Origin of the sequence: Microcoleus sp. B3-D2 (assembly GCF_036705345.1) — a bacterium.
In the GTDB taxonomy this organism is placed as follows: Bacteria; Cyanobacteriota; Cyanobacteriia; order Cyanobacteriales; family Microcoleaceae; genus Microcoleus.
This window is the reverse complement of record NZ_JAUBUG010000006.1, coordinates 57672-114283: the sequence shown is the minus strand read 5'-3', so window position 1 is coordinate 114283 and position 56612 is coordinate 57672. Positions and strand designations below refer to the sequence as shown.

The 56612-nt window shown below is 47.6% G+C and carries 58 protein-coding genes (1 of these 58 only partly in view); 20 read left to right on the top strand and 38 right to left on the bottom strand.

Annotated elements, in window-relative coordinates; all coding sequences use genetic code 11:
• The 20 genes from QUB14_RS04065 to rplC all read right to left on the bottom strand — a co-directional run.
• Positions 1-542, bottom strand: the 5' portion of a protein-coding gene (locus tag QUB14_RS04065; RefSeq protein ID WP_333215394.1) for an adenylate kinase. It extends 34 nt beyond the left edge of the window; only the first 542 of its 576 coding nucleotides appear in the window; it begins with the start codon at positions 540-542; its stop codon lies beyond the left edge, outside the window.
• A gap of 5 nt (positions 543-547) precedes the next feature.
• Positions 548-1852, bottom strand: a complete 1305-nt coding sequence (gene secY / locus QUB14_RS04060) for a preprotein translocase subunit SecY (protein ID WP_333215392.1) — start codon at positions 1850-1852, stop codon at positions 548-550.
• Between the two features lie 102 nt (positions 1853-1954).
• On the bottom strand, positions 1955-2401 hold the full coding sequence (gene rplO / locus QUB14_RS04055) for a 50S ribosomal protein L15 (RefSeq protein WP_006634984.1): 447 nt from the start codon (positions 2399-2401) through the stop codon (positions 1955-1957).
• 146 nt (positions 2402-2547) lie between these two features.
• Complete coding sequence (gene rpsE, locus QUB14_RS04050; protein WP_190745441.1) at positions 2548-3096, bottom strand: 30S ribosomal protein S5; 549 nt, start codon at positions 3094-3096, stop codon at positions 2548-2550.
• A gap of 162 nt (positions 3097-3258) precedes the next feature.
• A complete protein-coding gene (gene rplR / locus QUB14_RS04045; protein WP_333039624.1) occupies positions 3259-3621 on the bottom strand; it encodes a 50S ribosomal protein L18 in 363 nt (120 codons plus the stop codon).
• A 2-nt stretch (positions 3622-3623) separates the two neighbouring features.
• The gene (gene rplF / locus QUB14_RS04040; protein ID WP_006634987.1) at positions 3624-4172 is read right to left on the bottom strand and encodes a 50S ribosomal protein L6; all 549 of its coding nucleotides are present in this window, start codon (positions 4170-4172) and stop codon (positions 3624-3626) included.
• 122 nt (positions 4173-4294) lie between these two features.
• Entirely contained in the window at positions 4295-4699 is a 405-nt protein-coding gene (rpsH, locus tag QUB14_RS04035) for a 30S ribosomal protein S8 (protein WP_190657976.1), read from the bottom strand.
• A gap of 22 nt (positions 4700-4721) precedes the next feature.
• Positions 4722-5267 carry a 50S ribosomal protein L5 gene (rplE, locus tag QUB14_RS04030; protein ID WP_006634989.1) on the bottom strand — a complete coding sequence of 182 codons (546 nt, stop codon included), beginning with the start codon at positions 5265-5267 and terminating at the stop codon, positions 4722-4724.
• A 142-nt stretch (positions 5268-5409) separates the two neighbouring features.
• A complete protein-coding gene (gene rplX / locus QUB14_RS04025; RefSeq protein WP_333215389.1) occupies positions 5410-5772 on the bottom strand; it encodes a 50S ribosomal protein L24 in 363 nt (120 codons plus the stop codon).
• A 1-nt stretch (position 5773) separates the two neighbouring features.
• Positions 5774-6142 (bottom strand): 50S ribosomal protein L14, encoded by a 369-nt coding sequence (rplN, locus tag QUB14_RS04020; RefSeq protein ID WP_006634991.1) that lies wholly within the window; start codon positions 6140-6142, stop codon positions 5774-5776.
• Between the two features lie 108 nt (positions 6143-6250).
• The gene (gene rpsQ / locus QUB14_RS04015) at positions 6251-6499 is read right to left on the bottom strand and encodes a 30S ribosomal protein S17 (RefSeq protein WP_006634992.1); all 249 of its coding nucleotides are present in this window, start codon (positions 6497-6499) and stop codon (positions 6251-6253) included.
• Between the two features lie 38 nt (positions 6500-6537).
• On the bottom strand, positions 6538-6849 hold the full coding sequence (rpmC, locus tag QUB14_RS04010; protein WP_333215387.1) for a 50S ribosomal protein L29: 312 nt from the start codon (positions 6847-6849) through the stop codon (positions 6538-6540).
• A 160-nt stretch (positions 6850-7009) separates the two neighbouring features.
• Positions 7010-7429 (bottom strand): 50S ribosomal protein L16, encoded by a 420-nt coding sequence (gene rplP / locus QUB14_RS04005; RefSeq protein WP_332958390.1) that lies wholly within the window; start codon positions 7427-7429, stop codon positions 7010-7012.
• A 114-nt stretch (positions 7430-7543) separates the two neighbouring features.
• Complete coding sequence (gene rpsC, locus QUB14_RS04000; protein WP_015178708.1) at positions 7544-8272, bottom strand: 30S ribosomal protein S3; 729 nt, start codon at positions 8270-8272, stop codon at positions 7544-7546.
• 114 nt (positions 8273-8386) lie between these two features.
• Entirely contained in the window at positions 8387-8746 is a 360-nt protein-coding gene (rplV, locus tag QUB14_RS03995) for a 50S ribosomal protein L22 (protein WP_190657986.1), read from the bottom strand.
• 97 nt (positions 8747-8843) lie between these two features.
• The gene (rpsS, locus tag QUB14_RS03990; RefSeq protein WP_190657988.1) at positions 8844-9128 is read right to left on the bottom strand and encodes a 30S ribosomal protein S19; all 285 of its coding nucleotides are present in this window, start codon (positions 9126-9128) and stop codon (positions 8844-8846) included.
• Between the two features lie 112 nt (positions 9129-9240).
• Entirely contained in the window at positions 9241-10104 is an 864-nt protein-coding gene (gene rplB, locus QUB14_RS03985) for a 50S ribosomal protein L2 (protein ID WP_333039612.1), read from the bottom strand.
• A 157-nt stretch (positions 10105-10261) separates the two neighbouring features.
• Positions 10262-10570, bottom strand: coding sequence for a 50S ribosomal protein L23 (locus QUB14_RS03980; protein WP_006634999.1), 309 nt, complete (start codon positions 10568-10570; stop codon positions 10262-10264).
• Positions 10563-11195, bottom strand: a complete 633-nt coding sequence (gene rplD, locus QUB14_RS03975) for a 50S ribosomal protein L4 (protein ID WP_190657994.1) — start codon at positions 11193-11195, stop codon at positions 10563-10565. Before rplD ends, QUB14_RS03980 begins: the two co-directional genes overlap by 8 nt.
• A 190-nt stretch (positions 11196-11385) precedes the next feature.
• Positions 11386-12021: a 50S ribosomal protein L3 gene (rplC, locus tag QUB14_RS03970; protein WP_333039608.1), complete on the bottom strand. Its 636-nt coding sequence runs from the start codon at positions 12019-12021 to the stop codon at positions 11386-11388.
• Positions 12022-12452: 431 nt separating this feature from the next.
• Here rplC and QUB14_RS03965 point away from each other — a divergent pair, with 431 nt between their 5' ends.
• From QUB14_RS03965 to QUB14_RS03955, 3 genes are all read left to right on the top strand, one after another.
• Positions 12453-12929 (top strand): NAD(P)H-quinone oxidoreductase subunit N, encoded by a 477-nt coding sequence (locus tag QUB14_RS03965; RefSeq protein ID WP_333215384.1) that lies wholly within the window; start codon positions 12453-12455, stop codon positions 12927-12929.
• Between the two features lie 119 nt (positions 12930-13048).
• On the top strand, positions 13049-13654 hold the full coding sequence (locus QUB14_RS03960) for a VWA domain-containing protein (RefSeq protein ID WP_333215382.1): 606 nt from the start codon (positions 13049-13051) through the stop codon (positions 13652-13654).
• A 72-nt stretch (positions 13655-13726) separates the two neighbouring features.
• Positions 13727-14212, top strand: coding sequence for a salt stress protein, Slr1339 family (locus tag QUB14_RS03955; protein ID WP_333215380.1), 486 nt, complete (start codon positions 13727-13729; stop codon positions 14210-14212).
• A gap of 241 nt (positions 14213-14453) precedes the next feature.
• Here the strand turns inward: QUB14_RS03955 and QUB14_RS03950 are convergent, their stop codons facing one another.
• From QUB14_RS03950 to QUB14_RS03930, 5 genes are all read right to left on the bottom strand, one after another.
• Positions 14454-14993, bottom strand: coding sequence for a dCMP deaminase family protein (locus QUB14_RS03950; RefSeq protein ID WP_333215378.1), 540 nt, complete (start codon positions 14991-14993; stop codon positions 14454-14456).
• Positions 14990-16519, bottom strand: a complete 1530-nt coding sequence (locus QUB14_RS03945) for a thymidylate synthase (RefSeq protein WP_333215376.1) — start codon at positions 16517-16519, stop codon at positions 14990-14992. Before QUB14_RS03945 ends, QUB14_RS03950 begins: the two co-directional genes overlap by 4 nt.
• Before the next feature lie 98 nt (positions 16520-16617).
• Positions 16618-17949: a response regulator gene (locus tag QUB14_RS03940; RefSeq protein ID WP_333215374.1), complete on the bottom strand. Its 1332-nt coding sequence runs from the start codon at positions 17947-17949 to the stop codon at positions 16618-16620.
• The gene (locus QUB14_RS03935; protein ID WP_333215373.1) at positions 17942-20704 is read right to left on the bottom strand and encodes an ATP-binding protein; all 2763 of its coding nucleotides are present in this window, start codon (positions 20702-20704) and stop codon (positions 17942-17944) included. Before QUB14_RS03935 ends, QUB14_RS03940 begins: the two co-directional genes overlap by 8 nt.
• Positions 20705-21326: 622 nt before the next feature.
• Positions 21327-21950: a Uma2 family endonuclease gene (locus QUB14_RS03930; RefSeq protein WP_333215371.1), complete on the bottom strand. Its 624-nt coding sequence runs from the start codon at positions 21948-21950 to the stop codon at positions 21327-21329.
• A gap of 145 nt (positions 21951-22095) precedes the next feature.
• Between QUB14_RS03930 and QUB14_RS03925 the strand changes: the two genes are divergently transcribed.
• From QUB14_RS03925 to QUB14_RS03915, 3 genes are all read left to right on the top strand, one after another.
• Positions 22096-22665, top strand: coding sequence for an HD domain-containing protein (locus QUB14_RS03925; protein ID WP_333215369.1), 570 nt, complete (start codon positions 22096-22098; stop codon positions 22663-22665).
• Positions 22666-22715: 50 nt separating this feature from the next.
• Positions 22716-23849, top strand: coding sequence for an ABC transporter ATP-binding protein (locus tag QUB14_RS03920; RefSeq protein ID WP_333215367.1), 1134 nt, complete (start codon positions 22716-22718; stop codon positions 23847-23849).
• A gap of 361 nt (positions 23850-24210) precedes the next feature.
• Entirely contained in the window at positions 24211-24615 is a 405-nt protein-coding gene (locus tag QUB14_RS03915; RefSeq protein ID WP_190693325.1) for a hypothetical protein, read from the top strand.
• A gap of 74 nt (positions 24616-24689) precedes the next feature.
• Here the strand turns inward: QUB14_RS03915 and QUB14_RS03910 are convergent, their stop codons facing one another.
• The 3 genes from QUB14_RS03910 to rbfA form a co-directional block, all read right to left on the bottom strand.
• Complete coding sequence (locus QUB14_RS03910; protein WP_006635016.1) at positions 24690-24920, bottom strand: DUF4327 family protein; 231 nt, start codon at positions 24918-24920, stop codon at positions 24690-24692.
• A 486-nt stretch (positions 24921-25406) separates the two neighbouring features.
• Positions 25407-27050 (bottom strand): glycoside hydrolase family 3 N-terminal domain-containing protein, encoded by a 1644-nt coding sequence (locus QUB14_RS03905; RefSeq protein ID WP_333215364.1) that lies wholly within the window; start codon positions 27048-27050, stop codon positions 25407-25409.
• A gap of 82 nt (positions 27051-27132) precedes the next feature.
• Positions 27133-27570, bottom strand: coding sequence for a 30S ribosome-binding factor RbfA (gene rbfA, locus QUB14_RS03900; RefSeq protein ID WP_333215362.1), 438 nt, complete (start codon positions 27568-27570; stop codon positions 27133-27135).
• A gap of 206 nt (positions 27571-27776) precedes the next feature.
• Between rbfA and QUB14_RS03895 the strand changes: the two genes are divergently transcribed.
• The 3 genes from QUB14_RS03895 to sipA all read left to right on the top strand — a co-directional run bounded on the left by QUB14_RS03895 (position 27777) and on the right by sipA (position 28934).
• Positions 27777-28145 (top strand): GIY-YIG nuclease family protein, encoded by a 369-nt coding sequence (locus QUB14_RS03895; protein WP_333215360.1) that lies wholly within the window; start codon positions 27777-27779, stop codon positions 28143-28145.
• A gap of 4 nt (positions 28146-28149) precedes the next feature.
• Positions 28150-28356: a hypothetical protein gene (locus QUB14_RS03890; RefSeq protein ID WP_190658020.1), complete on the top strand. Its 207-nt coding sequence runs from the start codon at positions 28150-28152 to the stop codon at positions 28354-28356.
• A 356-nt stretch (positions 28357-28712) separates the two neighbouring features.
• The gene (gene sipA / locus QUB14_RS03885) at positions 28713-28934 is read left to right on the top strand and encodes a regulatory protein SipA (protein ID WP_333121141.1); all 222 of its coding nucleotides are present in this window, start codon (positions 28713-28715) and stop codon (positions 28932-28934) included.
• A 34-nt stretch (positions 28935-28968) separates the two neighbouring features.
• Here sipA and QUB14_RS03880 read toward each other — a convergent pair whose 3' ends face one another.
• Both QUB14_RS03880 and QUB14_RS03875 read right to left on the bottom strand, forming a co-directional pair.
• On the bottom strand, positions 28969-29127 hold the full coding sequence (locus tag QUB14_RS03880; RefSeq protein WP_333215357.1) for a hypothetical protein: 159 nt from the start codon (positions 29125-29127) through the stop codon (positions 28969-28971).
• Between the two features lie 25 nt (positions 29128-29152).
• Positions 29153-32518 (bottom strand): EAL domain-containing protein, encoded by a 3366-nt coding sequence (locus QUB14_RS03875; RefSeq protein WP_333215355.1) that lies wholly within the window; start codon positions 32516-32518, stop codon positions 29153-29155.
• A gap of 530 nt (positions 32519-33048) precedes the next feature.
• On the opposite strand from QUB14_RS03875, the gene QUB14_RS03870 reads away from it, so the two are divergent.
• The gene (locus QUB14_RS03870) at positions 33049-33489 is read left to right on the top strand and encodes a pentapeptide repeat-containing protein (RefSeq protein ID WP_333215353.1); all 441 of its coding nucleotides are present in this window, start codon (positions 33049-33051) and stop codon (positions 33487-33489) included.
• Between the two features lie 152 nt (positions 33490-33641).
• Here QUB14_RS03870 and crtH read toward each other — a convergent pair whose 3' ends face one another.
• Entirely contained in the window at positions 33642-35186 is a 1545-nt protein-coding gene (crtH, locus tag QUB14_RS03865; RefSeq protein ID WP_333215351.1) for a carotenoid isomerase, read from the bottom strand.
• A gap of 487 nt (positions 35187-35673) precedes the next feature.
• Between crtH and QUB14_RS03860 the strand changes: the two genes are divergently transcribed.
• The 4 genes from QUB14_RS03860 to QUB14_RS03845 all read left to right on the top strand — a co-directional run bounded on the left by QUB14_RS03860 (position 35674) and on the right by QUB14_RS03845 (position 37597).
• Positions 35674-35865, top strand: a complete 192-nt coding sequence (locus QUB14_RS03860) for a hypothetical protein (protein ID WP_333215349.1) — start codon at positions 35674-35676, stop codon at positions 35863-35865.
• A 35-nt stretch (positions 35866-35900) separates the two neighbouring features.
• Positions 35901-36551 carry a uracil phosphoribosyltransferase gene (gene upp / locus QUB14_RS03855; RefSeq protein ID WP_006635025.1) on the top strand — a complete coding sequence of 217 codons (651 nt, stop codon included), beginning with the start codon at positions 35901-35903 and terminating at the stop codon, positions 36549-36551.
• 225 nt (positions 36552-36776) lie between these two features.
• Complete coding sequence (locus tag QUB14_RS03850; protein ID WP_333215347.1) at positions 36777-37244, top strand: TMEM165/GDT1 family protein; 468 nt, start codon at positions 36777-36779, stop codon at positions 37242-37244.
• 59 nt (positions 37245-37303) lie between these two features.
• The gene (locus QUB14_RS03845) at positions 37304-37597 is read left to right on the top strand and encodes a TMEM165/GDT1 family protein (protein ID WP_333215345.1); all 294 of its coding nucleotides are present in this window, start codon (positions 37304-37306) and stop codon (positions 37595-37597) included.
• Between the two features lie 571 nt (positions 37598-38168).
• Here QUB14_RS03845 and QUB14_RS03840 read toward each other — a convergent pair.
• Positions 38169-38675: a DUF4149 domain-containing protein gene (locus QUB14_RS03840; protein ID WP_190732542.1), complete on the bottom strand. Its 507-nt coding sequence runs from the start codon at positions 38673-38675 to the stop codon at positions 38169-38171.
• Between the two features lie 322 nt (positions 38676-38997).
• On the opposite strand from QUB14_RS03840, the gene QUB14_RS03835 reads away from it, so the two are divergent.
• Positions 38998-40254, top strand: a complete 1257-nt coding sequence (locus QUB14_RS03835) for an MFS transporter (RefSeq protein ID WP_333215342.1) — start codon at positions 38998-39000, stop codon at positions 40252-40254.
• 301 nt (positions 40255-40555) lie between these two features.
• Here the strand turns inward: QUB14_RS03835 and hisIE are convergent, their stop codons facing one another.
• The gene (hisIE, locus tag QUB14_RS03830; RefSeq protein ID WP_333215340.1) at positions 40556-41206 is read right to left on the bottom strand and encodes a bifunctional phosphoribosyl-AMP cyclohydrolase/phosphoribosyl-ATP diphosphatase HisIE; all 651 of its coding nucleotides are present in this window, start codon (positions 41204-41206) and stop codon (positions 40556-40558) included.
• Between the two features lie 356 nt (positions 41207-41562).
• Here hisIE and hemL point away from each other — a divergent pair, with 356 nt between their 5' ends.
• A complete protein-coding gene (gene hemL, locus QUB14_RS03825; RefSeq protein WP_333215338.1) occupies positions 41563-42861 on the top strand; it encodes a glutamate-1-semialdehyde 2,1-aminomutase in 1299 nt (432 codons plus the stop codon).
• Between the two features lie 237 nt (positions 42862-43098).
• Here hemL and QUB14_RS03820 read toward each other — a convergent pair whose 3' ends face one another.
• Both QUB14_RS03820 and QUB14_RS03815 read right to left on the bottom strand, forming a co-directional pair.
• Positions 43099-43500: a biopolymer transporter ExbD gene (locus tag QUB14_RS03820; protein WP_333215336.1), complete on the bottom strand. Its 402-nt coding sequence runs from the start codon at positions 43498-43500 to the stop codon at positions 43099-43101.
• Entirely contained in the window at positions 43484-44143 is a 660-nt protein-coding gene (locus QUB14_RS03815) for a MotA/TolQ/ExbB proton channel family protein (RefSeq protein ID WP_190658048.1), read from the bottom strand. Before QUB14_RS03815 ends, QUB14_RS03820 begins: the two co-directional genes overlap by 17 nt.
• Before the next feature lie 769 nt (positions 44144-44912).
• Between QUB14_RS03815 and QUB14_RS03810 the strand changes: the two genes are divergently transcribed.
• The 3 genes from QUB14_RS03810 to QUB14_RS03800 all read left to right on the top strand — a co-directional run bounded on the left by QUB14_RS03810 (position 44913) and on the right by QUB14_RS03800 (position 50106).
• Entirely contained in the window at positions 44913-46475 is a 1563-nt protein-coding gene (locus tag QUB14_RS03810) for a TonB family protein (protein WP_333215332.1), read from the top strand.
• A gap of 102 nt (positions 46476-46577) precedes the next feature.
• Positions 46578-47651 carry a hypothetical protein gene (locus QUB14_RS03805; RefSeq protein ID WP_333215330.1) on the top strand — a complete coding sequence of 358 codons (1074 nt, stop codon included), beginning with the start codon at positions 46578-46580 and terminating at the stop codon, positions 47649-47651.
• Between the two features lie 415 nt (positions 47652-48066).
• Positions 48067-50106, top strand: coding sequence for an acylase (locus tag QUB14_RS03800; protein ID WP_333215329.1), 2040 nt, complete (start codon positions 48067-48069; stop codon positions 50104-50106).
• Positions 50107-50348: 242 nt separating this feature from the next.
• Here QUB14_RS03800 and QUB14_RS03795 read toward each other — a convergent pair whose 3' ends face one another.
• From QUB14_RS03795 to QUB14_RS03785, 3 genes are all read right to left on the bottom strand, one after another.
• Positions 50349-51611: an MFS transporter gene (locus QUB14_RS03795; protein ID WP_333215327.1), complete on the bottom strand. Its 1263-nt coding sequence runs from the start codon at positions 51609-51611 to the stop codon at positions 50349-50351.
• Positions 51612-51701: 90 nt separating this feature from the next.
• Entirely contained in the window at positions 51702-52883 is a 1182-nt protein-coding gene (locus QUB14_RS03790; RefSeq protein WP_333215325.1) for a PepSY-associated TM helix domain-containing protein, read from the bottom strand.
• Between the two features lie 264 nt (positions 52884-53147).
• Positions 53148-55979 carry a TonB-dependent receptor domain-containing protein gene (locus QUB14_RS03785; protein ID WP_333215323.1) on the bottom strand — a complete coding sequence of 944 codons (2832 nt, stop codon included), beginning with the start codon at positions 55977-55979 and terminating at the stop codon, positions 53148-53150.
• A 5-nt stretch (positions 55980-55984) separates the two neighbouring features.
• Here QUB14_RS03785 and QUB14_RS03780 point away from each other — a divergent pair, with 5 nt between their 5' ends.
• Entirely contained in the window at positions 55985-56281 is a 297-nt protein-coding gene (locus QUB14_RS03780; protein ID WP_333215321.1) for a hypothetical protein, read from the top strand.
• Positions 56282-56612: the final 331 nt, after the last annotated feature.

Sequence of the window (56612 nt, the reverse complement as noted above, 5' to 3'; positions counted from 1 at the left end):
GCGGTGACTAATTCCATCGCTCGATCGCCATCAACCGCAACTAACTGTTGGCGGCCGCTGTAAAAATCAATCAAAGGCTCAGTTTGCTCGCGATAAACTTGCAATCGGCGGCGGATTGTCTCCTCATTATCATCCTGACGCCCCCGCGACAGCAGGCGAGCCACCAAAACATTGTCAGGAACGTCCAAATTGACCGCTCTGAGAGCGCAGTCCTTTCCAGACGTACTTCCTTCAACATGGCAGAGCAGTTTGTCAAAAAAAGCTGCCTGCGCGACTGTGCGGGGAAAGCCGTCGAGAATCCAGCCAGCACGAGCATCTGGCTGATTCATACGTTCTTGCACGATATCCATCAATAACTCGTCAGGAACCAACTCTCCCCGATCCATGTAGGATTGTGCCTTTTGACCCAAGTCAGTTTTGGCAACTACGCAGGCGCGTAGGATGTCACCTGTAGAAATGTGGGGTATTTTCCAGAGAGCTGCTAAGAGCTGAGCCTGAGTTCCCTTTCCTGCCCCTGGAGGCCCCATAAAAATCAATTGCATTGCGATTACTTCACCATTCCTTCATATCGCTGGGAGATGACGTAAGTTTGAATTTGCTTAGCAGTTTCGATCGCGACACCTACTAAAATCAGTAGGGAAGTTGCGCCAAAACCTCTAAAAGTTTGCACTCCGATCGCGCTTTCTACAGCAGTTGGTACAATGGCCACCAGACCGAGAAATATCGCTCCCAAGAAAGTCAAACGGTTCAAAACCTTCTCCACATAATCGCTGGTTTTCTGACCGGGACGAATTCCAGGAATGCTGGCACCCATTTTCTTCAAGTTCTGAGACATATCTACGGGGTTGACAATCAACGAAGCGTAGAAATAGCTGAAGAACAGAATCAAAGTCAGATAAAACAGCGCGTAAGCCCAAGGGGTCGGCCCATTCGGACTCAAAACATTAGCAACTTGAACCAAAAACGGGTTATTGAGAGACTGAGCGAGGAAAGAAGGCACAATTAAAACCGAAGATGCAAAAATAATCGGCATCACTCCGCCTTGATTCAAGCGCAGGGGCAGATAGCTCCGGCTCTCCCGATAAACTTTGCGGCCGACTTGGCGGCGGGCCGAAATAATCGGAATGCGGCGAGTACCTTCCTGAACAAAAACAATCCCAACAATCGTCACCAAAAAGACCAGCAGCAGAACTACTACACGGCCGACAACTTGCGTGTCCCCACTTTGAGCCAATTCAAAAGTTTGTCCCAAAGAGCGCGGCAATACCGACACAATATTGATAAAAATCAGTAGCGACGCTCCGTTCCCGATACCTCGTTCCGTCACCACTTCCGATATCCACATTACAAACATTGAGCCTGCCGTCAAAGCCAAAGCAGTTTGTGCTATGAATAAAGGCGATGGAGATTGAGCAAAAGGGCTGACCCAAATCGCAATGCCAATACTTTGCAGAATTGCCCAGCCCAAAGAAACGTAGCGAGTAATTTGAGAAATCTTGCGCCGCCCTGCTTCTCCTTCATTTTTCTGCAAGTCTTCTAAGCTTGGCAGAGCCGCAGTTAGAAGTTGCACAATAATTGAAGCATTAATGTAGGGCAAAATCCCCAGCGCGAAAATCCCCAAAGCTGACAAGCCACCTCCTGAGAACAAATCCAAAAAGCCAATTAAAGGGCTATTTTGGACGTTTTGGGCAAAGGCGACTCGATCGATGCCGGGGACTGGCAAGTGGACACCCAGGCGTACTAAAATCAGTAAGCCAAGGGTTACGAGGATGCGGCCTCGCAAACCAGCAGCTTGAGCCATCTGCATGAACGTCTCTTGTGCAGTTGGCGCTTTCTCTCTACTAACGTCCATAGTTACGATTTTGGATTTTAGATTTGGGATTTTCGACTAAATCATTTTCTGATAGCAAGCTTGAGGATTTGAGATTTGGACAGACTCTCAAACCTCAAATCTTCACGCAACTAATTCGCAACTTCCGCCTGCAGCTTCAATTTTGGTACGAGCACCTGCGGTAAAAGCCGAGGCGCGCACTTGCAAAGGTACATTCAGTTCACCATCTCCTAAGATTTTCAGCGGCCCGTCGTCTGTGGTGACAATTTTTGCTTGGATCAAAGAGGTGAGAGTAACTTCTGTGTTTGCTGGCAGCGATGCTAATTTACTTACATTAATGGTAGTGTACTCTTTGCGGTTCACTAGAGGGAAGCTTTTCAACTTGGGGAGACGGCGGTAGAGAGGATTTTGACCTCCTTCAAAACCGGGTCTAGTGCCGCTACCGGCTCTAGATTTTTGACCGCGCATCCCTTTGCCGGAGCTCGCGCCTTGACCGGCAGAAATACCTCTGCCCAAGCGTCGGGGGCGCTTTTGGGAGCCTGCTTTGGGTCGGGCGTCTTGCAATCTCATAGTTTTAGTAATTGGTAGTTGGTAATTGGTATTTAGAGAGGGGGTACGCAGTAGTTTTGAGTGCGTGAGTTTTAAGTTGCGGATTTTTTTATTTTCAACGCAAGCACTTAACACTCAAAACTTACAGTTTCCCATTCTCGCGTGCCCTAACCGTAGAGGTTTTCTACTGGAATTCCGCGCTCTTGAGCAACTTCGGACAAGGTGCGGAGGGTGGAGAGGGCGTTGACTGCGGCTCGGGCGTTGTTTAAGGGATTTCCGGAACCTAGCTGTTTGGCTAAGATGTTGCGGACTCCTGCTAGTTCGAGAACAGTTCGCACTGCTCCCCCTGCAATTACCCCGGTTCCCGGAGCGGCCGGCCGCATCATCACTTTAGCTCCGCCACCGTCACCGTTGATGGGGTGAGGGATGGAGTTAGATTTGGTGAGGGGGACTTCAATTAGGTGCTTTTTGCCGTCAGCGACGCCTTTTTTAACGGCACCGATTACGTCGCTAGCTTTGCCGACTCCTACTCCAACTTGACCGCGTTCGTTGCCGATAATGACTATGGCGCGGAAGCTGAGTTTTTTACCACCTTTGACTACTTTGGTAACGCGCCGAATCTGAACAACCCGTTCTTGCCATTCGGATTCTTTTTCGCGCCCTTTGTTGTTACTGCTGCTTTTTTTCTTGTTGCGCTGTTCTTTTTGTTCTGCCATAGTTTTGTCCTGTGGGAATTAGTAATTGGTGAAAGGCGATCGGCAAGTGGTAATTGTTTGAGTAAAAAGTAAAAATAGAAGAAATCTGGATTTTGCCTTTTAACTTTCAACTTTTGACTTTTTACTTTTTAATTACTCATTACCCGCTACCCATTACCCCCTCTAGAAGTCTAACCCCGCTTCGCGAGCTGCTTCTGCGAGGGCTTTGACACGACCGTGATAGAGGTTGCCCCCCCGATCGAATACGACTTTGACTATGCCAGCGCTGGAACAGCGTTTGGCAATCAACTGACCGACTTGCACGCTCGCGGAGCAGTTGCCGCCAGAACTGAGAGTTGACTTCAATTCGGGATCGAGGGTTGACGCGGCGGCCAAAGTGTGCTGGGCGGTGTCGTCGATTACTTGAGCGTAGATGTGCTGCTCTGATCGAAATACCGCTAGTCTGGGACGTTCGGCGGTGCCGAACACCTTGCGTCGAACACGGCGGTGTCTGCGCTGGACTGATTCTTTGCGAGTAAGCTTCATTGTTACTTCTTACCTGTTTTGCCTGTTTTACCAGCTTTGCGCCGGACGACTTCGCCGCTGTAGCGAATGCCTTTGCCCTTATAGACTTCGGGCGGACGCACCGCGCGGATGCGGGCTGCTGTATTGCCTACGAGTTCTTTGTCAATGCCGGAGACAATGACGTTGGTGTTGCCTTCAACTGCCATTGTGATGCCTTCGGGAGGGGGCATTTCAACGGGTTTGCTGTAACCGACGTTTAAAATCAGGTTCCGTCCTTGAACCTGTGCCCGATAACCTGTGCCGATAATTTCGAGGCGCCGCTGAAAACCTTGGGATACACCTTCGACCATGTTGGCGACTAGGGTGCGGCACAAGCCGTGCAGTTGTCTGGCGACGCGAGATTCGTCTCGGCGGGTAACGAGTAAAGTCTCGCCTTCGAGTCCCATGACGATTTCGGCTGGGATAACTCGGGAAAGTTCACCTTTAGGGCCTTTGACGGCTACTTTTTGACCGTCTAGGGTGATGGTGACTTTATTGGGAATGCTAATCGGACGCTTGCCAATTCGCGACATAGTTTTTTGTCCTTTGTTTTTAGTTATTAGTCCTTGATTATTAGTCTTTAGTTATTAGTCCTTAGTGATTGATTTTGGAGTCTGTTGCCAACGACCAGCGACTAATGACTAATGACTAATGACTACCAAACATAACAAAGCACTTCACCGCCCAAACCTTGGCGTCGAGCTTCTCGATCGGTCATAATGCCGCTGGAGGTAGAAATAATGGCTATGCCAATTCCGCCTAACACTCTGGGCAATTCTTTACGGTTCGAGTAAACGCGCAGTCCTGGTTTGCTGACTCGCTTAAGTGCCGTGATAATGGGCTTGCGAGTTTTACCTTTGTACTTTAGAGAAAGCACTAAATGTCGCTTGACCCCTTCTGCTTCTGCTTCTTCAAATTCGCCGATGAAGCCTTCACTTTTGAGGACTTGGGCGATGCTGCGGGTCATTTTTGTAGCTGGAATTTGCGTTGTTTGGTGGCGCGCCATGCAAGAATTGCGAATGCGCGTCAACATATCTGCTATGGTATCGTTAGCTGCCATCTTTTGCTTCTTACTCTAGTGCTTAGTTGTCCCGGAACGGCATTCCCATTTCTTTAAGCAAGGCGCGTCCCTCTTCGTCGGTGTTTGCTGTGGTGATAATTGAAATGTCCATGCCTCGAATTTGATCGATGCGGTCATATTCTATTTCTGGAAAAATTAGCTGTTCTCTCAGACCCAAGCTGTAGTTGCCGCGCCCGTCGAAGCTTTTGGGGCTGATGCCGCGGAAGTCGCGGATTCGGGGAAGTGCGAGGTTGATCAGCCGATCGAGAAAATCGTACATCCGATCGCCGCGCAGCGTCACCATAACGCCGACGGGTACTCCTTTGCGGATTTTGAAGCCTGCGATCGCTTTTTTCGCCCGCGTCACCACCGGTTTTTGCCCGGTGATGATGCCAATTTCGTTTATCGACGAATCCAGTGCCTTAGCGTTTTGAGATGCTTCTCCCAAACCGCGGTTCACTGTGACTTTGACGAGTTTGGGAACCTGATGGATATTAGTATATTTAAACTGATCCATCAGTGTGGGAACGATTTTTCCTTGATAAAGAACCTTGAGTTTGTCCGGCATAGTTTTTGTGTTTCGTTAACTGTCCCTGGGCTTGGTCAGGGAATTTGTCGATTGTCCGTCCCACCGATGTTAGCTGTTAGTTATGAGTTTAAAAGTCACTTGTCAGAAGGCAGACTAATGACCGATGACTGATAACAAATCACTATTGATCGATGATTTCTCCAGTTTTTTTGAGCTGTCGCAGTTTCCGACCGTCTTCGCTAAATGTATAGCAAACGCGGCTAGCTACTTTTTCTTTTTCTGAATAGTGCATGACATTTGAGCTGTGAATGGGAGCCTCAAACGTGAGTATTTTCCCGGACTCTCCCTCTTGCTGGGGCTTGACGTGCTTGGTTCTGATGTTTACACCTTTAACAATTACTTTGCTGACTTTAGGATATGTCTTTAAGATTTCTCCGACTTTTCCTTTCTCTTTGCCAGTAATTATTTGCACGGTGTCGCCTGCTTTGACGTGCATTCGGTAGCGCTGCGATTCGCTAGTTGGTTTACCCTTTTTTCCGTACATTTTAAAGTACCTCCGGGGCTAAGGAAACGATTTTAGTAAAGTTTTTGTCGCGCAATTCGCGGGCGACGGGGCCGAAGACGCGAGTGCCTTTGGGGTTGCCGTCTACGTTGATAATAACGGCGGCGTTATCGTCAAAACGAATGCTCATGCCGCTGTCCCGACGCAGGCCTTTGCGGGTTCTGACAATGACGGCCCGGACGACATCGGATTTTTTGACGGCCATATTGGGGATAGCGTCTTTGACGACGGCAATGATGACATCGCCGACTCCGCCGTAGCGACGGTTGCCACCTCCCAATACGCGGATGCACATCAGTTTGCGGGCTCCGCTATTGTCGGCGACATTGAGGTATGTCTGGGGTTGAATCATGGTGATTGTTGAGTGTTAACTGTTGAGTGTTAACTGTTGACTGTTGACTGTTGAGTGCTAGTTGATTGTTAATTTTCGATGGGGCGATCGCGATATCGCAATTAACTGTTAGCCGTTTTTTGTCCCGAAAATCTCAGCAACCGTCCAACGTTTGGTTTTGCTCAGTGGGCGAGTTTCAGTGATGCGGACGCGATCGCCCGATTTGCACTGATTTTCTTCGTCGTGAGCTTTGTACCGCTTGGTGCGGACTACGATTTTGCCGTATTTGGTGTGGGAGGAGCGGTTTTCGATTGCTACCACGACGGTTTTATCCATCTTGTCGCTGACTACTACGCCAACTCGTTCTTTAATTGCCATAGCTACCTATTTTTGTTGTGCAATTGAGTTTTTTTTAGCTACTGTGCGATCGTCGGCTCGGCTGCTTCTGACTCTTGGCTGCCTGCTGAGGTTGGAGCAGGCTGTGCTACCTGTTTAGATGCGGCTAATTTTTCTGCCGCTTCTTTCTCAGCAACGATTTGGCGCTCGCGTTCAACTGTCATCAATTGAGCTAGCCGGTGTTTGGCGTGCTTGAACAGGTGAGGCTTTTCCATGCGACCAGTAGCTTGCTGGAGCCGCAATTCCATTAGTTGGCGCTTGACGGCTAAAATTTGCTCTGCTACTTCAGCATCGCTTAATTCTCTAGCTTCTTTAATCTTGGTCAAAGACATAATTGTGTGCTTTCTCGTTAGCGATCTCGGTATGACAGAAGACAGAATTGTCTAGATGGTGAATGTCGAAGGAAAGAAAAGTTATGAATGACCGATTTTAAATTGCTGTAGCCGTTTAAAATTTTGACCAATGCCGACCTACTTCTACCTTCGATTATCGCTATGACTGGTCTTCTTCGCGAGTGATGAACTTGGTTTTAATTGGTAACTTGAAAGATGCCAAACGCATGGCTTCGCGGGCAGTTTCTTCACTTACACCGCCAATTTCAAACATTACCCGGCCCGGTTTGACCACGGCAACCCAAAACTCTGGTGCACCTTTACCAGAACCCATCCGGGTTTCTGCGGCGCGCTGGGTGACAGGTTTGTCGGGAAAAATACGAATCCAGATTTTGCCGCCCCGGCGGATATAGCGGGTCATGGCGCGGCGTCCGGCTTCTATTTGGCGGGAAGTGATCCAGGCGGGTTCGACAGCTTGTAGGGCGAAGTCGCCAAAGCTAACTGTATTGCCGCGGGTGGCAACACCGCTCATTCGCCCGCGCTGTTGTTTGCGGAATTTGGTTCTTTTAGGGCTTAACATGGCTTTGGGAGTTGGGTAATTGGTAATTGGTAATTGCTAATTGGTGATTGCTAATTGCTAATTGGTTTGGAACAACTCACACTTAACAAATGACAACTAACAGTTAACAATTAGCTAGCCTTCGTTCGATCGATCTTCAAAGTTCTGGCGGCGGCGCTTTTGTTTGGTGCGGGGCACTGCTGCATTTGGTGCAGCTTCTTGTTCTTGTCCGGGAATAATTTCGCCTTTGAAAACCCAAACTTTAATGCCGAGAATACCGTAGATGGTTTGAGCAGTGCAGTAGGAGTAGTCGATGTCGGCCCGCAGCGTGTGCAACGGAACTCTTCCTTCCCGTGTCCATTCAGTACGAGCGATTTCTGCGCCGTTGAGGCGTCCGCTGACTTGAATTTTGATGCCTTGGATGCCGACTTTTTGAGCGCGGGTGATTGCTTGGCGGACGACTCGGCGGAAGGATACGCGCCGTTCTAGTTGCTGAGCGATGTATTCCGCGATCAGTGTGGCATCGGCGTCTACTCGCTGAACTTCGACGACGTTGATGCGGATTTGGCGGTTGCTACCGAGTTGCTGCTGCAAACCGACGCGCAAGGTTTCGATGCCTGCTCCGCCGCGACCTACGACAACGCCTGGTCTGGCGGTGAACACTTCTAGGTCGATTTGATCGGCTTTCCGCTCAATTTTGACCGAGGAAATGCCCGCATTGTTGAGCGTTTTACGAACGTACTTGCGAATTTTATAGTCTTCTTGCAAGAGTTCTGGATAGTTTTTGGGGTCAGCAAACCAGCGAGAGCGGTGCTCTTGGGTAATGCCGAGACGAAAACCAATTGGATGTATTTTTTGGCCCATAATAGTTGATGAGTTAATTGGTATTTGGTAATTGGTAACTGGTAATTGGTAATTGGTGATTACCAATTTTTTTCAACTTTAAGCTGTTTATTACCTATTACGTTTTTCCCTGGTTTAGTTTTCTACGAGGGGAGCTACTACTACGGTAATGTGACAGGTTGGCTTGCGGATTTGGTAGGCGCGACCTTGAGCGCGGGGTCTAAAGCGTTTGAGGACTGGGCCTTGGTCTGCGTAAGCTTGAGAAACTACCAGCTTAGATTTATCCAATCCTGCGTTGTGTTCGGCGTTGGCTACTGCCGATCGCAAAACCTTGACGATTGGTTCGCAGGCGCGGTAGGGCATGAATTCGAGTAAAATCAGCGCTTCTTGGTAGCTTTTGCCGCGAATTTGGTCGAGGACTCGGCGCACCTTGAAGGGGGATGTCCGGATGTAACGGGCGATCGCCTTAATTTCGGATGTGGTATCTATAGCCATTTCGATTTGGGTAATTGGTAGTTGGTAATTGGGGAAAAGGTAATTGGTAATTCGGAAAAACTTTTTCCGACGACGTATTACCTGTCACCTAATTAGGCTATTTTTTACTTGTCTTTCTATCACCACTTTTAGCGTGACCTCTAAAGGTACGAGTGGGGGAAAATTCTCCGAGTTTGTGACCTACCATTTGGTCTGTGAGGTAGACGGGTACGTGCTGTCTGCCGTTGTGAACGGCGATCGTGTGACCTACCATTTGGGGCAGGATTGTGGAAGATCGCGACCAAGTTTTAATTACTTGTTTTTGGCCGGCGGCGTTGAGTTTTTCGATTTTTGTCATCAGAGCATCTGCGACAAAGGGGCCTTTTTTTAGCGATCGAGACATGATTTTTTAGTGATTCAGGAGTTATTAGTCAGCTTTCAGCCGTCATTGGTCATCAGTCCTCAGCCATTAGTTAGCCGTTAACAACTAAGCACTGAAGACTGCTGACTGATTACTAGCTTTGTCTACCGCCCTTGCCGCGCTTGGAAGATTTGCGGCGGCGGCGGACGATTAAAGCGTCGCTGCGCTTGTTTTTGCGTCGAGTTTTTGCACCCAATGCTGGTTTACCCCAAGGAGTGACAGGCCCCGGACGTCCGATAGGAGCTCTGCCTTCGCCACCGCCGTGCGGGTGGTCTACCGGGTTCATGACACTACCGCGAACGGTGGGTCTGCGACCTTTCCAGCGGGTGCGACCTGCTTTGCCGAGGCTGATGTTTCTGGCGTCGGTGTTGCCGACTTGACCAATAGTGGCATAGCAGTCGGCGCGGACTTTGCGCTGTTCGCCAGATGGCAGTTTAAGGGTAACGTAGCTACCTTCTTTTGCCATTAGCTGAGCGCTGGAGCCTGCGGAGCGAACGATTTGTCCGCCTTTTCCAGGTACTAGCTCGACGTTGTGGATGCTGGTACCGAGGGGAATGTTCTTCAGGGGCAGGGCGTTACCGATCTCGATCGGCGCGTCTGGGCCTGAGACAATTACTGTACCGACGTTTAAGTTGAGCGGGTGCAGGATGTACCTTTTTTCGCCGTCTTTGTAGAACAGGAGGGCGATGCGGGCGTTGCGATTGGGATCGTATTCGATCGCCTTGACGGTAGCGGGAATGCTGTGTTTGTCGCGGCGGAAGTCGATGTCTCTATAAAGCCGTTTGTGACCGCCTCCCCGGTGGCGACAGGTGATGACGCCTCGGTTGTTGCGGCCTTGTTTGGTGTGCTTGTTGCTAGTTAGAGACTTTTCTGGTTCTGATTTGGTAATTTCAGCGAAGTCCGAGACGGTTTGTTCTCGGGTGCTGGAGGTATAAGGTCGGTAAGAACGGATGCCCATAATCGATTTTAGATTTTAGATTTTAGATTTGGGATTTTGGACTTGGCGGTTTTGGATTTTAGATTTGGGATTATCAGTTAACTTGCTACCTTTCTGGGTTTGGTATTTTCACCAGTTAACCGCAATCTAAAATCTAAAATCTAAAATCCAAAATTGGCTAAACTTCTGGGAATAGGAGTTTGCGGATCGAGTCTCCGTCTGTCAGAGTTACGGTTGCTCGCTTGTAACAAGGTTTAAAGCCGACGAATTTGCCAACTCGACGCTTTTTGCGCGGCGGGTTTTGGGTATTGACGCCGATGACTTTGACCTTAAATAGTTCTTCGATTGCAGCTTTGATTTGAGGCTTCGTCGCTTTGGGGGCTACGTCGAATGTGAATTGATTTAATTCCATCATTCGGGTAGCTTTCTCGGTGAGAATCGGACGCTGGATCAAATCTGCGTAGTCGCGGGGGTCGATTTTACTCACCGTAAATCTCCTGAATTTTAGCTATGGCTGTAGATGTGACGATAATTTTGTCAGCCGCGAGAACGTCGTAAACATTCAGGGAGGTTGCCAAGATGACGTTTACTAATTCGATGTTGCGTCCTGATAAGTAGACGTTTGGTTGCGGTTCTGGCAAGATTAACAGAACTTTTGTATCGGGTTCGATGCCCCAGCGGGCGATCGCACTCAGCAATTCTTTGCTTTTCGGTCTCGGAAATTGCTCTGCAAATTCTTCAACCACAATGATGTCTTCGGTGCGACTTTGGAATGCTGTCCGCAAAGCGAGACGGCGTTCCTTTTTGTTCATTTTGACTTCAAAGTCTCTCGGTTTTGGTCCGAAGATGACACCGCCGCCCCGCCACAGCGGAGAACGGATTGAACCTGCTCTGGCTCGGCCGGTGCCTTTTTGACGCCAGGGTTTGCGGCCACCGCCTCTGACTTCCGATCGAGTTTTGGTGCAAGCATTTCCTTGACGGGCGTTATTCAGTTGCCGCGTCAATGCTCTGTGAACGATGTGAGAAGCATTTTCTTCTTTGGCTACGCGCAGTTCTAAAGTTGTTTCCCCAACTTCTTCGCCTTGCCAATTTCGGACTACACAATTAACCATATCTTTTGTCCTTTGTCTGTTGTTAGTTGTCTGTTGTTAGTTGTCTGTCGTCTGTTGTCTGTTGTCTGTTGTCTGTTCTCAGGTCTTAGTTTTTAGCTCTTAGTTTTCAGCTTTTAGTTCTTAGTTATTGCTTGCTACTAACGGCCAACCACTATCTACTGACTGCTGACTACTGACTAATGACTACTGACTAACGTCCTACTTTTTTCTCAGGCACAACATTGACTAAGGCGCCAGCTTTGCCGGGAACTGCTCCCTTAATTAGCAGCAAGTTCTGCTCTGTATCCACCCGGACAATTGTTAGTTTGCGGACTGTGACTTGAACGTTGCCCATACGTCCTGCCATTCTTTTGCCGGGATAAACGCGACCGGGAGTAGTTCCAGGTCCGATCGATCCAGGCTCGCGGTGGTTCTTGGAACCGTGAGACATCGGGCCTCGTTTAAAGTTGTGGCGCTTTTGAAAACCTGCAAAACCTTTACCGATGCTTGTACCGATGACATCTACTATTTGTCCCGGTGTAAAGGTATCTGCTTTTAGTTGTTGACCTAATTCAAATGAACTGGTGTCTTCCAATCGGTATTCTTGCAAGTGGCGCAGTGGATTCGCCCCCGACTTGGCAAGGTGTCCTAGTTCTGGCTTGTTGAGAGCCTTTGGTTTGACTTCGTTGTATCCAACTTGAACGGCACCGTAGCCGTCAGTTTGTTTTGTTTTGATTTGAGTTACTGTACAAGGCCCTGCTTGTATGACGGTGACGGGGATGGCTCTCCCTTCGGCGTCAAACACTTGAGTCATGCCTAGTTTAGTGCCAAGAATGCCTACAGACACGGATTTTCTTCCTTTTATTTACGCAAGAGGTTTCGGATTGCGAAGTTTTCGTCAATCCGCTTGCTCTTGTGCAGAAACATTTATTTCAGTGTTCCTGCAATTAACTGTTATCAACCAACAGCCTTCCTCGGTGTTTAAAATTGGAGTTTTAAATTTGGGAGCGAGCTTGTGGAAGTCTTGCAAGGGTTGAGATTCGCGGCTTTTTACCGACTCTATCTCCGAGTTTTGTCTCGGTCTTGCTTGTTTGCGCCAGGACTTGAGCAGCAAACTACTCAGTATCCTTTACGGCGACAATTCACAATAGTACATGAAGTGTTTGCCGTTTGTCAAGGCCGCGATGAGAATTTTTAGCCTCAACTTTAGGATTTATAATATTTCCAGCTCGCAAGCAGCGATCGACCAAATTTTGATACAGCAGGAAACACAAATTTATGGGACTGATTACGACGGGATCTGATGTGATTCGGGATTTGGAAAAGTCGGGGTCGCTGGCCCTGTACGTTCCTTTAGAGGGAGGATTTGAGGGGCGCTACCTGCGGCGGCTGAGGGCTGCGGGTTACGGGGCGCACACGATTTCGGCGCGGGGTTTGGGCGATTTGGCGATGTATTTGACGGGGGTTCACGGGGTGCGGCCGCCGCATTTGGGCAAAAAAACTACTGGCAATGAATCGGCTGTGGGTTATACGTACTACGTGCCGCCGATTTTGCAAACTCAATTAGACAATTTGCCGCCGAAAGCAAAAGGACTGGTGCTGTGGATTATTGAAGGGCACATTTTGTCGAATCAGGAGATTGAGTATTTGACTGTTTTGCCGACGTTAGAACCGCGAGTTAAAATAGCAGTGGAGATGGGAGGCGATCGAGCTTTTAGCTGGAAGCCACTTAAGGACGCTTTAGTTGCAGCTTAAATTCCGCTATTTGCGAGCGCAAATCAACTAAAAAAACGCAGCGAGCAACAAAAGCTCAACAGCTTCTGCTCGCTGGTTTTGATATTTTTGGGAAAAACTTAATTAACAGGAAAAATCTTATGCTTCACAACCGCGATTATACCATAATCATTGACAAAAGCGGCAGTATGTACACGAAAGACCAGATGGGCGGTAAAAGTCGCTGGGCGCTCATGCAAGAATCGACGATCGCATTGGCGAATAAATGTGAAGAACTCGATCCTGATGGCATAACAGTTTATTTGTTTTCCGGTCGCTTCAAGCGCTACGACAACGTAACATCCGCTAAAGTCGTGCAAATTTTCCAAGAAAACGAACCTTCGGGAACTACGAATTTAGGTGCAGTGCTGCAAGATGCTCTGAACAGTTTTTTTGAGCGCAAAGCATCCGGTAAGACCAAGCAAAATGGGGAAACAATATTAGTGGTGACCGACGGGGAACCGGACGATCGCAAAGAAGTGATGAAAACGATTATAGAGGCTTCGCGGAAGCTCGATCGAGATGAAGAGCTGGCGATTTCTTTCATTCAAGTAGGGAATGCGCCGGAAGCTACTAAGTTTCTCAAGATATTGGATGACGAACTGCAAAGCGCTGGGGCTAAATTCGATATCGTTGATACTGTCACGATGGATGATATTGAAGGAATGACCCTGACAGAGGTATTGCTGAATGCAATAACTGATTGAGGAGGCGGGCGAAGTTTCCGTGATTATATTGGGGCCAGTTGGTCCAGCAGCATTTTTTAGGGGGTTTAAGTTATGGAATCTATCGAGCGCCTGTTAGGTGAACTTAAGGCAGAGTATCAAGCATCTCAAAAAATTGCTGAGTTGAAAAGTCAGGCGCCGGCGCAAGCACAAGCGCCGTCAAATGCAACATTTAAAACATCAGATATAAATTTGTATGCTAGTCCTTTGGATCGGGATTTAGCTCAAATTAAGGCTGAGTACGAATCGCAAAATAAAGCTCAGGAAGCAGCTTCACGGGAACCGCTTAAGGCTGAGCACGAAGCGCAAAATAAAGCTCAGGAAGTGGCTTCACTTGAACCGCGACCAGCAGAAAAAGTCGCGGGGCCGCAGTTGGACGTACAAACGCACAGACAGAAAGTTAGGCAAGCTCAGGTTTGGCTGAAAAAGTTGGATAAAAATTCCGATGAGGGATATTGGTTCGATCAGTTTGCTTTTAGGTATTCTTCGAGGATAGATGCGGCGATCGACTATTTGCAAGCTGTGAATGAGTTTGATTGATTTAACTACACGTTATTCACAATTTGTAAGGACGTTTTTTGGTTAATTCCAATCTCTATTTGTTGTAAAGACACGGCAGTGCCGTGTCTTTACAAAACGTACAATAAATATCCTTTGTATTACGCGGAATTCAAGATAAGGCACTGCCGTATACCTACAAATTGCCAGGAAATAAATATCATTTATAGGAACACATCACAGTTATTTCCTGTGGCTGCGACAACCACGGGGAGGATTTATCCTACACTAATTTTTGGGTCACAGATGTAGGATTCAACAAAAACAAAGCCGCCTTTCTTGCTGTATCTTCAGATAGCTGAATTTGTTTTAACTCAACAATACCTTCACTGATAAAAGTATCTCTCAAAGCAGCTTTTTCTCCACTGTTAAAACTCGTTTCGTAAAACACTTCTCTAATTCCAGCGGCAATGACTAATTTCAAACAATAGATGCAGGGTTCTAAAGTGACGTAAATACTAGCCCCAGCAGTAGATATACCGTGTTTAGCAGCTTTGGCGATCGCATTTGCTTCCGCGTGAACCGCCCTTGATGGCAAAGTTTTACTGGCGTCGCAACTACTCAAACCAGGATAGCAGAAGCCTTGAGTAGTACAGTGTGCCGAACCTGACGGCGAACCGTTGTAACCCGTTGCTAAAACTTGCCTGTTTTTAGTTATCACTGCGCCTACGGGAAAAGCCAGACAAGTCGATCGAGTGGCAGCCAATTTTGCTAACATTAAAAAGTATTCGTCCCAGGTCGGTCTTTCTTCTTCTAAATTCATCTTCGATCCTGAATGTATTGCTCGCTCGTTTTCAGACACTCGGCAGCCTTCTGCAATTCTATTCCTAAATAACCAATATGCTCGCCTTTGATGGCAGGGGAAGCCGCACAAATTTCTCGCACTAACTTGAGAGGGTTTTTTCCCGAATAACAGGTGACAACTTCGCCGCTGCCCGGGGTGGTTTGCGTGACTACTATCTGATTGTCGGCTACTTCAACTAAAAAATTGCCTGCTGGATCGAAAAAGTCTCGATCTTCGCAGATTTTAGCATATTGGGTTTGAATTAGTCGATCGGCATTTTCAAAGGTATCGTCATACAAGTGAGCCGATTGACTCAGCGTTACCAACGGGCCCATTGTCAAATTATAATCGGAACGCCTCGCAATTTCATCTCGAATGTGCTGCTGCAAAGCCCGCAAGCCCATTGCATTTGCCGGCCAAGCCGCAAACATATCGTTACTGCGGAGAGTTGCAGTTAGGGATATTTCACCGTCAACAACTCGCACCCAAATGTGATTTAAACAAGGACTGCCGCTGTGCTGGTGGTCTGATGAACCGTCAGGCCTTCTGTTAATATTTCCTCCGGCATCCCACAAACTAATTACAGCACTGGCAGCGTCAATTTCTTTAATTAGTTTGGCAATCACTTCTTCAATTTGATCGCGGCCAAACCACGACCGCATTCGCTGTGCGTAGGTATATTTAATGCCTTCATTATACGGGGTATCTTCCAGCATTTGCGGTTTGTACTGTTCGAGGAAATCGCGGTCTATTGGTAAGTAATTCGGTTCGGGAAAATAGAACTCCGCAGGTTCATCTGTAATGACTGCCATTAAGTCGATTAATTCTTGCCACTGTCCGTCGTAACCAGTGGGTCGCAGAGTGCCCGTGGTCTTAATTCGGTGGATAATTTTTACCCAAGTTTCGGCGATTGTTTTGCCTTCAATTCTGTGTCCGTATTTCTGACCGGGGAGTACAGTCGGGACGATTTCGACTAGCGGAAAAGTTACGGGTTCTCCCCAAGGTTCCACAGATTCTTTTTGGGAAAAGGACTTGACAAATGTCACAGTTTCTGCTATATTTTTGGCTTCTGTCCATTCTATTTTATGACGCAATAGTTCTAAGGCTTCTGCTGCTATTTCAATATCAATGTAGCCAAATATTGAAGATTTAATTAGCCAGCAATCTCTACCAGTATCGCTTTTGCCTGCTTCAAAGCCGTTGCGAAAAAAGTCGAGCAAGCACGCTGCCGCACCCGAATTGCGGTCTTCTTTGGTAGCGTTGAGAATTACTAAAAAGCGGACGTGGGGATTGCACAGCAAGTTTCTAATTAAGAAGTTGATGCCGCGAGTAGGAGAGTAGAGTTGTCCGATCGCAGCATATTCTTGAGGTTGTAAATGTTTGCCGATCGCACTTTTTACTGTCCAGCCGCTGACAATGGCTGTTTGCCCCGTTCCGCAAATTAATTGATTTGGTTTGTATAGGGGTTTGTACTCAAATTTATTGACGAGATTTGTGGCTGTCATGGTTTATCGTTTTTTGCACCGCGTACTACTATATCAATAGTTTGGATGGTTTTAAAGGGCGATATCAATCATCTTTATGCTGCCGCTGCAACGATTTGTTATACTGCGTCAACGCAGATCCTTGCCTGAATGTCTTTTACAGCGAGATCCTTCACGGGAATTGAAATCACAAACTCTGTACCTTGACCTAAAGTTGAGTTGACTTCTAGAGTTCCACAGTGTTTCTGGACTACGATTTGACGAGCGATCGCCAATCCTAGCCCTGTTCCGTGCCCCACGCCTTTGGTGGTAAACAAATGCTCAAAGATTTTTGGCTTCACCGCATCCGTCATGCCAATCCCATTATCCTGAATTCGGATCACTGCCTGAGATTCCGACAATTGCGTCTTGACAGTAATCTGGTTGGGGTTAGCTTTGATCTGAGCAAAACTGCGTCCTTGATTTGATTCCTCAAGGGCATCGATCGCATTGGCCAGCAGATTCATAAATACCTGATTCAACTGTCCCGCAAAGCATTCTACCTGTGGCAGATCGCCATAGTCTGTGATGACTTGAATTTCCGGGCGACATTCGTTGGCTTTGAGGCGATGCTTGAGAATCAAGATCGTGCTGTCAATGCCGTCGTGGATATTGTAAGGAATGGGGCGATCGCAATCCGAACGCGAGAAGGTTCTTAAACTGGTGCTGATTGTGTGAATGCGATCGACTCCTTCTTGCATCGAATCGATCAACTTGGGTAAATCCTCTTGTAAATATTCCAAATCTATTTCCTCCACAAATTCCTGTAGTGAGGCACTTGGATAAGGGAGTTCTTTTTGGTAGAGTTCAATCAAATTAAAGAGGTCTTGAATATAGTCTTGAGCGGGTTTCAGATTGCCAGCAATAAAGCCCAGCGGGTTATTAATCTCGTGGGCGACACCCGCCACTAAATTGCCCAACGCAGACATTTTTTCGGTTTGGACTAAATGAAGCTGAGACTGTTGCACTTGTGTGAGTGCTGCTTCTAAATCAGCCGTTTGCTCAGCTACACGCTGTTCGAGATTTTTAGTTAACTCCCGTAGCTGCAAATGAGTTTTTACCCGTGCTAGCATCTCCTTTTCTTGAAAGGGTTTGGTGATGTAGTCCACAGCACCCAGGACAAATCCTTTCTCCTTACTGTCGGCATCGGAGAGAGCGGTCATAAAAATGATGGGAATACTGGCTGTGGTGGGATCTGCCTTCAGACGTTGGCAAGTTTCAAAGCCGTCAATTCCTGGCATTTGAACGTCGAGCAAGATCAGATCGGGAGGATAAGCTTGGACTCGCTTAAGAGCGCGATCGCCGTTGATTGCGGTTGCTACTTCGTACCCCGCATCACTTAAGGTTTCACAAACCACTTCTAAGTTCGCAGGGGTATCATCCACCACCAGAATTAATCCTGGACTATACATCGGTTTTCTCCTCTGTGAGGTGTTGTTTCAGTAAGTCTTCAATCTCTTCGTCTTTAAATTGCTTTGCAAGCTGAAGAATTTGTGAAGCAAAATCAGCGTAGCGAGGGTTAGAGTGAGCAATATGCTCTGTGTGTTCTCGTAGCCGTTTTAAGTTGCCTTGCTGTGCCAGTGCTAATAAAGTTTTTAACTCCTCCCTGGAAGGAATAATCCTCTCTGATATCTGCAATCCAGTTGTTAGAGTGGATGGCCGATCGTTTGATGTCGTTTCATAGTTCCACTTCAATTCTAAATAAGTTGCTAAGAGATTAAATAATTCGCTGACTTCTACGGGTTTTGCCAGGAAATCATTTCCTCCTGCATCTAAACTCATCCGGCGATCGGCTTGTGATACTGATGCGGAAGAGACGATGATCTTATGGTGTTGCAAATCATTGGCACTGCGAACCTGTTTGAGCAGTTCCAAGCCGTCCATGACTGGCATCGCTAAGTCTGTGATTACTAAATCAGGGGATAATTGTCGGATTTTTTCTAATCCTACTTGTCCGTTTTCGGCTTCAGTCAGTTGAAATCCCAATGGTTCTAACAAGTTGACGATAATAGCTCGGTTTTCCCAACGATCGTCTACCACAAGGATGCTGCGTCGTTGTCCTTCATAACCGATAATTTGTTTGCCAGTTGTAATCGAGTTTTGCTGCGCCCAATCGGTGGCACAAGCCATTTCCACCTCAAAGAAGAAGTCACTCCCAACTTCGGGTTGGCTCTTAACTTGGATTTGTGCGTTCATCAGTTGGACAATCTTTTGACTGATTGCCAGTCCTAAACCCGTACCCTCGGCTTGGCGTTGGCGATCGCCCACTTGTTCAAAAGCCTGGAAGATTTTATCCAACTGATCGCGCGCAATTCCAACGCCCGTATCCTCAACTTGAAATTTGATTCGGTGAGTGGACGGAGTGGCATTATTCTCAACTACAGTAACCTTGAGCGTGACAGAACCTTTATCGGTGAATTTAATCGCATTTCCCAGCAAGTTTAGTAACACCTGACGCAGCCGTTTTTCATCGGCAAAAATCCCTTCAGGCAACTGTGGATCGGGATCGTAAACGAAGTCAATGTTTTTTTGGTCGGCACGAATGCGGCAGATTTCAGCGACACCTTGGAGGAATGAGGGAAAGTGAATCGCTTGAGGTGCGAGTTCTAATTTACCGGCTTCAATTTTGGACAAGTCCAACACATCGTTGATCAGCATCAGCAAATGAGAACCGCACTGGTGAATGATTTCTACCCCATGACGTTCTTTTGCTGGTAAGGCTTTGGAGCGGCTAAGGATTTGAGCATAGCCCAGAATGCCGTTGAGGGGAGTGCGGAGTTCGTGGCTCATGTTGGCGAGAAACTCGCTTTTTGCTTGGTTTGCGGCATCGGCTAGCCGTTTCGCTTCTTTCAGTTCTGCGGTGCGTTCCTCAACTCGGCTTTCTAGTTCGATAAAGGAGGTTTTGAGTTGACCCGCCATCTGATTAAAGGAATCTGCCAGCGATTCTAATTCCTTGATGCCTCGCACCTGAACTGTTTGATCGAGTTGACCGGAGCTAATTGCCTCACTCGCCTTTTGCAATTTCAAAACAGGTTTGGTAATCCAGCGAGAGGTGAAAAATCCCAGAACAGTTGCTATAGCCAATGCACCCAAACACAGCAAAATTGTTGTGCGCGTGTTGGCATTGATTTGTGCCATAAAGTCAGACTCAGGAACAACAACAACTACGAGCCAATCTAGCCCCCACTCATCTTTCCAGGGGGCAACTCGAACGAACTGACGTTGACCGTCAAGCACATACTCAAAGGTTTGACTTTGTAGAATTTGGTTGAGATTATTAAACTGCTTAGTGAGCTGTTGGGTCGTTGCCCGAATCAAAGCATCTTGGCTATTAGAGGCATTGAGCCGTGTTGCCTTGCCATTAACAAGCTTGTAAGGATTTTCTTTAGCAGAACTAGCAATGATGAGTCCGGTGCGTTCCAAAATGAAGGTTTTCCCGGAAGGACTCACCTTCAACTCTCTCAGAAAGTTGCTGATTTGACTTAACCGTTGGTCAACGCCAACCACTCCGATTAATTTTTTGTTTTGGTCATAAACCGGACTGTTGGCAGAAATGGACAGAGTATAGGGGGGAGATTGCCATTGATACACCGTCCATAACGGCTGTCCTGCGCGAGCGGGTTCTCTGTACCAACCTTCTTCTTTGGGGATGTAGGGGCCGTTATTGATCGCCAGTGTGGTGCGTTGTCCCTGACTGTTGGTGTTATAGATATACCAGTCTAAGTTGCCGTTGCGCTGCCGAGAAACTTCATCCACTGTGACCCGACCATCTTCAAAGAAACGCCCCGCACCTGCAAAATCTCCTGTGGTGTAGGCAAAGCTAATGTAGCCGATGTCATGTAGTTTTAATTGTTTCCAGAAAAATTGACCTAATTCTGCAGGGTCTTTTGGGTCAAGTAACCCTAGCTCAATGGCATCTGCGTTTGTTTGGGCAAGATTACGAGCCGTATCGAGTTGAGTTCCGAGATGCTGATCGATGCGTAAGCTCACTTCGCTGCGTAAGCGAGTTGCCAAATCATTAATTGCCTGCTGCCCATTCCGCAAGGAAATATATCCGGTTAGTCCAACGGCGGCGAAGATTTGGAGGACAAATGGAACGATCAGGAGCGATCGCAGGGAAAGTTTGTGCTTAGGTTTAGATATCAGGGATGAGTCTGGGATAGACATGGCAGTGGCTTCTATAAAAAATAGACTTTGAGGAATTGCTAGCTCAATGTTCAATCCACCTTGGTAAAGTTTTTCAAGGGGCTTCAAGTCCTGGCTAGACACCGACGCTAACAATTAATGTCGTACCTCCAACGACCAGTCGCATTAGCAAGTTGCGAGTTGCTTTCTCTTTTTCATGGAGAGCAACAATGGCTGAGTTGCTTGATGTGCCGTTGCTTGGTGCAGTCGGTGGCAGGCGGTTATCAGCTTTGATCTGTTAGCCGACTGTTTTTTTTAGTAGATCGGGCGATCGTTCTGGCTCAAATTTAAAGGCGATCGCACTACACCAACAATCTCTCAACCCAATTCCAATCGAAGACTACCGCTTATAGAAAATCCCAAAGAAAGCCCTGGGCTTTTAGTCGTGGGATGAATCTGCTTACCCTCTAGAGTCAGTCCTTTTCAGTCTACGCCGCAGTCCCCTAATCAGATGTTAACTGTATCAATACTTCAAAGTTACCTTTAGCTCTATCTTAAACTCGATTTAATCATTCCCACATTTTCATTAAACCAGCCTTAAGCTAAAGTTTCTCACCGTGAGTTTCTCTTTTTAGGAGTTTAATAAAATATTTTAACAAATTCCTCAAGCCAACAATTCACTGACGGCTACGCTAAAACCTGCAAGCACACTTTGAGTGTTAACAACTTCATCGGCATTAAACAACCGCCAGCGTTGCCCTGCACTCACAAATATTAATCTAGCTTCAGGAAACAGCAACCAAACTTCTAAACATCCCGATTCCAAATATTCCTGAGCTTTGGCAAATAACTCTTCGCCACTGTCTTCGGGGGAAGCAACTTCCGCTATCAAAGGAAAACTTTGGGAAAATGCTGTAAAATTGCCCGATTGTGGCAACAATTCAGGAGTAATGTAAGCAACGTCGGGACGGCGACCTTGCTTGTTAGTGCGGCAAACGACTTCTGTAACAACTTCTCCTCCCTGTCCGCTGGAATTTTTGTAATTTCTCCAGGATGTAGATAATTTAGATTGAGCGAGACCGTGCTTGAATGTCATGCCTGTTTTCTCCAATAAGTTGCCGTCAACCCACTCCATTCTATCAGGAGGCTTGACTAAAAACTCTTCGAGAGATATGACTTTTTTAGGCTCAGATTGTGGCGGAATTTCTGCTGTATTTTCTAATTTGGGCGGTAATTCTGTGTCTAAGTTTTGGTCGGCATTTTTTGGTATAATTATAGTAGCTGTCATGCTCGCAACCTCTGCTTAACGATTATAAGTTTACAAGCGATCGCTCTCGATCGCATCTTTATGATCTTATGGAACTGGGTAGATTTTGTCTTTGCAACTTAGCCCTACAATTTATATATCATAGCAATTCAGAAAGGTGACTTTCATGATTCTCTCAAACCGTTTTTCTGAAGCCCTCACCTATGCCGCCGAATTGCACGCTACCCAACTTCGCAAAGGTTCGGGCGTTCCCTACATTGCCCATTTGTTGGGCACGGCTAGTATAGCTTTAGAATATGGGGCAAATGAAGATGAGGCGATCGCAGCTTTGCTTCACGATGCGATCGAAGATCAAGGTGGTGCCACCACCCGCGAAGCCATCCGCCGCCGCTTTGGCGATACCGTCACAGCGATTGTAGATGGCTGTACCGACAGTGACGCGACGCCGAAACCCCCTTGGCGGCAGCGAAAACAAGCTTATATCGATCGCATTTCTACAGCTTCTGCCTCAGTAAGATTAGTCTCGGCTGCTGATAAACTTTATAATGTTCGATCGATCTTGAAAGATTACCGTCAATTGGGCGACTTGGTTTGGGAACGCTTCAAAGGGGGCAAAGACGGTTCTCTCTGGTATTATCGTTCTTTAGTAGAAGCCTTCCGCAAAGCTGAGTTAACGCCTATAGTTGAAGAATTAGACCGCACAGTTTTAGAACTGGAACAGTTTTCTGAAGGCTGAAGGCTGAAGGTAAAAAGCACTAATTATCAATTACCAATTACAATTAAAAAATGGCAAATGTTCGCTTAGAAAATATTACCCGACGCTACCAAAACGTCACCGCGATCGAAAATATCAGCTTCAAAATCCCGGACGGAGAATTTTGGGTATTAGTCGGCCCGTCCGGCTGCGGTAAATCGACAATTATGCGGACAATTGCAGGTTTAGAAACCGCCACTTCCGGCAATCTTTACATCGGAGATAATTTAGTTAACAACATTCCGGCGAGACAGCGTGATGTAGCAATGGTGTTTCAAAATTACGCGCTTTACCCGCACATGACTGTCGGCGAAAATCTGGCTTTTGGATTGCGGATGCGGAATGTTGAGCCGAGTAAAATTCAAGAACGAGTCGAAACAGTAGCCCGATCGCTCTCGATCGACCACCTCCTCAAGCGTAAGCCCAAACAGTTATCAGGCGGACAGCAGCAGCGGGTAGCACTGGGAAGGGCGATCGCCCGCGAACCGAAAGTATTCCTTTTAGATGAACCGCTTTCTAACCTCGATGCTCAACTGCGAGACGACACTAGAGCAGAACTCAAACAACTGCATCAACGGCTGGGAATTACCACAGTTTACGTCACTCACGACCAAGTGGAAGCGATGACTTTAGCTGATAAGATTGTAGTCTTAAATGGGGGAAAAATTCAACAAATTGGAGACCCGCAAAGCATTTATGCCAAACCAGCTAACCGCATGGTTGCCACATTTTTAGGCAATCCCGCCATGAACATTTTGCCGGCAATTTATACTAACGAATCCTTTCAAGTGGGAAATCAACATTTAGCCTGTCCGCCCTCGATTCAGAAAAAATTGCAGGCGAGAGAAGGACAAGGATTTGATTTGGGCATCCGTCCTGAAAATATAGAAATGTTTACGCCACCAAACGCAGTAGAAGATGATTTGAAAACCGATGTTTGGGCATTAGAAAAAGTCCCCCTCGATGTAGAGGTAAAAGTAGTGGAACCTCTGGGGCGAGAAACTTTAATTCGGGCGAGTTTGCCTTTGGTGAGCGCTGAAACTACTGTACAGGTGCAAGGACCTGCGAGTGTTCGCTTGCGATCGGGCGATCGGCTGAAGGTACAGCTTGACTTCGATCGACTATTTATATTTGACCCTTCCACCGGTGAAGCGCTGTATCCTTAACGGGCTTGAATAGGGCTTACGCACGGTTGGCCAGCAACCAGGTTTTTTTAGTCGCAGTGGGTAAGTCCTGTTCAATCTCAAATCTCAAATCTCAAATCTCAAATAGACTGAGCCTTCCAGTGGGAAAGTCTCGATTCCTAGTTACAAAACTTTACACTTGACATTTATTAATTTACGAAGTAATGATACACTTAGTATTGGCACAACGGAAAAACCTCCCCCCAAAAGCTCCTCTTTCCTGACTCAGGGCGATCGCGACTCACAACGCAAGGATATTCCCGCTAAGAAGCGGCTTTACGCCCTCACTTGGGAGCAACTAGCGAACCAAAAACTCAGAAAAACGTTCTAGCGGCATTTTTAGATGAACCCCGACAACCTGCCTCAAATGCTGCAAACAGGATTTCACCTAACTTTAGGTGCAACTTCCTTTTTAATTGAGACATTGCAAGATCCCGTGAAGCGAGAAGAAAATCTTGACAAACTGAAGTCAGATTTGGGCCAGCTAGCCGATGAGCTGCTGGAAAAAGGAGAAATGACCGATCGAGAAGCCCGGAATTTTGTAGATACTATTTTCTCTCAACCGGACGATCGGGAGAATGCACAGAGCGAATCTGTCTCGCCCAAGCAATCGGATGCAACGAATGATGCTCCTCCCGAGTCGGTTGTACAGCCTAACGTAAAGCTAGAGATTCAAGAATTAACTGCACAGATGGCAGCGCTGAGGACCGAGTTGGAAAATTTGCGTGTCAAAAATTCCCAGCATTAAAGAATCAAGAGTCTTTAATACAGCCGGAGTTTATTTGCAAAGTGATTTGCAAACTTATTTAAAAGAACCAAACTTTAGTCATTGTCCCAGTTTTCAGAACCGATCAGGTCGGCGATGCGATCGCGCAGCAAGAAGTCGCATTTTTCTAACTCGCACTCCACGCAAGCCCATTCCCGGGGCGGGATGAATTGGCAGAGCGTGTAGATAGGCTGTTGGCGGCTCAGCACGCCCTCGTGTACGAGGTGACGGGCTTCATCCTGGATGACATCTAAAGAGTATTTGATTTTGATAGTGGACTGAATCATAATGCGCCCTCAAGGTTTTAGTAAAAAAAAAATTATGACCTTTGTAATAATATAATCCAAAATTCCGGATATGTAAGTTAAATTTTGTCAGTATAGAGGTATACAATTCACTACGGTTAAGTGAAAAAAATTCTAGCAATGAGGAATAAGTGATCGAATCAGTCTTGGGAGGTAGAGACGTGGCACATTTTTCCGGCTAACAGGTGGATCTGTTGCAAAGCTCATACCCTTCTATATTTCAGACCTCAGTCGAGCGATTTTAGATTTTAGAATTGGGAATGAATGACTGGATATGGGTTTGTAGCTTGCCTACAGTTGCATTCTTTTTTGAAATTGGTATCACTTCGGGACTTACGCACTAAAGCCCGATTCCCGGTTCCTGGATGCTTCTCCCCCCAAAGGCAGAATTTCTCGCGAGAAACCGGGTTGATGAATTTAAATCTTGAGGTAGCAAGCAGCAAAGGAAAGATTCAGGAGTCCGGCAACTCAAGCATTACCAGTTTCGTTAATGCCGAACAGCAATTCTAGAGCGAGAGATTGCGCCGCCGGCATCTGCCCAAAACAGAATACATAAGGAATACTCGGAGGCAAGTGTGGCAAAAATTGCTCTAAAACGTAGGGGCTTCCGTAAATTAATACAGCTTGCAGTTCACCCGTCTTTAATAATTTCTTAAACCAATCTTGAGCTGCTTCGGTCAAACCAGCACTGCCTCGGAAGCAATTGCCGCGAATGAAAATTTGCAGCAGCGTCGGAGAAAAATGCTCTGCACCTGTATTTTCAGCGATCGCGCCTGTGCGATCGTCAATTAGTTGCAATTCGTAACCATACTTAGCGGGAATGGCGATCGCCGGAGTGTGGTTGCCCAAAAACTCGCACCCCAAAACATCATCTACAACAATCAAATTCCGCAAAAGCTGGTTTTCTGAGGGCTTTTTCGCCACTAAAGGCAGAGAACCTCCAAATTTCAAAGAATCTCGCAAAATATCGGCAGCAGTTGACCTTGCCTGTGGATTTGCGAGCAAACCTAAGTCGATCGACTCCAGGGATTGTAAATTCTTGCTCCCCCCCTTAGCAAGGGGGGGTTGGGGGGGGTCAGAAATCGACATACCCACCTTTATTTTCGCTTTCCAAATGCGCCTGACAGATTCCTTTATTTGCGATATAGAAACTCGCCCTTGAGTGACAGCTTCGCAGACAGCCAGAATCGCCCCTTCCGGGTCAAGCGGCATCAGCAAAACATCAGCACCAGCCTCAGCCGCCAAAACAGCAGCTTCATTAGTACCGTACTTATTGGCGATCGCACCCATCACCAAAGCATCCGTCACGATCAAACCTTCAAATCCCAACTCTTCTCGCAGCTTCCCGATCAAAATTTTGCGAGAAAGAGTAGCAGGAAACTCAGCATCCCAAGCCGGAATCAGCAAGTGAGCACTCATCACAGCATCGGCCCCAGCGGCGATCGCCTCAACAAAAGGAGGCAACTCAACCTCAGTCAATCTCGCTGGCGAATGCGGCAAAACCGGCAATTCCAAGTGAGAATCAACCGCCGTGTCTCCGTGGCCGGGAAAATGCTTAGCTGTAGTCAAAACCGGGTGTTGACCTGCGCCGCGAATAAAAGCAGCGGCTAATTTCCCGACAATTTCCGGTGTCTCGCCAAAAGCGCGGACGTTAATCACAGGATTGTCGGGATTGTTGTTAACATCAACCACTGGTGCGAAAATCCAATTTAGACCGATCGCCCTAGCTTCGATCGCAGTGACAGCGCCCATTTGTTCAGCATATCGATCGGCTTTACCTGCATCGTGTCGCGCCACTTCAGCAATCGCCATCGGTGGCCCGAACCAAGTCGCCCCCGCGAACCGCTGGCCGACACCTTCTTCAATATCAGCCGCCAGCAGTAGCGGAAACTTAGCCCAAGACTGCAATTGGTGCGATCGAACTGCCAACTCCGCAGCACTTCCCCCGACCAAAATCACACCGCCGACGCCCAACTTTTCCAGATAATAGCGGAGTTTGCTGGAAGTTGGTTCCCATTCGGGATAGCGAATTTGGTGGTCGAACAAGCAGCCAGAAGCGCGCACCACGAACATCTGGGCCACCAGTTCTGGTAAGGAAAGATTGTCAATCATGGGTAATGGGAAATTGTGGACTGTTGACTGTTGACTGTTGACTGTTGACTGTTGACTGTTGACTGTTGACTACCTTCAGACACTAATCCTCGTCTGCTTCTAAATCATCATCATCATCATTTTCATTGCCATCCGCCAATTCTTCGTCATCAAACATACCTGGTTTGCGATCGGCAGAAAGCTGATTCAGCAGTATCAACATTTTATCGCCCCGTTCCAAAGAATGGTCTTCGAGAAAAATCACTTCCGGCGTCCGGCGCAGTTGCACCCGTTGACCCAACTGGTTGCGGACGTAGCTAGTAGCAGATTTCAAGCCCTCCATAGTCTCGGCCTTTGCCTCATCAGTACCGTAGATGCTGACAAAAATTTTTGTATGCTGAAGGTCTCCCGAAACAATTACGTCGGTAACGCTAACCATACCAGCACCTACACGGTCGTCCTTGATTCCATTCAGCAACATCAGGCTGACTTCCCGTTTAATCAGTGAAGCTACACGCTCAATGCGACGATTTGTAGCCATAGAAACTATCCCCTACTTTTAGATCAGCCATTTTCATCCCGATTGACAATTGTAGCGCGATCGGTATCGGGTGTTATGTGCGATCGGGGGGGAAATTAGGGTTTGAGATTGCAGCGCGCAGCCAATAATGACATAAACTTGCCCAATTTGCTACTTTTGCGATCGCTCAATATAAAGTCATCCGGCAAATACGATCTCCTATCATCATGCCCGATTCTATCCAACAAGAAGCCCGCCAAATTCTTGACACCCTTGCCTTCACCCCATTCGAGCAATGCCAACCCCTGGGCCACAACTTTAATACCATCCCCTCTCGCCCTGGACTTTATGCTGTCAGACATCGTGTGGATGGCCTGCTTTACATCGGTAAAACCAAAAGCTTGCGCGGTAGATTTAGTGGCGGACACAAAGCATTTCTCTGGGCATGGCTCGACAAATACAACTGGGAAGATGTTCGGATCGCCATTCACCAGCTCTCGGCGTGGAGCAACCCTGCGTTATTATTAGAGCTAGAAGCAATTATTCTGAGAGCAACTGAGCCGCCCTACAACGTTCAAATCCCACCGGAAAACTAGACTCATGCAATCAACAACTCTGGAACAACTATCTGCTGCTGATGCCGAAGCCATCCTAAAATACCTTCCAGAACGAATTCGTTCCGCCCTCATCGCCCGTGCTGCGGAAATTGAATACCCGATCGAAATTGTTGTGGAAATGGCAATTGCTAATTTCCTCGATAGCGAAGCACTTGGTTTTGCCGATTGCAAACCGGGGCGAGGCAACTAAAGACTCGCAACTTGAAATCAGAGAATCATGACTCAAACTATCCCCACGCAACACCTTTCTTCAGAAGCTATTTATCAGTTGGTCGATTATTGACCCGAGTAGAAAAAGCTGCCCTATTGTCCAAGTCCAATGAACTTGAATGTTCTCTCTCCTACGCGATCGAAATGGCAATATCCAGGTTTTTAGATGAAGAATTCTTTAGCTTGGAGAATTGTCTGCTGGTCAAACACTTGAAAGATAAGTAAGCCTACCTCAAAAAAAACACCTACTCACATCCGCGACTTATTGAAGAAGTCTGGGATCTAAAAGAAGAACGTTTTACTAGATTAAACCGATCGCCAAAAGGAATAAAACTCATGGAAAAAGAATTTACAATCGGTCAAAAAGTCCGAGTTGTGGCGATGCCACCTTACGTCAAAACTGCCGAACCGATGCCGATGCTGCGGCCTGCGAATTTAATTGCGATCGGCGCTGAAGGCGTTGTGATCGATCGCCGTCCCGGCAATTATTGGGGAATTCGCTTTGAAAAAGGTGCTTTTCTGTTAGACAGCCAGTACATTGAAGCTGCTATCAGTTGACTGTTGACTGTTGACTGTTGACTGTTGACTGTTTTCATTTGGAATTGGGAATTGGGCAATTCTCCCTCTTCCCTCTTCCTTCTTCCCTCTTCCTTCTTCCCTCTTCCTTCTTCCTTCTTCCCTCTTCCTTCTTCCTTCTTCCCTCTTCCTTCTTCCTTCTTCCCTCTTCCCTCTTCCCTCTTCCTTCTGTCAACTGTCAACTGTCAACTGTCAACTTTTCAACAAGCCAGCTTAGCCTCAAAAGCCAAAGAATTAACAGGAAACTCCCCCAAAACTTCCTCTAAAATCGGAGATGTGAAGTTACAAGGCTGAGGTTTTCCCAAATGATAGCCTTGAGCGTAATCTACCCCTAGTTCATTGATTTTATCCATAATTGTTTGATTTTCAACATACTCGGCAATAGTTTTAATTCCCATGACGTGAGCGATTTTGGTAATAGCTTCCACCATGGCGATGTCAATAGGATTATCGACAATATGCTTAATAAAATTGCCGTCTATTTTGAGATAATCAACCGGCAAGCTTTTCAGGTAAGCAAAGGAAGACATCCCGCTGCCGAAGTCGTCCAAGGCAAACTGGCAGCCTAGTTCCTTCAGTTGCCAAATCAAGCTGGCTGCCTTGCTGAGATTACCGATCGCCACGGTTTCTGTAATTTCAAAACAAATTATTTGCGGCGGTATTTGATGGATGGAAAACTGTTCCTGAATAAACTCGATAAACTTTTCTTCGTTGAGGCTGTCCCCAGAAAGGTTGATTGAGTAAAGGCTGGGATATTTGCCAAAGGAGGATTGCGGATTAGACAAAAGAGAGCAAGCAGGGAAGGTAACTATTTTATCGCTGTCTACCCCGGGGTTTTGGACTAATAAATTGGCTGTGAAAATTTTAGATAAATTGCGAAATAAAGTGCTAATTACCCAGCGATCGATCGCGTGCATCAAATTGTAGCGTTCGGCCGCCGGAATAAACGCCATCGGCGACACCAACTCACCAGTTTCCAACTGGAGGCGCAGGAGGATTTCGCAGTGGGTTCCGGTGTTTGGAGAGTTGAGCAAAGGTACGATCGGCTGAGAATACAAGCAAAAGCGATTCTCTTCTAAAGCTTGATGAATTTGCACCACCCACTCGGTTTCGCCGTGCTGTTTGATTAATTCTCGATCGCCGGCTTGATAAACCTGCACCCGGTTGCGACCTTTATTTTTAGCAGCGTAGCAGGCCATATCGACCGCGCTCAAAATCGCAGATGTCGAGGCTGTTTTGGGATTGATTGCTACCAAACCGATACTGACGCCGATCGAAAAAGTTTTGTCCTGCCACCCAAACCGGAATCCCTGAATGGTTCGCAGCAGCGTTTCAGCAACATTCAATCCTCGTTCGACGGGACAACTATACAGGAGTACAGCAAATTCATCGCCGCCCAGACGCGCCAAAATATCGGTTTTGCGGATATTGCTTTTAAATAGCTGGCTGACTTGGCGCAGCAGTTCGTCCCCTGCAGCATGACCGCAGGTGTCGTTAACTATTTTGAAGCGATCGAGATCCAGGTAAAGCATCACGTGTTCTTGCCCGTAACCTTGAGCGCCGTGTAGGGCGTGCTCTAGCTGGTACTCAAATTCCCGGCGGTTGACTAATTGCGTCAGGGGGTCATGAGTTGCCTGCCAGGTGAGTTGCCGCGCTTGAGTTCGCACTTGCGTGACATCTCGAAACACAACGACGGCCCCGACAATTTCGCCGCTGCTAGCGTGGATGGGGGCGACGCAGTGGTCGATCGCAAATTCGGTGTTGTTGCGGTCAATCAGCAAGCTGTTGTGTCCTTGGTCAACAATCCGACCTTCGCACAAAGCGATTTCGGCGATATTTTCGGTCGGGCGCCTGGTAGTTTCGTCAACTATTCTCAGCACGCTGGCGAGGGGCAAACCTTTAGCTTCCAATGTAGACCAACCCGTGAGTGTTTCGGCAACTGGATTCAGCGTGGAAATGCAGCCGTCGGCGTCAGTAGTGATGACGCCATCGCCGATCGATTGTAGAGTAACCTGAGCAAGTTCTTTTTCTTCAAAAAATGCTTGTTCCATGCGCTTGCGATCGGTAATATCTCGCTGCACCGACACCCAGTGGGTAACGTTCCCGGAGGTGTCGGCAATGGGTACGCTGTTGAGTTCCACCCAATATGTTGAACCGTCTTTGCGGTAGTTAATCAATTCCAAGCGTAGGGGTTCTCGGCGAGAGAAAGTACGGCGAATTTTAGCGACTTGGGTTGGGTCGCTTTCTGGGCCGCGCAAGCAACTGGGGGTTTTCCCGATGATTTCTTCGGGTAGGTAGCCCGTCATTTGGGTAAAAGCTTCGTTGGCATAGATGATGGTGGGGTCGGAGATATCGCTGTCTCCCGCATCCATAATCACGATTGCGTCGTTAGCGTTCACTACAGCAGATTCTAAAAGGTGGAGCCTGGCCTCAGCCCGCACGCGGGTAGCAATTTCCCTTTCTAGTCTGGCGTTAGTCAAGCTGAGGGATGCGATCGCTTTTTGCAATTCCTTAGTCCTTTCTGCCACTGAATCGTGCAGAACATCGATCGCCCCCGACATTTCCATCGGGTCAAGTACGCGAAGTATGTTGGTTTGAGTAACTATTCCCAGGAGTTCTCCCTGTTCCCCCGTTACTACTAACCTGCGGACTAAACGCTGGTGCATTTCCTGATGAGCTACCCACAGCGAGTCTTCTTGCTTGAGGCTAAATAAGGGGGTGCTCATCACAGTTTCGGCGATCGTTTTCGACAAATCTATATCTAAAGCTTGAAATTCGACAATATCCCGTTCTGTGACTATACCTACTGGAATGGGGAACGGTAAATTTCTCGATAATTCTGTTGATTCGGTAATTACTACGCAGCTAACGCGGTGCTGCGCCATCAACTCGGCTAAACTCCTAACTGACGCAAAGCGAGGTGCTTGAATGACTTGTGCGGTCATTACTTCTTTCACGCGGCGCATTTTTAAGATATTTGCCGGTTTCAGCATGGCTTGGCGAATGCTTTCCGGGGTAATTACTCCTAAGAGTTGACCCTCACTATCCAATATTGGTAAATGCTTAGTTCTTCGTTGCCCCAGCAGAATTAGGGCGCTGAAAATGTCTTGAGTCTCGGATTTTGTGAGAGTTGCAGCAGGCTGCCTCATTACTTCTGCAATGGTGACACCTTTTAAGTTTTTGCCCGAGGCAATCAAATCGACAAGATCCCTTTCGGTGAAGATTCCTTGCAATTGAGAATGTGAAGCAGAGTGCGAGGATAATTTTTCTAGGGATTCTTCCACGACAAAGACGCAGATACCTGTCGCGTCTCTAAATGCGCTTGAGGTGGGGGGATTTGCTATTTCTGTTAGTGGCTGATAGATATCGGTTGGTGGAATGTCTGGGTTTAGAGAGCAAGTTCCGCGCCGTTGACCCATCAGGGTAATTACTTCGGCTAGTGGGGTATCGGGTGCAACTGTCAAGGGGTAGCGGTCAATTACTTGAGCTAAGGTTGGGAGATACTTGGAGGAATCGTTTTTGAGCATATTTAATTGAGTTTTGCGATCGCGTTGACTCTGCGACATTCCAAAAAAGTGCTGCTTTCCAAGCACTAGGTGGATTTTTACGGCGCTGCTGAGACCTAATTAAAATTTATTGTTAAAAATGCAGCCGAGATTGGACTGGGGATCAAGCCAGTGACTGCTTTTCCTCTACCTATAAAGGTATAAGCTTATCTTTATTTTAAATTAATTTTTCAGTCTCGTGACACTTTTATTAAAAACAAAGTATTTTATGTAAACTTTTTGCGATAGGATCATCCCTAAAATCATCCCTCGTATTGCGAATCATCTCCATCTTCAGAAAGACGCATCTGTTGCCTATCCTAGGTAACCTAGAAAAGGTTACTACAAAAAGGCACTGTATTAAGTTCGGCAGTGTTAAGTTTTGCGAAATTATGTTTTGCGAGCTTGTCGAGACCATCTATGCGTTGTTGAGGGGAATCGATATCACAGCCCATCTGTGAATTAGATCGCAGCTTCCGAAAACAACCGTGGTAAGATTGTAGATATCAAGACAAGAACTTGAATACAGAGTCAGGTGAGGAAAAGGGATTATGAAACGCAATCTATTAGCCGCTACTTTTTTAATTACTCCCCTACTGTTGGCCGGTCCGGCTCGCGCTGAAAATCCCGCTCACGTCACACAGTTATTGTCAACGGGGCAATGTTTTAAGTGCGACTTGTCAGGAGCAGATTTAACGGGAGCTCATTTAATTGGTGCTGATTTGAGAGAAGCAAATTTACGAGGAGCAAACCTATCTAGTGCCAACCTCGAAGGTGCTGACTTGACGGGTGCTAACTTGACGAGTGCTAACTTAACCCAAGTTTTCCTGACTAATGCCAGTTTAAATGACGCAGACCTCGATCGGGCAAATCTGACCGCCGCCATCATTAACACCGCTGACGTATCCGGCGCATCGATGGAAGATATGACGATCACAGATGCGAAAGTCTACAATACCCAAATCGGCGTCGGCGGCAGCTACGACCAGTAAACTCATTAAAAGAATGGAAAACACCAATTTTGAGGTTAAAAACCCGGCTTCTCTCCAGAAACCGGGTTTTTAGTCTTTTTGTAGGCTGCCCCGGAGACTCACATTTTATGTCGTATTTCAAGCGAACAATCTGACGCACCCTACTACTACCGCTAAAAACCCAAATCAACCGCAATTCGGTGCGCGCAAGCAAACCCAGAAAACGCCACCGCATTTAAACCCTGTCCGGGAAACGTACTGTCGCCCACACAATACAAACCAGGCATAGAAGTTCGATTAAACGGCATTCCCAGCAAACCCATTAGCTTCTGTCGTGGAATCGGCCCGTAAGTTCCGTCTTCGCGCCCCAAAAAGCGACGGTGAGAGCGCGCCGTCCCAACTTCCATATAATCCAAACCGGCATCTAAACCGGGAAAAATCTTTTCTAATCTTTCAATAATTCTCCCTCCCGCCTCTTCCTTTTTCTCCTCGTATTCATTCTGTGAAAGTCCTTCCCACTCTTCCATCCAACTCGAAGTAAAAGCGTGAACGATGTGATATCCTGCGGGAGCTAAATCCGGGTCGAGCACGGTCGGGATTGACACCAAAACAGTTCCTTCCGGCGCTTCCATTTTGTCCCAATCTTCTAACAAAATGTGGTGGCAGGCACTACCCGCAGGGATTGCGCTTGCTTCCACTCCCAAATGCAAACTCAAGAAACTGGGGGCTTTTTGATAGCGCTGCTGCCATTTCTTCTCGCTAGCGGGCATCTCTTCTGGGGGCAGCAACTTCTCGAAAGTATCCCATCGCGTGGCGTTAGAAACTATCCGCTTTGCCCGGTAAACTTCGCCGGTTGCTAGCTCGACTCCGACAGCGCGTCCCTTTTCTGTAATAATTTTTTTCGCCTTAGCTTTGTATTGAATTTTCCCGCCGCATTTTTCTAATCCTTCGACTAATTTTTGGGCGATTTGACCGACTCCGCCTTTGGGATAATTTATGCCGCCGTAATGTCTGTCGGAAAATACCATGCCGGCATTAATCATCGGCGTCAAGTCGGCAGGTACTACAGACCAGTAGTAGCATTCCATGTCGATAAATTTGAGCAAAGTAGGGTCTTTTATGTAGCGCCGCGCAATGTCGCCAGTATTTTGAGGTAGATATTTTACTAATCCCAAACAGGCTAAAGGATTCTGAAAAAAGACCCGGACGAGATATCCGGGTTCTTCTAGAGATAGCAATTCCATCCCGTTGAGGCAGTTGAAGACGCTCCAGCATTCGCCGTAAAATTTGTGGATTCCTTCGCGTTCGTGAGGGAACCTGTCTGTTAATTCTTGCAAGTATTTGTCATAAGCCTGGGGCACTTCCAGTTCCAAGCCGCTGGGTAAGTGATAGTGAAGCTGTACGGGGTCGGGAATCGTTTCTAAGGTGACGTTGACTGCTTTGAGGGCGCGGGTGAGGAGGTTGGTGGTGCCACGCTGTCCGAAACCAAAAATCATGGAGGCGCCGACATCGAATCTGTAGCCTTCTCGATCGAAATATCCAGCGCTACCCCCCGGAATTGTATAGCTTTCTAGCACTAAAACTTTGGCTTTCTTAGCGGCTAGCTGGGTGGCTGTCACGAGTCCACCAATGCCGGAACCGATGACAATTACATCAAACTCTTGCTCTGTTGGGCGGGAGTTGGGAGAAAATAACTGGGATTGGGTAGGAGCTGACATTGGGTTAAAAATCTTAATATTTCTATGATTTTACAGTCGATCGCTCCCCAAGCAAGAAGTTCGGCAAGAGATTATGTAGCGGATGTAACGGATGTCAGGAAGACCGAAGTTCGGCAATGCCCAATGCCCAATATCCAATCCCCAATGCCCGATGCCCGATGCCCGATGCCCCTGCTTCCCAAAAAAATGCGGGAACAGTCTACCATTGCCGACTGCCCCCGTCTGCCGATCCTTTGAGAGGAGAACACTAAAAATCACTATAGCCTTGTTGCTAATTAATGTCAATACTATTGGAAAAATATTTCAATAAGCTGATGAAGGTCGATCGGCGAATGGGTTCTAACTTACATCTGGCACAATTCTCGCTTAACAGGCTTTCGGGCCTGTTCTACAAAGAGTGAGTTTTCTTGTGGGGAGTAGGGGTTGGGCAGGAGAGCCGGCCCGTGAACGGCTTATTAACAATGGTGCAAGATGTCAGTTCTAACCGATGGCTGGTGCTTGTTGCAATAGTCCGGCAGTCCGGCGGAGGTTTGAACCCGTGACGGCAATCTTAAAAATAGTGCAAGATGTCGATTCTCAATCTCTGGCTTGTATGCGCCCTCAAGGATGTGATAAGTTGCACAGAGCGATCGATCGCCCGTTGGGGAAGCCCTCGAAGAGGATCGAGCGCACCGCATAAAATTTCTCAAACCTAGCACTCTCCCCAATTTTCTAATGTCTCTGCAACTGCGCGTTTACGTTCCCCCGCATCCGTTAATTAAACACTGGCTGGCTGTCGCCCGCGACGCCGCCACTCCCTCGGTACTTTTTCGTTCTGCGATGACAGAATTGGGAAGGTGGCTGGCTTACGAGGCGATTCGAGAATGGCTGCCGACAGTGGAAACCACAGTGCAGACCCCTGTGGGCGAATGTCCGGCGACTTTTATCAACCCGGAAGCTCCGTTAGTTGTGGTACCGATTTTGCGGGCGGGTTTGGCACTGCTCGAAGGAATTCAGACGGTTGTACCGCTGGCTTCGGTTTACCACCTCGGCATGGCAAGAAATGAGGAGACGCTGCAACCGACTTGTTATTTGAACAAATTACCGGCGCAGTTTAACCCGGAAACGCGGGTGATAATTAGCGAGCCGATGCTGGCGACTGGCGGCACGATTATAGCGACAATGCAGGAATTGACGAAGCGGGGAATTGACCCGAGCTTGATTCGGATTATCTCTGTGGTGGCTGCTCCTCCGGCTTTGAAGAGGCTGAGTGCAGAGTACCCGAGTTTGATGATTTACACGGCAACGATCGACGAAATAGTCAACGAACAAGGCTTTATTGTACCTGGTTTGGGAGATGCGGGCGATCGAACTTACGGCACATGAACAAGTCAGTCAGTCAATTTTAGATTTTAGATTTTAGATTTTAGATTGACTCGACAGATAAATCTGGAGGCTTGTATCCCTTTGTGGGTGCGGTGAGTGGTTCCAGGAATCAGTTGCTGAAAGCTTGGGGGAAAAAGATGACCCTGGTTTGGTAAAAGCAGGCACAGAGAGAGTTAGAATCAAAAGTACAAGTCAAAAATAAATAGCTTTTAGCACTCATTGCCCGTGAAACTTGATTCTGTTCCGCCAAGCTTGTCTGCTTCTGACTCAGTAAACCTCAATTATGATTTGCCACAACAGGTACAACTACAAATAAAAGAGGTTACTGATATTTGTGCTGCTTTAACCCCGGAGCCCGCTGAACTCTCAGGGACTGTAAATCCCGATATTTGTCAGGAACAAAAGAAACTGAAGTCGAAGCACTGGGCAGTTTTTGCTTCGACTTTTGCAACTATTTTTTTAGCTGAAATAGGAGACAAAACTCAGCTTGCGATTTTGCTAATGACGGCTGAATCTCGAAATCCTTGGATCGTGTTTGCGGGTGCGGGTTCGGCTTTGATAGCAACCAGTTTGCTGGGGGTGTTGCTGGGAAGGTGGCTGGCTAGTCGGATTGCTCCGAGAACTTTGGAGAGAGCAGCCGGAGTGATTTTGCTGGGGATTTCGGCGATTCTACTGTGGGAAGTGCTGGGTTAATTGTCTGCCTGTCGGTAAGTCGTAGATTTCTACAATAGCTAACTAAGAACTAAAAAAACATGGACTGGCAACTTTTGGGAATCAGTTTTATTACAGTGTTTTTGTCAGAATTGGGAGACAAAAGTCAATTAGCTGTTATCGCCCTGGGCAGTAGTTGTAACTCGCCGCGGGCTGTATTTTTCGGTACGGCGTCGGCGCTGCTGCTGGCGAGTTTAATCGGCGTGGCGATCGGCTTCAGCACTGCAGAGGTGTTGCCGGAACGACTGGTAAAGGGGCTCGCAGCGATCGGATTTGCGGTGATGGGCTTGCGCCTGCTGTGGCCAAAAACAGATTTACCGGAAGCATCCGAGTAGGGCGTGCCGTCGGTCGATTTTAGATTTTAGATTTTAGATTTTAGATTTTAGATTTACTCCACAGATGAATCTGGGAGTTTGAACAAGAGTCTAAAATTTTGAGTTCTCCACAACAGGAGTCGTTGGCAAGTATCCGTTTTTGGGCGGGTCAGGAAACTTGACAGTATAGTTATATCAAATCTGTTAGCATCGGAATGATTCCTATCTCTCTTCTCGACCTCTGCGTGAATTAGCGTCAATCCATTGTCATCTGCGGTTAATACATTCTCTTTTTTTAACCGCCGATGAGGAGAGGTTTACACAGATTAACGCAGATGAATTCTATCAATTCCGGTTGCACCGTCAGTGATTTTTGACTGTTGACTGGATTTTACGCCTGACGATGCTAACAGATTTCATATTATTGGATAAATGTTTGATTGATAGGGAAACCGCAGATGCAACGCAGGTGCATTTCAAGCCTAGTTTACGATCGCGTTAAAATTTAAAAAATTAGCGGGGGGCGTGAATTCACGCCCCCCGCTGCTGCTTGAGTTTTTTTTCTGCACTCAACATCTCAGCATTGTGTCGATTAAACTTGGTTTTGGTAGCACCAGCCCAGCAGCGTACCGGCGACACCCAACTTCAGCGCTTCCAATGCAAAATAGCCTTGGTGCAGTAGATTCATCCCGGCGGGCACTTCTGCTGTTTCACCGAACAGATTTAGCTGGATTCCTAGGGCGCTCATTTGGGGTGTCAGGCCGTAGGTGTCAATCAGGGCGATCGCCAGAAGTACCAATGATAATAAAATTGCTGTGCGGCTGCGCTTGCCGAAGTCACCGACTAAATTGCTCAAAACCATCAAACCCGTTGCCACCAGGCCCGAACAGATTAACTCAACCCGGTTGAATCCCCAGAACATTAAATTCCCAGCCGTTGTAAACTCGGGAGATGTCATCATGCCAGATACGTAGAGACTGGGCATAATGACTAGATCCAAAATCAGGCTAACGCTGAGCCAAAAAATTAGGGCCACCATGACAATTGCTTGCCAGCGCGGTTTGATTGATTCCACTCTTGATGTTGTAATAGCTGTCATATAATTCGACCCTCTAAAATTTTATTCTGCCTTTTCTAGAGTTTAACTAACTTTTTTCTAAAATTCTGTTAAGTATTTTTAAATTAATGGTAACTTTTGTGTAACATACCCTGAAGAATTGTTAAGCTCACTTATGTTTGTCATCACTTCGGTTAACTAATACTAATTCGGAAAAAGTACGGAATAAATTAATAATTACTCACAGGACTTATGCACTGCGGCCAAAGACATCTGTTGTTGACCCTGATTAAACACCGTAACGTATTTTTTTTATAAAAAACCCGGTTTCTGCGTCCAGAAATAACTCCTAATTCAACTGTATATGCCTAAATTTCAATTATCCTCTTGGTTGCCCCGTCTCCCCCCTCAAGTCTGGATTCTTGCTGCAGGCAGATTCCTCTCCCAAAGTGGCACCGGTTTTACTTTATTTTACGCGCCGATATTTTTTGTCGATCGCGTGGGTTTATCTGCTACTGCTGTTGGGATTGGTTTGGGTAGCGGTTCAGTTTCGGGAATTTTGGGCCGCGTTTTGGGCGGTTCTTTTTGCGATTCAAAATTTTGGGGAAGGCGGCGAACTTTATTGCTGGCGGCAGTTATTTGTGCTGTGGCTTCTTTTGTACTGGCGGCGACTAATGATTTCGTTGGCTTAATTGCGGGCAATTTACTGATGGGTTTTGGGGTGGGTTTGTATTGGCCTCCAACCGAGACGATGGTGGCGGATTTAACGGAGGGCGAACAGCGACAGGAGGCTTTTGCTTTGACGCGACTTGCTGATAATTTGGGTTTGCAAGTTGGGATTATTTTGGGCGGTTTGTTGATTGAGTTAACGGGGAATTATCGATCGCTCTTTATTATTGATGGTATCTCGTTTTTAGTGCTGTTTGCGGTGGTGGCGATCGCGATCGCCGAAACCTACAAACCAGCTAATCCAGGGGATAGAGGCAAAAAAAATCGGGAAAATGGCTGGATGGTGGCGCTGAGCGATCGCAGTCTTCTAGTTTATGCTTTAGTAAATACTCTGTTCACATTATATATTTCCCAAATCCAAACCACAATGCCGCTGTACTTTAGCAAGTTTGTCGCGGTGGGGACGGAAAAAGGTTTTTCAACAGGTACAATTACCGTTTTGTTTGCTTTTAGTACGTTTTTAACTGTGGCTTTGCAACTGCCAGTTGTTAAAGCTTTGAGGCCATTTTCCCATCCAAAAGCTTTGATGATTTCTGCGCTGCTGTGGGGAATGGGATTTATTGCGATCGGCTTGACGGGAATGGCTGCAACTGGCAATCTATTGTTAGCTGTTTTAGGCTTGAGTTTTTTGTCGGTTGCGACTGTTGCTTATACGCCTTTTGCTTCTGCTTTGGTGGTGGATTTAGCGCCAGAGTCTTTACGCGGCGTGTATTTGGCGGTTAATTCTCAGTGTTGGGCGATCGGCTATTTAATCGGGCCGCCGCTGGGCGGTTTGGCTTTGGATAGAGGTAAATGGGCGGCGGATAATTTTTGGTTGGGTTTGGCTTTGAGTGTCGGCGCGGCTATTTTTATTTTGCAAAAGCTCGATCGAATGTTGAAAAGTAGAATCTAATCTAGCCTTTCTCAGTAACATGAGGTGCACGCTTGATATAGGGCATAGGGCATAGGGCATAGGGCATACCTCACTTTATTGAAAACTGCTATATTCAGTTGTTCGTTTAGGACTAAGACCAAAAAAACCCGGTTTCTGCGTCAATATCTCTCGGTTCGATACCACGATTTTTCCGAGAAACCGGGTTTGTGACCCCGCGTGCGTCCAAGACTGTAGTTGTTAGGATTAACAGTCAACAGTCAACAGTCAACAGTCAACAGTCAACAGTCAACAGTCAACAGTTAACCGTCAACTAACTAATTTATTTTCGTCGATCGCCCAATTTGCGGTAAACTTCTCTCAAATCAACTTGATGGTGAGCCAAAGCAACCAAAGCGTGATAAAATAAATCGGCAACTTCCCCAGCAATCCCCTCTTTGTCGTCATCTTTGCAAGCCATCACAACTTCCGCCGACTCTTCGCCAATTTTCTTGAGAATTTTGTTGTCGCCTCCCTCGAATAACTTGCAAGTATAAGAACTTTCGTTAGGATTGTCGCGGCGATCGCAAATTACCGCAAATAATTGAGATAACATATCCCCTGGTGGCGGTGAAATTTCCCCATCAACTTGGTGAAAACAACTTCTTTCTCCCGTGTGACAAGCAATATCTCCGACTTGTTCGACAGTCACCAGCAAAGCATCGCTATCGCAGTCGTAACGCAGCCCTTTGACATTTTGAATGTGTCCCGAAGTCGCGCCTTTTGGCCACAATTCGCAACGAGAACGACTCCAGAACCAAGTTTGCCCGGTAGAGAGCGTTTTTTGCAGCGACTCCCGATTCATCCAGGCCATCATTAACACCGTACCGTCCAAATAATCTTGGACGATCGCAGGTACTAAACCGCGATCGTCGTAACGAATCTTTTCAATTGGGATCGATCGGCTCAAACTTGATAAATCAGTAGTAGACATAATTTTATTTCAACTTGGTAATATAGATTAACGCTTTCCTGTCGGAGATTGTTTTTTTATTAACCGCAGAGAACGCAGAGGACGCAGAGGAAGAGAAGAGAGAAGATTGGGCAAGGGATGGCTAAATTGTCAAGAACTATTTTACAAAAAATTACATTTAAGGGCGATTCCCTACGGGATAGCTTCGCTTCACGGTGCTAGTGCGACAAAGCCTAAAAAACCCAAGCTAGTATTGCTACTCATTGGTTTGTACCCTAAAATCTACTAGAATAGTTTCCTTGAATCGACCTAACCTTTATGTTGAACTGGCTATAAAATTATTCTACCAACAACAGACGTTCACTAAGGAGAAAACATTGGTTTCCACAACCTTGAAAACGACCAAATCAGAAGAAATTTTCGCCGCTGCCCAGAAGTTGATGCCAGGTGGCGTCAGTTCGCCCGTGCGCGCTTTCAAATCCGTAGGCGGACAGCCCATCGTCTTTGACAGGGTAAAAGGAGCCTACATTTGGGATGTTGACGAAAACCAATACATTGACTATGTAGGCACTTGGGGCCCAGCCATCTGCGGCCACGCCCACCCGGAAGTCATCAAAGCTCTGCACGAATCTTTAGAAAAAGGTACGAGTTTCGGCGCGCCATCACTGTTGGAAAACGTACTGGCCGAAATGGTCATCGATGCCGTTCCCAGCATTGAAATGGTGCGATTTGTCAACTCTGGCACCGAAGCCTGTATGGCCGTTTTGCGGCTGATGCGAGCTTTCACCGGACGCGATAAACTGATTAAATTTGAAGGCTGCTATCACGGACACGCCGATATGTTCTTGGTAAAAGCCGGTTCCGGCGTTGCAACTCTGGGCCTTCCCGACTCTCCGGGCGTCCCGAAATCCACTACTGCCAATACCCTCAACGCTCCCTACAATGACTTAGAAGCAGTCAAAGCTTTATTTGCCGCAAATCCCGGCGAAATAGCAGGCGTAATTCTCGAACCAGTGGTGGGGAATGCCGGTTTTATTACGCCGGATGCAGGTTTTCTCGAAGGTTTGCGGGAAATTACTAAAGATAACGGTGCTTTGTTAGTTTTTGATGAAGTAATGACCGGTTTCCGCATCGCCTACGGCGGAGCTCAGGAAAGATTCGGTGTCACCCCGGATTTGACTACCTTGGGTAAAGTTATCGGTGGCGGTTTGCCGGTGGGAGCTTACGGGGGAAGGCGGGATATTATGGGGATGGTGGCTCCTGCTGGGCCGATGTATCAAGCGGGTACGCTTTCGGGAAATCCTTTGGCGATGACTGCTGGGATTAAGACTTTGGAATTGCTGCAAAAACCCGGCACTTACGAACAGTTGGATAAGATTACCAAAAAACTGTCTGACGGATTGCTAAAAATTGCTAAGGAAGCCGGACACGCGGTTTGGGGCGGGCAAATTAGCGGGATGTTTGGCTTGTTTTTTGCGGCTGGCCCGGTTCACAATTACGAGGATGCGAAGAAGTCGGATTTGACGAAGTTCAGCCGCTTTCACCGGGGAATGTTGGAGCACGGAATTTATCTTGCTCCTTCGCAGTTTGAGGCGGGATTTACTTCTTTGGCTCATACTGAGGAAGATATCGATCGAACTTTGGCAGCAGCGCGTGAAGTGATGGCAAGTATTTAACGTGTGCAGTAAGGATGTTCGTCCTTAAAACTCAGGAATAAATAATTAAAGTCCTTGCTGTTTGTTGGCAGTAAGGACTTTAATTTTTAACTGCTTTATCAAATAAAGTCCTGAATCGTAGAGACTCTTCTGGACTACCTTTTAATCAGGCTTACAGGCTTTTTTTAGTAAATTTTCACCGGGTAATTCCTGTTTAATGGTGTGAGGGAATTACAAATTAGTAATTATAGGAACTCTCTACTTTACCGTAGCAATCCCTAACTTAGCTCCCTTAATTCGGCGTAATCGATCCATAACTTCCACAACATTTCCGTGATTGACGCTTTTATCGGCATTCAGCACAATTAAGGCGCTCGGATTTGACCCCATTACTTGTCGCACCGTACTCTCAATCTGCTCTAAGTTGACTGACTTTTTATCAACCATGAATTTTCCCTGAGCATCAAGCGTGACAGTAATTTTAGCAGGCGAGTCCTGAACTTGAGAGGTTGATGCTTTCGGTAAATTTACTGGTAGACCCTCGGATTTGGATAAAGACAAAGAGGAAACAATGAAAAACGTCAATATGGCGAAGGTTACATCAATCAGTGGCACGATGTTGATCTGGGGAATACTATCAGGTTCATCGGGTAGGCGCATAGTTAGATTCTCTTGGTAGTTTTTCGTAGTGGTGACGGTACAATAGCTCTAGCTGGCCTCCGGCTTCCTGCATAAAAGCTATCTGCTGTAAGTAAAACCCACGAAACATATTAGCAAATACGAGCGTAAAGATTGCCACCACTAACCCCATTGCCGTAGAAACGAGGGCTTCGCTAATCCCCCCGGTAACGCCCGCGGCATTGGTGCCTGCAGCATCTCCCAGTTTGAGGGAGTCAAAGGTGGTAATTAAGCCCAAAACTGTTCCGAGCAACCCAAATAGCGGGGAGAGGGTGATAATGGTGTCAAATATTGTATTGAATCGCTTCAAAACGGGGATTTCTGCCTGAGCTGCACTCTCTAAGACCAAACGAAATTCTTCGATGTTGGGCGACTCTAATTCTAATGCTTCCAAAAAAATTCTGGCTAACGGCAAATCAGCGTTTACTTGTAACTTTTTGATGGCGGAATCCGGGTTTTGACTGTAAAGTCTTAGCACTTCCCGCACCACCCGCCGCTGTCGCCGATTCACTTTAAACCAAAAGACAAGACGCTCTAAAATCAGTGCGACTGCTGCGATTGACGAGGCAAGCAGCGGCCAAGAAACAATGCCCCCAGCGCGAAAAATGTAAATGAAATTATCCATTAGTTTGTATTCTCGTTAGCTGTGTTGAGTGATCGCAAGCTGCCTAATGGTGCAATTAGCCCGATCGAAGGCTGGTAGAGTTTCTGCGTCAAGTCGGCACAATTGATTCAGGCTGCGAATTGTTTCACTCAAGCGCGATCGCGATCGCGATCGCACAAACGCACTACCTGTATGTGACTATCTTCGTCTGTACCCAAAATGCTCCTAATGTGATCACGACCGAGATCGCGACAGATTGTTCTGCCAGTGCTTCTTTGCTAAATATTTGCGTTAGGACTTGACAATAATCTTCAATAATTTTAAAGATTCTCAACTAGGTTTCCACAAAGTTCAGGGTTTGTCAAGTCATGATCCACCTTTTTAAATAAATATTACCTATCAAGTGGAAAAGTAAAATTAACTTTACTTATTAAAGTATTTTTATGAAAAGCTTGAGAATGTGGAAATTTGTTGGTATATTACGGGCTAGAGTATTGCAGTTAAGGCATTTTTGAACCTTGCCCTACCAGAATCAGAACATTGACAGAGCCCATAAGAGCAAGGTAGACGCCCCCAAAGGAAATGCTGATTGGTAGCGTCTAGTCACTATCTCAAAATTAAATAATGAAAATTAATTGCAAGAGTCTTGAACAGGGTGACAGTCTTCTTATAGGATGGGTAGGTTCATAATTGATAGCAAGCTCAACAGGCTGTTGGTAGCTTGTTTCGGGTTATGTGGGGGAGCCAGCGAGGACGTTGCCAACCCATCCATCAAGGAGATTGATAAGGCATGAGTTTTTCAAATATTTCGGCGACGCAAAGAGAACAACAAGAAGAAGCTCTCAAAAAAGTTCTGGCGATCAGCCTATTAGCCTCAAGCTTACTGCACGGTGTCGCGCTGCCGTTGAGCCTCAACTTGGTCAAATCTGCTGAATTTGCAGAGGAACCCATTGAAGTTGTTGTGCTTGATGAGCCCAAAGTAGAGGAAACCCAGCCAGAGCCGACTATTCCAGAAAAGGTATCTCCCCCACCTGAGACGTTCAAACCAGAACCGCCAGCAGAGCCAACTCCCCCAGAGGAGTCACCCGTAGCCGCAACGCCACCGCCGATTCCAGAGGAGTCACCCGTAGCCGCAACGCCCCCGCCGATTCCAGAGGAGCCACCCGTAGCGGTAACGCCCCCGCCGATTCCAGAGGAGCCACCCGTAGCGGCAACGCCGCCGCCGATTCCAGAGGAGCCACCCGTAGCGGCAACGCCCCCGCCGATTCCCAAGGAGCCACCGGTAGCGGCAACACCCCCGCCAGAGATTAAGAAAGAGCCGCCCTTAGCGGAAACTCCGCCACCAACTCCTGTGGAACCTTCCCCCCCACCTAAAGAAGATTTCAATTCCCCCGAAACTCCTAAAAGCCCGATCGCCAAGGAACCGGAAACCCCCTCGCCCGATCCTCCAAAAAGCGAAACACCCGTTACCGACTCCCGCCCCAAGGGCCCTAGGAGTCTTCCAGACTTTACAAAAGATGCTGGAAATCCCAACTCCTCAGACAGCCCTGAAAAAAATAACCCCCTCTCCTCATCTGCTTCGGCGGGTAACGGGGAGCCTTCCTCAGAGCCATTAAATCCTTCTTCCGGGCCCATACAGCGATCGCCCGGGGCTGGGTCGCCAGTCACAGCTACTAGGCCAGGAGGCGGCGGCAATTCTGGAAATGCGATCGGAGGTTTAGGAAACATTGCCTCTGGTGGCCCCGGAGGCGGAAGCCCTGGAGGTGGAAGCCCTGGAGGAAGTGCGTCGAACTCATCATCTGGCGCCAGCGAAAATGGCGACCTACCTTCCTCAGAGCCATTTGGGGATGGTTCGGGGCGATTGGGAAGATCGGCGACGGCGGGCTTACCAGGTTCTGGAGGCGGAGGCCCTGGAGGCGGAGGCCCTGGAGGCGGAGGCTCTGGAAGCGGAGGCCCTGGAGGCGGAGGCCCTGGAGGCGGAGGCTCTGGAGGCGGAGGTCGTGGAGGCGGAGGCTCTGGAAGCGGTTCCGGGCCAGTGCCAAAACCGACAAATCCAGGAAGAGGGGGGAGTCCTTCGCGCGCTCCCGGCACGCCTCGGGGCACTTGCATTAGTGGCTGCGGTAAACCTAACTATCCGAGCGCAGCCAGAGAAGAAGGGCGCCAAGGCCAAGTGGAACTCATTTGTGACATTGACCCCAACGGTAAGACAGTCAACATCAAGATCTTGACTCCTAGCAAATACAACGATTTGAATCGCGCAGCGATGAAAACAGTAGAAGAAAGGAAATATGCCCCATCAGAGAGTGGCCTTCAAGGAGAAAGAATAGTCATTATCTTCCAGCTCACTGACTAGGGATTTTTTTGAAACTCTAGCAATTTGGCTGGGAATTCTATAGCACTGTCCAAGGAATAGCAAAGTTAAAAGTTGAATTTTTTGTGAATTATGAATTTGGGAATGTCGTCACCAATATTAAGTAAACTTCAGCGAGTTGGACTCGTTCTATTACTTGGTTCCAACTTGGGAATTGCTTTGTTATTTGCCCACCCTCGCAGCGCAATGGCAGGAGTAATTACTTTGCCCGATGGCGGACGTTGCGAGGGAGAATTGAGTGAGGGAAAACTCAGCGGTTCCGGCAGTTGTCAATATGCCAACGGCGATCGCTACGAAGGCCAATTTCTCAACGGCAAACCTCACGGTAAAGGCATTTATACCTTTAAAGAAGAAGGTCGATACCAAGGAGAATTTGCCTTGGGTGAATTCAACGGTCAAGGTGTCCGCGAATTTCCTAACGGCAACCGCTACGAAGGTACTTTTAAAGACGGTGAGTTCGATGGTACAGGCACTTTTACCTCAACTAACGGCATTCGTTACGAAGGCTCTTTTACAAATAGTTCTCCCAGCGGTCGAGGGGCTTTTACCTTCAGTAATGGCACTCGTTGCGAAGGAGATATTAAAGAAGGAAAAGTTAACGGCAAAGGCGTCTGTCAATATGCTAATAAGAACCGCTACGAAGGAGAGTTGCTGAATAACTTGCCTCACGGACAGGGAATTTATACCTTTGCTGAAGGAGGTCGTTATGAGGGGCAATTTAGTGAAGGGCAGTTTCACGGTAAAGGGGTTCGCGAATATCCGAACGGCAACCGCTATGAAGGAGAGTTTGTGAAGGGCAACACTCAAGGTCAGGGGTTGTTTACTTTTAAAGAAGGGGGACGTTATCAAGGGCCGTTTGACAATGGAGAATTTAGTGGTGAAGGTGTCCGCGAGTTCGCCAATGGAGATAGCTATAAAGGCACTTTTGTCAAGGGTAAGATGAGCGGGAAAGGAGTTTACGTTTTTAAGAATGGCGATCGCTGCGAAGGCGAATTTAGCGAGGGTCAGTTCAACGGCAAAGGTACCTGCATTTACGCCAATGGCGATCGCTATCAAGGTGAATTCCTCAAGGGACAAAAACACGGTCAAGGTTCGTACATCTATGCAGACGGAACGAAGGTAGAGGGAAATTGGCAACAGGGACAGCTTCAAAAATAAGCTTATAACCTATCTCCCCCTACTTGTTTCCTCCCCTCCTCACCAATGACATTAATGTGCTTTAGGGCCGGCACACCGGCGTTTTATAGCGCTTTTTAAGTTGGTAAGCGTAGGGGAGGGCTTTTAATTTCACATTTGATTGACATAGAGTGTTTTTTCGGATTTTCTGGAGTTCTCAAAGAGGTGTTATTTTTTAACCGCAGATGGACGCAAATAGACGTAAATAGGTTAGCTTTTTGGGCATCGGATTTGGTAGAAATTTCTCTCTTGTTCTTCATAAAAGGGCTTTAAATCCTCGGCGTTTTGTTCGTGCAGCTTGTTGAAAAGGCTGCAAGGTCTCAGTTCAACCCTAGCAAATTAATTTCCCGTGTTTCTACAACTAAAAAAACAATGGCGAAAGATTGTCTCGTTATTGATGAGTTTTATTTTAGTTTTGCTCCTCAATAATTGGGCTCAAGCCGCCCCTCAAACCGGCACTCAAATTCTTTGGGATACCTATGGAATTCCACACATTTACGGAGAGAATAGTAAAAGCCTTTTCTACGCTTTCGGGTGGGCGCAGATGCAAAGTCACGGTAATCTGATTTTGCGTCTTTACGGGCAAGCTCGCGGGCAAGCTGCCGAATTTTGGGGCGAAGATTATCTGGAATCCGATCGCTGGGTGCAAACTATGGAAATTCCTAATCGCGCAAATGCGTGGTATGAATCACAAACTCCCATTTTTCGCAACTATATCGATGCTTTTGTTGGCGGAATGAATGCCTATGCAAAAGAACACCCAGAGGGGCTTACCGCTGAATTAAAGGTAGCATTGCCCCTCAAGCCGGTAGATGTATTGGCACACGCGCAACGCGTCATCAATTTTACTTTTGTAGTCGATCCAGAGCGCCTTGAAGATATCGCTGAAAATGATACCCCCAAAGGCTCTAATGGTTGGGCGATCGCTCCTTCGCGCTCTGAAAGCGGCAATGCCATGCTATTGGCAAATCCTCACCTTCCTTGGTCGGATTTATATTTATGGTACGAAGCGCAACTGATTGCCCCAGAAATTAACGCTTACGGAGCGACTCTCGTCGGATTTCCTGTATTAACGATCGCCTTTAATGACAATTTGGGATGGACTCATACTGTCAACACTCACGATGGCTGGGATGCCTATGAATTGCCCCTCGCTAACGATGGCTATCGCTTCGATGGCGAAGTCCGAAAATTTGACAGAGAAGAGAAGGTTTTAAAAGTCAAAGAAAAGAATGGAAATTTGCGATCGGAATCTCTAGTCGTGCGGCGTTCTGTTCACGGGCCGATTGTCACAGAAAAACAGGGCAAAGCGATTGCCCTGCGCGTTGTCGGGCTCGATAAACCAGCAGCGCTTCAGCAGTGGTGGGATATGGCACGAGCCAAGAATTTTTCTGAATTTGAAGCCGCTTTAAAGCGCTTGGAAATTCCCATGTTTACCGTCATGTATGCCGATCGTGAGGGGCATATCATGCACTTGTTTAACGGTCAAGTCCCCATACGCAAAAACGGAGATTTTAAATACTGGTCAGGCACGATCGCAGGCAATACGTCAGAGACTTTGTGGAGCAAAAATCATCCCTATGCGGATTTGCCGCGCGTTGTCGATCCGCCCAGCGGTTGGTTGCAAAATACCAACGATCCGCCTTGGACAACGACGTTTCCCAGCGCGATCGCACCCGATAATTATCCGGCCTACATGGCACCGCGCAGCCGGATGGACTTGCGATCGCAGCGATCGGCAAAAATGCTCTTAGAAGATGAAAAAATCTCTTTCGATGAATTGATGCAATACAAACATTCCACTCAGGTAGAACTCGCCGATCGCCTCCTCGATGATTTAATTCCCGTCGCACGGCAAGGCAGTGAAAAAGCGCGCCGCGCGGCGGAAGTTCTCGCCACTTGGGATCGCAAAGTCGATGCTAACAGTCGCGGTGCGGTGCTGTTTGCCTTTTGGAAACAAGCGATGGATGCCGATCGGTTATTCGCTAAACCTTGGAGCGAAGATGCGCCGCTAACGACGCCAGACGGGTTGGCAAATCCTGCGGAGGCGGTGCGGGTGCTGGAAGCGACAGCAACCAAAGTTGAGGTAACTTATGGCGCGTTAGATGTGGCATGGGGCGAAGTCTTCCGATTGCCTGGGGAGGCGAATCTGCCTGCAAATGGAGCGGACGGTGCTTTGGGTGTATTTCGCTCTGTATGGTTCGCTCCTGGGAAGGACGATCGCTTTCAAGCGGTTGCAGGCGATTCTTTTGTGGCTGCGATTGAGTTCTCCAATCCGGTGAAAGCGATGGCGCTAAACAGTTACGGCAACGCCACTCAACCTGGTTCGCCCCACGCCGGCGATCAGTTGCAGCTATTTGCTCGCAAGGAGTTGCGCCCTGTATGGCGATCGCGATCGGAAATTGAAGCTCACCTGAGTTCGCGGCAAAAACTATAGCAGAAGGAAGTTCGGCAACGGATTATGTAACGGATGTAACGGATGTAACGGATGTAATATCAATTCCGGTTGCACCGTCCGTGATTGTTGACTGTTGACTGTTGACTGTTGACTGTTGACTCGGGGTGGAAAAACTGAATGGTTGAGTGTTAACTGTTGACTCGATTTTATGATTACGATGCAACCGGAAACGATATAACGGATGTCAGGAAGAAGGAAGAAGACCTATTTCCGTTTCCCCTTTAGCCATCGCGCAGCAGTCGGCAAGCATACCCACCGACTGCAACGAGGAATAAGCCTAGCGCGGAGATAGCGTATAACAAAGCCATGCCAGCACCGGCACCTGTCCCCAGAATTCCGCCAAAAATAGCTGCTAAAAAACCTCCCGGTTGCATGGCGGGTTCAAAGACGCGATCGGCAAGTGGCCCTGCGATCAATAAACCGATCGCTGACGCCAATTGCACGATAACTGCTCTGGTAGCAAAAACACGTCCCTGTACTTCTGGTGCGACTTTCGCCAGCCAGATTGCCTCGTTGGAACTGCCGAGGATGGGGAAATTGAAAGACGAACAAAATTGAGCGGGAATCCAGATGGAAAGCGCCTGACCGAAAGCAAAGACTATTTTACTCAAGCCCGCGCCTGCCATGCCGAACAGAAAGCCCCGGATTCGGCGCTTGGGGCCGCCCCAAATACTGACGATTGATGCTCCTAAAACGCCACCTGCGCCGGCGGCTGAAAGGATAGTACCGAGGATTCTGGCATTATTGCCGGTGCGTGCCAGAATCATCGGTGAGTAGAGGGCCGCGCCGATGTCGTGAGCGAACCAGAATAGCGAAAAGGACACCAGCAAGGCAAGTAGGCTGGGACGCTGGACGATGTAGCGGAATCCGAAGCTGAGTTCTTGCAACAGGTGGGGGCGAGTCGGCTGGGGATTGGAGGCGATCGCGGGCTGGGGTATTTTGACACATACTAGCGTGGTGATCGCGATTGTAAAAGTTGCCAGGTCGATCGTAAAAATCCCGCTCAACCCAATCGCAGAATAGAGAATCCCCGCCAGCGTCGGAGCAATAATACTCGCGCCGTATTTTGCCAAAAAACTTAAACTGCTCGCGCGGCTGTAATGCTTTTCTGGCATCATTGTGGCGATCGCTGCGGAGTAAGCTAACTGCTGAAGTTGGTCAAAAATTCCGTTAATCGCAGCCGCTACATATATATGCCATATTTGCAGGTTTTGGCTGATATAAAGTAATAGGATAGTGAGCGTTAACAAAGCTGAAACCGCATCACCGATCCCCATCAAAAATTTTCGATTCCAGCGATCGACGAGAATGCCAGCAACCGGAGCAAGCAAGATGCGCGGCAATTGAGTAAAAAACATCAACAAAGCCAAAGCCGTCACTTGACTGGTGGACTCCCAAATCCAAATAGTCAGCGCAAACGCGGACATAGCGCTGCCAATCATCGAAGCAGTTTGTCCGAGCCAGAGTTGAATAAATTTTTGCATTAAAGAAGCGATTGATAGGATTTAAAATTCAGAGAATCGGGGTTTTTAGGCAGGAGAATGACACGCGCATCCAACCGCACACCGCTCTCATTAAAACCAAGGCCATTGCTGGCTCAGTGGAGATAATTCTTCATATTGCTGTCTCGCCTCCTTGCGGTAAAATTTCGCCAAATGCCGCTGTCGCCACATTAGTACGCCCGTAACAAATAGTACAATCGCTGCTAATCCTGCGATCGCGTGTGCCACCCGCAAGTAAATTCCGCCATAGCTGCCAATATGTAGCGGATAAAGCGAGTTGAGAATTCGATTTGCTACCGAAGCTGAATTTACACTGTCAGCCTGCAATATTTTGCCACTGTATTGGTCGAGATAAATGGTGCTAATCCCGTTTGGGTGCGGCTCATTGGGAAATTTTTTCCGTACCTTAAAAATTGCTTCAGGCTTCAAAGGCAGAGAAATAAAAGTGGTTTTAGCTTCCGGCCAAACGGTATTAACTTGGTGTAATATTTCGTCAAGGTTTTGCCTCAAACTGCTAGACTGGGGATGAGAAGTCAAGGCGGGCTGTGGCTTTTCATTCGTTAGCCAATACAGCGTCGATTGAACCGGCGCGTAAAAAATTATCGCTGTCCCTGTAGCGGAGATGAGTATGAGAAAAGCGACCGATACAATGCCAGAAACGTTATGTAAATCAAATACAGTCCGCTGCCAGTGAGCTTTCCAATTAATAGAAAATCCGCGAGCCAAATTGCGCCAACCAGTCCACAATACCAAACCCGTAAAAGTTAGTCCTAGCATTACTAGACCGCAAATACCGACAACAAGATGACCGAATTCTCCTCCCGCTAATTCCGCGTGTAACGTAAAAATAAAACCTGTAAAAGTTTCTTTCCCAAGGCGCCTACCCGTAATTTTTCCGCTGTAAGGATTGACATAAACGCTAACTATTTCCTCACTCTTTGACAGCATTGAAACTTGGCAAACATCCTCCGCTGATCGTGGCAGCAAGATACTAAGAGCTTGATTTTGGGGATAAGCTTTTTCGACAATGTGCAGGACATTTTCCAGCGGTATCCGTTCGGTTTGAGGAATTACTTGCAGGAGTTGGGGATTGAAGAACCGCTCGATTTCGGGGCCGAAAATTAGCAAGCTGCCCGTTAAAGCAATTACTGCTAGAAATATTCCTACCACCAACCCCAAATACAAGTGCAGTTTGAATGCGAGTTTGCGGAACTTCATCTCTAAATTTTTCTCAAAGCCGTTAACTGTTCTCATTAAGGTAAAACCGATAGTCCGACAGGGAATGAATTCCCTGTCTCAAAGCTAAAGTCCTCGCTATGAGGACTGAGAAAAACACTTTTCAACTCATTAGTCCTATGCAAGAGGACTTTAGCTATTAGACAGGGGTGTTAACCCCTGGCGGACTAGCGGGTGGGCGCGAGGACTAGCGGACTAACAGCTTAAATTGACACCAATGGGTTCTTGGAGTGTCCCTACGGGGATATTGAATCTACCTCATAAACCTGCAATCTGCTGTAATTACCAGTTAAGGCGGTAATTAACACTGAGAGTTAAACCTCTGCCTGCATAATTAGCGCTGTCCAATTCAAATCCAGCGGAGTATTGCGAGATCACGGGAAAATATTGATTATTCAATAAATTCTCGACTTTGACTTCTAGCAGCCCAGAGCCAATTTTAACCGCGCTGATGTAATCCAGTGTGAGATAGCTGCTAATCGGGCCGCCATCCGAGCCGTCTTTGAATGCCCGATCGCGATTTCCAGAATATAATAACTGTAACCGATTGTTCCATCCCGGCAAAGTTTCGTTTTGAACATAAGCTGTTAGCTTGAGTGGTGGAATTCGGCTGCTATCGAGGGCGAGGTAACTGTTTTCGTCCTCATATTCGCCTTGAATATAAGTAGCAGTCCCGCCCAGCGACCATGCTTGTCCAGGTTGCCAATCCACAGTTCCTTCTAAGCCGTAAATGCGTTCTGGGGAGCGCTGTAGTTCCAGGCGGCCTGTGTTGCCAACTGGTGTAAAACGGACTCCTAGATCGGAGGTATTGTAAAAAGCGGCAAGCGACATTTGCACGGATTGCCACCCTCCTCGAATGCCAATTTCGTAGCTGTTGACTTTTTGGGGTTGAGTTACTTCTAACGAAGATTCAATTCCGACAAAAGTCTCGGGGGGTTGGCGGAGGATGCGGCCGAAATCTGGAACTGAGAAACCTTGAGAAAAGTTGCCAAATATGTTGAAGTTGTCAGTAATTTTATAGACAGCCCCTGTATTAAATAGGGTGGCGTTAAATTTGCGATCGCCTCCTTCGATCTGGCGCTCATTAAAAGTGGTATAATCATTGACGTTTAACCCGAGGCGTTCGTGACGTATCCCACCACTTAGAATGACGATATCGTCAATATTCCATTCCATTTGACCGAAAAAGCCAAGGCTGTTGAAAGTGTAAGGAGGGACGAAAGGACGCTCGGAGATTTTCCGGTAAACCCGGCCGCCACTTGCGTCAAATCTCTCCGGGTCGTACAGGTCGAAACGCTGTCTGCTATCTTCAGTAACATAGTCAGATCCCCAAGTTAATCGAAGATTTTCGGCACGCGATAAAGGAGTGTTGATCGCAAGCCTTCCTCCTATTTGTTCGGTGTTGGTGCGCGAACGAGTAACGCCGACAAACGGCCCAAAGAAATCGGACGTGCGGTAATCTGAAGGAACACCTACATTGGAATGCGTTCGATAGTAAATTTGACTTTGAAGGCTGCTGCCAAAAAGGTTTTGGTTGGTGTAACTTAAGTTGAGCTGTGTATTCCTATTTCCCGGTGTTTCCCCGGCGATATCCAAATTTCCGGTTCGGATGGCGCGGGCTTTTTGCCGTCCTTCCTGTTCGTCAACACTCAAGTCTGGAATTACATTGGGATCTTGAGTTTCCCGATAGTGATTGACAGTTAGTTGCAGCCGCTGTTGGGTGTCCAAATCTACCCCGACTTTGCCCATCACGTTGAAGAGGGTGCTGCTATCTCCGCCGAGTTCAAAAAAGGGAATGCGATCGCCTTTGGCATCGTAAAAAGCTCCACTTCTGGCGAGCGACACAGTGCCGGTCAGATCGAAATTACCCGTTCGGCCAGAAATTGTCTGCTGAGCGTTAAAGCCTAAAGCATCTCTTGTGTTTGTTAAAGCGCTACTGACGCCCACTTCAGTTACAGCAGTTAGCCTTTCCTCAGTTGGCCGACGAGTAATAATATTAACCACGCCACCTGTAGCCTGAGCGCCGTAGATTGCGGTAGACCCCCGCACTACTTCAATGCGTTCGATCGCACTGGGATCGATGTTTCTAAAATCCCTGACAAAAGATTGAAGATTGGTCGTTTGCGGCACGCCGTCAATCAGAACGGAAACGTTGCGACCCCGCAAAGTTTGACCATAAGTGCTCGTAGTTTGAGTCGGCGGCGCGAAACCGGGAACCTGATTTGCCAGAGCTTCCCCGATATTTCTCGATGCCCCTGTGTCCCGCTGAAGTTCTTCTGAGTCTATCACCGTTATAGAGCGCGGCACGTTTGTCACTCTTTCTGAGGTTCGTGTTGCAGTGACGACAATTTCAACCGGGTCTCTCCCCGCCTGTGGCGTTCCGGGTGGCTGTGTCGGTGTTCCTGGTGGCTGCGCTGTCGGCGGCAAGGGTTCTCCGGGTGTCCCTGGTGGCTGTGCTGTAGGCGGCAAGGGTTCTCCGGGCGTTCCTGGCGGCTGTGCTGTAGGCGGCAAGGGTTCTCCGGGCGTTCCTGGCGGCTGCGCTGTAGGCGGTAAGGGTTCTCCGGGCGTTCCTGGCGGCTGGGCGGTCGGTGGCAAGGGTTCTGCGGGTATCTCTACCTGCTGCCCTGTCGGTGGCAAGGGTTCTCCGGGTGTCCCCGGCCGCTGTGTTGTAGGAGCCGATGCAGGCGGGCGAGCAGTCATCTGCGAGGTGGGTTGTAAGCTGAGAATCAGACCCGCAGCATTAGGAATCACCCGTGCCACTGGTTGACCCCTCTCGCCAATGACTCTGATTCGGATGCTGTTGTTATCTAAAGGAGTAACGGTGACAGAAGCAATTCCGGCAGCCGGTTTGTCTTGACGAAACTCATTTCCCCCCGGTAGTCGCAGTTGAGCGGTGATGGCATCAACTTGTAAAGTTTCGCCAAAGGTGGTGGTGAAGACTTGCAGGGGTCTTCCATCTTCAGTGTCTAGGATAATTTCAATGCCTTCTGATGTGGGGTTGAGGCGAACGCCCGTCACCTGCGCGATGTTGGAAGCGCACGCCGACTGAGCGACTACCGCCGACACGACTCCTGCCAGCCCAAGGCTACTTAATAATTTCTGCGATCTGTTCATTAGTCTTGAATCAACAATTGATAGAACTTCGGATATGTGGTTTGCGTTGCTTGCACAACATGATTTGTGGCAGCGTTGCTGCTCTTGTGGGCAGGAGTGAAACTGACCTGCGGAAGATACGACCTAGTTGTCGGGCGCACATCGATCCGATTCTCCCGTCGCTAGCAGCCTTTGTCTGGCAGGAAGCGTGTGAGGGCGAAAGCCTCTGTCCGGTGGCGCTCTGGACGATCGCCCACGGTGGGCATTTTCCTCGGTTAAAGGAAGTAGTCGCTGGACGCTTAATGAGAAAGTGCCTTAATTAGATAACACAGCACTTACATCTGTCAAGAGTTAACTAATGAAAACTAATTGCATTTTAATATAGGGGGTCAGACCCCTCTACTTAGTTGTGCACCACTTGCCTATTATGGTTGCGGTAAGGGCTAGACAAACTATCGCCTAAAATGCTATGGCAAGAGTTAGAAAAGATTGTCACATAGGAAATGAGAGGAGTCAACAAATTTACTAAACGACTCTTGACAATAAATATCATCTAGCCTACTATGCTTAAAGTCGATAGCCGTAAAGCCCCTGAAGCTGATATCGAAGCTGGCTCGGACTGAAATCGCCCCGGAGCCATTGCCGAACAGCGCG

Bases quoted from the DNA above. Each gene is read 5' to 3' on its own strand.
- rplR (WP_333039624.1), bottom strand. From the start codon at position 3,621: ATGAAGCTTACTCGCAAAGAATCAGTCCAGCGCAGACACCGCCGTGTT.
- QUB14_RS03870 (WP_333215353.1), top strand. From the start codon at position 33,049: ATGAAACGCAATCTATTAGCCGCTACTTTTTTAATTACTCCCCTACTG.
- upp (WP_006635025.1), top strand. From the start codon at position 35,901: ATGTCTCTGCAACTGCGCGTTTACGTTCCCCCGCATCCGTTAATTAAA.
- QUB14_RS03810 (WP_333215332.1), top strand. From the start codon at position 44,913: ATGAGTTTTTCAAATATTTCGGCGACGCAAAGAGAACAACAAGAAGAA.
- rpsE (WP_190745441.1), bottom strand. From the start codon at position 3,096: ATGGCAGAACAAAAAGAACAGCGCAACAAGAAAAAAAGCAGCAGTAAC.
- QUB14_RS03925 (WP_333215369.1), top strand. From the start codon at position 22,096: ATGATTCTCTCAAACCGTTTTTCTGAAGCCCTCACCTATGCCGCCGAA.
- QUB14_RS03935 (WP_333215373.1), bottom strand. From the start codon at position 20,704: ATGTCTATCCCAGACTCATCCCTGATATCTAAACCTAAGCACAAACTT.
- QUB14_RS03800 (WP_333215329.1), top strand. From the start codon at position 48,067: ATGAGTTTTATTTTAGTTTTGCTCCTCAATAATTGGGCTCAAGCCGCC.
- QUB14_RS03875 (WP_333215355.1), bottom strand. From the start codon at position 32,518: ATGTCGCAGAGTCAACGCGATCGCAAAACTCAATTAAATATGCTCAAA.
- secY (WP_333215392.1), bottom strand. From the start codon at position 1,852: ATGGACGTTAGTAGAGAGAAAGCGCCAACTGCACAAGAGACGTTCATG.
- rplD (WP_190657994.1), bottom strand. From the start codon at position 11,195: ATGGTTAATTGTGTAGTCCGAAATTGGCAAGGCGAAGAAGTTGGGGAA.
- QUB14_RS03940 (WP_333215374.1), bottom strand. From the start codon at position 17,949: ATGTATAGTCCAGGATTAATTCTGGTGGTGGATGATACCCCTGCGAAC.
- rplP (WP_332958390.1), bottom strand. From the start codon at position 7,429: ATGTTAAGCCCTAAAAGAACCAAATTCCGCAAACAACAGCGCGGGCGA.
- rbfA (WP_333215362.1), bottom strand. From the start codon at position 27,570: ATGGCTACAAATCGTCGCATTGAGCGTGTAGCTTCACTGATTAAACGG.
- QUB14_RS03805 (WP_333215330.1), top strand. From the start codon at position 46,578: ATGTCGTCACCAATATTAAGTAAACTTCAGCGAGTTGGACTCGTTCTA.
- rpsC (WP_015178708.1), bottom strand. From the start codon at position 8,272: ATGGGCCAAAAAATACATCCAATTGGTTTTCGTCTCGGCATTACCCAA.
- QUB14_RS03815 (WP_190658048.1), bottom strand. From the start codon at position 44,143: ATGGATAATTTCATTTACATTTTTCGCGCTGGGGGCATTGTTTCTTGG.
- rpsS (WP_190657988.1), bottom strand. From the start codon at position 9,128: ATGTCTCGATCGCTAAAAAAAGGCCCCTTTGTCGCAGATGCTCTGATG.
- QUB14_RS03795 (WP_333215327.1), bottom strand. From the start codon at position 51,611: ATGCAAAAATTTATTCAACTCTGGCTCGGACAAACTGCTTCGATGATT.
- QUB14_RS03910 (WP_006635016.1), bottom strand. From the start codon at position 24,920: ATGATTCAGTCCACTATCAAAATCAAATACTCTTTAGATGTCATCCAG.
- QUB14_RS03915 (WP_190693325.1), top strand. From the start codon at position 24,211: ATGAACCCCGACAACCTGCCTCAAATGCTGCAAACAGGATTTCACCTA.
- rpmC (WP_333215387.1), bottom strand. From the start codon at position 6,849: ATGTCTTTGACCAAGATTAAAGAAGCTAGAGAATTAAGCGATGCTGAA.
- hisIE (WP_333215340.1), bottom strand. From the start codon at position 41,206: ATGTCTACTACTGATTTATCAAGTTTGAGCCGATCGATCCCAATTGAA.
- QUB14_RS03905 (WP_333215364.1), bottom strand. From the start codon at position 27,050: ATGATTGACAATCTTTCCTTACCAGAACTGGTGGCCCAGATGTTCGTG.
- sipA (WP_333121141.1), top strand. From the start codon at position 28,713: ATGGAAAAAGAATTTACAATCGGTCAAAAAGTCCGAGTTGTGGCGATG.
- QUB14_RS03840 (WP_190732542.1), bottom strand. From the start codon at position 38,675: ATGACAGCTATTACAACATCAAGAGTGGAATCAATCAAACCGCGCTGG.
- QUB14_RS03955 (WP_333215380.1), top strand. From the start codon at position 13,727: ATGGAATCTATCGAGCGCCTGTTAGGTGAACTTAAGGCAGAGTATCAA.
- rplN (WP_006634991.1), bottom strand. From the start codon at position 6,142: ATGATTCAACCCCAGACATACCTCAATGTCGCCGACAATAGCGGAGCC.
- QUB14_RS03835 (WP_333215342.1), top strand. From the start codon at position 38,998: ATGCCTAAATTTCAATTATCCTCTTGGTTGCCCCGTCTCCCCCCTCAA.
- rplO (WP_006634984.1), bottom strand. From the start codon at position 2,401: ATGAGATTGCAAGACGCCCGACCCAAAGCAGGCTCCCAAAAGCGCCCC.
- QUB14_RS03785 (WP_333215323.1), bottom strand. From the start codon at position 55,979: ATGAACAGATCGCAGAAATTATTAAGTAGCCTTGGGCTGGCAGGAGTC.
- rpsQ (WP_006634992.1), bottom strand. From the start codon at position 6,499: ATGGCAATTAAAGAACGAGTTGGCGTAGTAGTCAGCGACAAGATGGAT.
- QUB14_RS03950 (WP_333215378.1), bottom strand. From the start codon at position 14,993: ATGAATTTAGAAGAAGAAAGACCGACCTGGGACGAATACTTTTTAATG.
- QUB14_RS03960 (WP_333215382.1), top strand. From the start codon at position 13,049: ATGCTTCACAACCGCGATTATACCATAATCATTGACAAAAGCGGCAGT.
- QUB14_RS03895 (WP_333215360.1), top strand. From the start codon at position 27,777: ATGCCCGATTCTATCCAACAAGAAGCCCGCCAAATTCTTGACACCCTT.
- rplX (WP_333215389.1), bottom strand. From the start codon at position 5,772: ATGTACGGAAAAAAGGGTAAACCAACTAGCGAATCGCAGCGCTACCGA.
- QUB14_RS03965 (WP_333215384.1), top strand. From the start codon at position 12,453: ATGGGACTGATTACGACGGGATCTGATGTGATTCGGGATTTGGAAAAG.
- crtH (WP_333215351.1), bottom strand. From the start codon at position 35,186: ATGTCAGCTCCTACCCAATCCCAGTTATTTTCTCCCAACTCCCGCCCA.
- QUB14_RS03930 (WP_333215371.1), bottom strand. From the start codon at position 21,950: ATGACAGCTACTATAATTATACCAAAAAATGCCGACCAAAACTTAGAC.
- QUB14_RS03860 (WP_333215349.1), top strand. From the start codon at position 35,674: ATGGCTGGTGCTTGTTGCAATAGTCCGGCAGTCCGGCGGAGGTTTGAA.
- QUB14_RS03820 (WP_333215336.1), bottom strand. From the start codon at position 43,500: ATGCGCCTACCCGATGAACCTGATAGTATTCCCCAGATCAACATCGTG.
- QUB14_RS03790 (WP_333215325.1), bottom strand. From the start codon at position 52,883: ATGAGAACAGTTAACGGCTTTGAGAAAAATTTAGAGATGAAGTTCCGC.
- rpsH (WP_190657976.1), bottom strand. From the start codon at position 4,699: ATGGCAGCTAACGATACCATAGCAGATATGTTGACGCGCATTCGCAAT.
- rplE (WP_006634989.1), bottom strand. From the start codon at position 5,267: ATGCCGGACAAACTCAAGGTTCTTTATCAAGGAAAAATCGTTCCCACA.
- QUB14_RS03890 (WP_190658020.1), top strand. From the start codon at position 28,150: ATGCAATCAACAACTCTGGAACAACTATCTGCTGCTGATGCCGAAGCC.
- QUB14_RS03945 (WP_333215376.1), bottom strand. From the start codon at position 16,519: ATGACAGCCACAAATCTCGTCAATAAATTTGAGTACAAACCCCTATAC.
- QUB14_RS03920 (WP_333215367.1), top strand. From the start codon at position 22,716: ATGGCAAATGTTCGCTTAGAAAATATTACCCGACGCTACCAAAACGTC.
- rplB (WP_333039612.1), bottom strand. From the start codon at position 10,104: ATGGGCATCCGTTCTTACCGACCTTATACCTCCAGCACCCGAGAACAA.
- rplV (WP_190657986.1), bottom strand. From the start codon at position 8,746: ATGGCTATAGATACCACATCCGAAATTAAGGCGATCGCCCGTTACATC.
- QUB14_RS03845 (WP_333215345.1), top strand. From the start codon at position 37,304: ATGGACTGGCAACTTTTGGGAATCAGTTTTATTACAGTGTTTTTGTCA.
- rplF (WP_006634987.1), bottom strand. From the start codon at position 4,172: ATGTCGCGAATTGGCAAGCGTCCGATTAGCATTCCCAATAAAGTCACC.